Origin of the sequence: Erwinia tracheiphila (assembly GCF_021365465.1) — a bacterium.
Classification (GTDB): Bacteria; Pseudomonadota; Gammaproteobacteria; order Enterobacterales; family Enterobacteriaceae; genus Erwinia; species Erwinia tracheiphila.
In genome coordinates this window covers 114992-172662 of sequence record NZ_CP089932.1, presented here as the reverse complement: position 1 = coordinate 172662, position 57671 = coordinate 114992, and the positions used below count along the sequence as shown (strand labels likewise).

The window sequence follows — 57671 nt, the reverse complement described above, 5'->3', positions numbered from 1 at the left end:
ATCGAGATCCGTTACCTGTTGAAGAAAAAAAATTAAAATCAGCGTTGCTTGAGTACCTTCCTTTTTCTGACGATATAAGTATAACCATAAAAACTAAAAGTCAGCTTTTAGCTGAGGCACGTCAAGGCCTGGATCGTTTACATGTTCCCTACCGTAAGATTGATACAGCCAATGGATACGCACTGGTAGTCAAAGATGCGTTAAGCGATAGCGTACTTTTCGCGTTGCGCGATTTTATCGTCGAATTTAATAGAAAATGGGGAAGCAACGTCATTAATTTCTCTATCAATCTTGATGAAAACTGGTTACAGAATAAGTCTTATGTTGATTCCCCTGATGGCTATCTTTTTTTAAACCCAAGACACTGGTATTTTCCTCTTAACAAAGTGAGATAAAAAATGGCTATACTTAGAAATGTTGGTTATACCCCATCCTTCGATGAGAATAATTATCTTGATGGTACAGCAGGTGGATTTGAGACTGGCTCGACGAATTTGATGACAGAGCTGGAAAAAGCACAGCAAGCGCTGCAGCAGGATCCATCCAATCCCAGCACCCTTGCTACATATCAGTCAAAACTTTCAGCTTATACGCTTTTTCGTAGTGCTCAGACTGCAGTAGTGAAAGCATATAAAGACGTAGGTTCGAATATCATTCAAAACTTCCGTTAATATTATTGGTGCGATTTTACGCACCTTCTATTTTTAATGAACTGAGGAGAAAAGATGAGTCATATCAATGAAACATTACACTCACTGGTCCAAATAACCCCAGGGCAATCAGAACGAGAGGAAACATTCTCCTCCAGCGTTCACGATCAGAATTTTAATAACCTGGTTAGTAGCACATTCAGACAAATTAGCGAGACAAATACGCAATATAAAGATGTTATCAACAAGCTAAGTCAATCCCCCGGATTTACCAGTAACCCTGAAAAGCTATTAGCGCTGCAAAATTATGTTGGGGAATACAGTAATCATATTTCTCTTGTTAGCGCCCTGGCACGTAAAACCGTCAGCACCATTGAGACACTGGAAAAGTCGCAATAATGCTAAAGAAATTATTACGCATCCTGTCGTTCTTCACCATTGTACTTCTTCTTTCTGCCTGTAAAGAAAAAGCGATACTGGACAATTTAACGCAGGAACAAGCCAATCAGGTACTCGCTATTTTGCAACAGCATAATATTTCTGCAGATAAGAGCGGTACATTGAAAGCGGGTTATAGTATTACTGTGAACAACAGTGACATAACAGTTGCGCTCTCAGTGATTAATCAATATCAGCTGCCCTGGGCGGCTGATGTGCAGATAAGACAGGCTTTTCCCGACAGTTCTCTGGTTGCTTCCCCTAATGCTGAACAGGCTCGCGTTATCTCTCTGCAAGAGCAACGGCTCGAACAAACGCTGAGAATAGTGGCTCAGGTGGTGAACGCTAAGGTCCATATCAGCTACCCTCCTTTCGATAACGGTTCAGCCAATAAAAGACCCAGTGCACATGTGGGCATATTAATTTCTTACAAGGGTGAAATGGATGAAAATACTTTTGTGTCTAAAATTAAATCTTTGATTAAAAATAGTATAAATGATGTGCGATATGAAAATATTTCAATCGTACTTTTCCCTGCGTCAACAATTCAATACTCCTCTCCGACAAAATTGCCGGAAGCAATGCCAGAATTATGGGAAATAATTATATCACTCATTATTATATTCGCACTAATAATAACAGGCTATCTGATTTTTAAATCCAGTCAAACGGGGCTAACAAAAAAAGAACTTGTTTCCGAATCAGGGGAAGAGGGAGTAAATCAGAAATGAAATATGACTTCGACAATTTATTAAATATACTTTATTCCCCATCGAACTATACTCACGATAGTTATTTTTCAGACTTTACGGTTAGTAGGGATATATTAGGTGATACGCTAGTCAATTATTGGCTGATTGAGTATTATAAACTTGAGGATCTGCCAAAAGATTGGGCCCCGAATGGTATAGTCATCTCGCTCCTTCTTAATCACTGGCAGATATTATCCGCAGCAGCTCATTTCGCTGGAGGTTATCTCATGCGCGATCAGTTAATGAAACATGCAGCAACCCTGGCGACTGACTCGCGTCTGCTCTCTTTTATCTCATTACCTATTCTTTATCAGGCTAACATAGAGAATGAATTTTCAGATACTCACTTCACCACCATTGAGAATGGTGCCGCCTTTATTATGAGCATTGCAAGCACACTTCCACGCGCGCTGCAACAAAGATTAGCATTGTGCTTTGCTCATAACATGAATAAACCGCCATGTGTTGCAAATCCAACACCAGACAACCTCAATCTATTAAAGATGTCGATTATTTATGCGAGTAATTGATTCCAGCAGCCTTCCCGACGAAGTGATTGCAACAGGTCTAATTAAGTCAAAAGAACGTAAGCAACACACCAGAATGACAGAAGCGCTGGAACGTACGCTTACCCGTTGTAATGAAATCACCGATGCATACCAAAAGCATACGGTACAGCTTAGAGAAAATTGTGAAAAAGAAGGCTACACCGAAGGATTCCAGCTTTTCTTCTCACAGCTCATTTCAATGCTTGATGAGTACCAAAAATTACAAGATGAGCGCTTCGAGATCTTTCAGGAAAATTTTAATACTTCACTAAAAGAATCTTTTTATGATCCGGTAATAGTTGATCGCATTATCCATCATCTTCAGGAAAAAATCGGTCATCAAAGAAATCTAAAGATTATTATTCCCCGAAGGGTTCCGATACCTGAAGGTGCCGAAATATCAAACTACCGCTTTACTGATGACGATAATATTACGGTACAAAATGATAGTTTAGCCATTAGATTCCCAAGTGAATATCTCTGCACACAATGGGTTAATGAATCCATGTTAAATCTTAAGATAATTAATAAGAAGATCCATAGTTTAATCCCTGACACGCTTGAAGTTATTGGTCAACATCTCATTGCAATAGCTCAGGCAGAGCAACTCACATCTTCTTACGAAAGCAGCCTCTATGAGGAAGAGGAAGAGGAAGAAAATGACAAAGATAATAAATGACAGTAACAGCCTTCCCATCAATAATACTGATAACTTACGGGCAGAGGACAATTATCACAGTGACTTACTGGACTTTATAAGAGAAAATAAACCTAGTGGTACAAGTGAATATGATGCCAGTAATCTAAGTGAATTTTTGCAGATAATCAAAGATCGATATAAATTATCGGATGCTCATGCAGCTCCTACACTTTCTCAACTTAGCAATACATTGCTTTATGTTAATAGTGAATTGCGAAAAGAAATCAATACTAACACTCCTGAAGATATCAATCTTCAGGACTATGTTTACAATCACCTGAACAGATACACTACGCAGTTAATTGGTGTAAATATGTTTTACGATAGTATGATTAAAAAAATTCTCGATCCCGATGAAAATGAGAAAATGGAATTATATTAATATCCTTTTTTAATTTTAACTACCATCAGAGTATTATGTTGATAGTTAAATTTTTATGCTAAGAGCCTGTCCCAAAAAGCGTCATCTTATAATGCATCCCGGTCATATCTGAGGGCAAAGCATGGCAGGCGGTAAAGGGCAGATTAGCGATGAACTCCGGGACAAAATCGCTCCGCTTATCCCGGAACACAAAACCCGCCATCCTCCGTGTACACGCCGAAAACGTGTTGATAATCGGGCCGCAATGAACGCCATTTTCTTCGTCCCCAGCACAGCCTGTCAGTGGAATGCACTCAATGCCACAGGGATAGGTTCATCAGCTTCTGCACCCCGGCGCTTCCGGGAACGGAGAGACGCAGGTGTCTTCGGGCGTTTCTGGCAGAACAGGGCAGGCTGACGGCCGCAAATTGAAAACCGTGCCGTCAGCCTGACCCGGAGTTGCCATTCACTGGTTCGAATATGTATGATCTGGCTACATATTTTGCTCAGAGACCACCACCATGATGACACGTAAAAGTATCGACACCGTCCTGCTCTCCGTTGCCGCTGATAAGCTTTCCCAGCGTGAATGGGACTGGATTAAGCTGATGAAGCCCATGGCTCCACCTCCGGCAATGGTCGCCAGCGCCATACTTGAGCATCGTCACGATGCAGCAGCACTCACCCGACTACAGGAAGCCGGAAATTAATCTGTCCCGTGGTTTCTGATTTCAGCCCCCGTCCGCTCAAAAAGCTCTTCACCACCAACCAGTGCTGGGCTTCCTTTCTGGATACCGGCGGCCTGCGTGATATCGAAGTTGAAGCCGTCACAAAAATGCTGGCCTGCGGCACCCGCATCAGCGGCGTGAAAGAGTATGCCTGCGACAACGCGCAGTGTCCTCACGTCAGGTACATTACCAACGCCTGTCACAGCCGTGCCTGTCCGTCCTGCGGTAAAAAGGCCACAGACCTGTGGATTGCCGCGCAGCTTAACCGCCTGCCGGACTGCGACTGGCAGCATCTGGTCTTCACCCTGCCCGACACGCTGTGGGCCCTGTTTGAAGCCAACCGCTGGCTGCTCAACGACCTCTGCCGCCTGGCCGTCGACAACCTGCTGTATGCGGCAGGAAAACGCGGGCTGGATATCGGTATATTCTGCGCCATTCATACGTACGGCCGCCGCCTTAACTGGCATCCCCATGTCCACGTCTCCGTCACCTGCGGCGGTATTGATGAGCACGGAAAGTGGCGAAAAATCAGCTTCCGTAAGGACGCCATGCGCACCCGATGGATGTGGAATGTCCGGCAGCGCCTGCTGGATGCCTGGTCAGAAGGCATTGCGCTTCCTGTGGAGCTGATGCATATCACCACAGACTCACAGTGGCGGACGCTGATACTGACTGCAGGCGGACAATGCTGGTACGTATACATGTCGAAAAAGACGGCGGGAAGTAAAAACACCGTAAGATACCTGGGCCGGTATCTGAAAAAGCCCCCGATAGCCGGTTCCCGGCTGGCGCACTACGCCGGCGGCGCCACGCTGAACTTCCGCTATCACGACCACAATACGGGTCAGCAGGCCACGGAAAGGCTGACGCAGCATGAAATGGTAAGACGTCTGAAGCAGCATATCCCGGAGAAACACTTCAGGATGGTGCGCTATTTTGGTTTTCTGTCCAACCGGGTGTGCGGTGAAAGACTGCCGCAGGTATACAGCGCGCTGGGTATGGATAAACCGGATCCGGCGGTGAAGATATGTTACGCGCAGCTGAGTAAGCAGTTCCTGCGGCGAGACCCGTTCGAATGCGTGCTGTGCGGCGGGCGAATGGTTTACCGTCGTGCGGTAGCTGGTCTGAATGTGCAGGGGCTGAAAATCCACGCACGGGATATCAGTCTGATGAGGTATATCCCGGCCTGACGCAGGGAAGATCCGCCCCGAGCACTCTGATAGCCTGAAAAACAACCAGAAAGAGCGCAAATCATCACCAGTCAGTGGCTCGCCGACGCCCTCGCGGACACACAAATCAAAAATGATTAAATTTCAACCAATTCATTCCGGCGCTGAAATGGTTTCAATTTCCTATACGTGAACATAGCGCCCTTACAGGGCGAGCGTCACGGCTCTGCCGTTCCGAGGGTGTTCATGACCGGCTCACAGCTTTATACTCTGCGGTATGTTAATTTCTCAGGAAATCATTCACATGGCCCGTAGCAAAGCCCCCAGAAAGCGTAAACCCACGCCCTCGTCCCGACGCGCTATACCCGGATATCCTAAGCGTTTTCTGGTGTCCATTCCGCCCCGGAGCGATTATGACGACCCCGACGAGTTTTTTACGACACTCCGCAGGATGCCATTCGTCACTGTGTCCACCTGGGGCCACAGTTTTTCCTCGATACACACTTCGACCCGCCTCTCGTCTGCATCATCCGCGGCTTTGAGCCGCCTGACTCACCCGACGGCGATGTCGTCCTTGAGTCCATGCCAGCCGATGTGTTTATTATCGCCACAGAATCCGGCATGCTGCCGGTGACCTTCGCTCCCTGGGATAAACACACCGACAACTGGGCCGATGACTGTGACGACTGGCACTATAATACCGGTGCCACTGCAGAGCGATAATCCGCCGCATGTATATCCCGCGCCCGGCAAAACTGCTGTTCACCACTGATGACGCCTGGAACCGGTATATGGATAAACACGGGGACACCCTCAGCCCCTGGACCGTACTCTGCGTCGAGCGCATGCTCGCCTGCGGCACTGCTGCCATGGGGGTGAAGCGATACTGCTGCGCCTCCCCGGACTGCACCCACACCCGCTTCTTCTGCCAGACCTGTAAATCAAAAGGCTGCAGCTCCTGCGGACATAAGGCCACGGAGCAGTGGATTACAGAACAACAGCAAATTCTGCCCGACTGCGACTGGCAGCATATCACCTTCACCATGCCCCATCTGCTGTGGCCCTTTTTCAACAATAACTGGCCTCTGCTCAATGCCCTGTTCCGCGCAGCCACCCGCGCCATGCTCCGCTGGGCCAGAAAACAGGGTGTGGAAGTCGGTATCTTCTGCGCCCTGCACACCTACGGTCGCCAGCTCAACCAGCATCCCCACATTCATCTCTCCGTCACCCGCGGCGGGCTTGATATTAAACACGGCGTATGGCGCGACCTCTTCTTTAAAAAGCATGCCGTGGAGGAAATCTGGCGCGGAGCCGTCATCCGGCTGCTGCGCCACAGCTATGACCTGATTAACCCCGGCAGGCTGCCGGGGCTGGGGCATATCCACGACAAAAAACAGTGGCTGCGCTATCTGCAGGCGCAGTACGGGCGCCGCTGGAAGGTCCACTTCGCGAAGAAGACCCGGGGGGCCTGGCGGAGCGTCAAATATCTGGGCCGGTACCTGAAACGGCCCCCCGTGTCGGCGGCGAAGCTGAGGCACTACAGCGGCGGCGCGGTGGTGCACCACTATTACGACCACCGTACGCAGCAGTACCGGCAGCAGACGCTGACGCAGGAAGATATGATCGGACGTTATATCAGCCATATCCCGGCGAAGCATTTTAAGATGGTGCGTTATTACGGTTTTTTATCAAACCGTAAACGGGGTAGCCTGCTGCCGAAGGTGTATGAAGCCCTGGAGATGGAAGCGCGGAAAAAACCGGAGAAGCCCGGCTTCGCCGCGCTGATGAAAGAATTTCTGCGCACGGATCCGTACAAATGCATTCTGTGCGGCAACCGACTGCGCTTCAGCAGTGCGCAGGCCGGGAGGCACGCGTCGGAGTTGGTGGCAGAAAGACTGCATAACATCGACCGGAAACGATGGCTTCTGGCACAGACTGCGGGATAAGTGCGTCTGAAAAACAGCTTTCAGGTTAAAAACGCGCCGCAAATGCCATTTTATGACCATAACGTTCCCGATGGCACATCATTACTGCATTACAGACACTGCTGCTCATGGTCAGGAAATTTTTAAAACGATGATTCAGTTTCCTAACCATGAACGGATCACTGGCCTGTGGACACCCCGGACTGCTCATGGATGGCGGTATGACAACATCACCGCTGCCCGGGACAAAAAAACAGGACGCAACCCCACGGACAGAGGGAAACAGGGCGTAAAGCCCAGTCTGATGACAGATACCGGGGGCTTCCTCTGTCACGGGTCGCAGCAGCAGACAGGCATGACATCAAACTGGTGGCGGACACACCCGGTGCTCTTCAGACGGGGCGTCCGGGGCAAAAACCCGGACTCTGCCCGGACAAAGGCGACGAAGCGCCCGGGCTGAAAACAAACCGGTTGAGCCGTCGTGACGAGCCTTATATCCCGCCCCGTAAAAGAGGAATGAGATGCCAGTAAACCACGAACTTCAGGGCCAGTCACCGGGTCGTCGGGAGGACGCACAGCCGGATGAACCGGTTTCGCCGGCCCCTGACCCGACGGGAAAAGACGCCTGAGAATGACGGGGTCCTGTTGTGTTTTTCCTGTGGTCTTATTGTCTGGAATAACGTTCTGTTGATACAGGCGCTAAGGCAGATCGTCGATAATTTCACTCTTTGCTACAGGCGTTTTTTGATATCTCGTTTTTTCCTTTATTGATAAAGTCCCTTTCTAGCGTATTTAGTTGTTTTTTATTATAGGAAGTTTATTATGCCAATTAAATCATTTGACGTTCACAATCATTATCACAATACAGGAACAAGCAAAAGAGTTACTGAAGCCATTCTGGTTAATCCCGATACTGTGAGACAACTTACCACTAATTTAAAAACCATTACCAATAATAATGGTTTTTTCAACCCATTTACAACCAGCAAGCACGTTGAGAAACTTGAAGAACTAACGAATGCCAGAACTGTTGATCCAGGCCAGATACAGGTAACTGCACGAAACGCTAAACATTTTTTTAGAGACAACTATAACAACCTTTTGAATTCTCTTAATTCAACGGGCGGACGCATCCATGATAATTCTCAGGCGAGTCAAGATCTTCAAAACGCCTATCATGCTTACCAAATAACAAAAAGCATTCAGAATAATGACAATAGCCTGTTATTACACAGTCGTAATATCAAACCTCTTCTGAATGGATTAAAAAGCAATATTAATAATTTACATGGTGATAAAAAAACACTTCAGGAAAAGGTTGTAGATTTAGAAAACGTAATTAATACCGAAAGTGCTAATACAAAAACGAAGTTAAAATGTGCACAAGAAATGAAACATCTGCTCAAATCCCATTATCTGGACCTCAACAAAGAAGTGAAATCAAGCAGTAAATTAGATGACAATTATTCTAAGGTAATCGATAGTTCTAAAGCAGCCCTTCAGGCTTATCGGACAGCAAAAAGTCTTCAGGCTCATCTATCGGCAATGCATTAAAAATTTAATTAATGCTATCAGAAAGTAAAACTAAAGAGCCACTCACTTAATCATTGTGGCTTTTTGCTTTCCTTAAATAATATTTCGGAGAATGTCTCTTATACCTCTGGCTGAACGACTTGCGATCGCCAACAACGGCTGAAATCCATACTTCCTAGAATTTGACGACAGCATTAATTCGTGGGCCATTAAGCAGATGCCAGCACCTTTTATAAGTTACTGGCATGCTTTTCCCCTCCTGCTTTTGTCAACGCACTCCAGTTTCAGGCCTGCAAACACCAGAACAGACAGCTGGCGTTATCTTTCCCGATAGCAGCTGGTTCACATCATCCTTACCCGGCCCCATAAGGTTCCGGCAGACACCGACAGCTGCTCAATATGCTCCCCATGAGCATATTATGACAAATCCGCAAACAGGGCATTGAACCCGGCATTTTCGCTGTCCTGCATACAGTTGACCGCGCTTTACCGATTACGGCCTATTTCTTACTTTTCATCTGTTGAAGCACATTTTTACCCTGATTTTGCTTATTATTACTGGGTGAAATCAGCGCCAGGAGCACAGCCGCTGGGGTGACCACCGCACCCAACGCAACGGCTGCCCCCCCGCTAGCAACGGACCCGCCTCACACCCGCATCCGGGTTTTTTAAAGGTGCCACGCACATACAGTGGTGAACGCAGAGTGATAATACGAAACCTTTGCTCTCAGGATTGATTGACAGCTCCATCCGTTCGTTGGCGAAGTTAGTGGTACCGATAATATTAATCACCGCGTTTTCCGTATCGAACACAAACAGGCGGCTGGATGCCAGCCCATTGGTAATATTCAAATCAGCGGCCGCATAATTGATGCGTATCTCGTCATCGCCAAACCATTCCCCCATTACGTAACTACCCACGTTAAGGCCGACGATCTCCATCAGGCTACAGCTAATCACCCCATCATTCATTAACAGTTTCAGTTCTCCATTACTGGTTGCAAGGATATCTGCACCGAATTTCCCGTACCGCTCAGGGTAGCATCCCCGTTCATCTGCCCCATGCTGCTTTGCATCGCCTTGACCCCGGGAAACAACTGCCTGAGCTTCAGATTACGGACATGAAGGTCTGCTCTGGCCCGCATTTGCGTGGTATCACCTGCCATGTGGATCATGGTATTGAGATTGCCGCCTGCCATGCAAAAACGCAGTGGACCCAGCAGTAGATCGCCGTTTTTCAGTACCAGTCGTATGTATATATCGCTTAACGGCAGCGAGTCGCTGTGCTCAATGCGTTTGCCGTTAAATTTTACGTCAGCATCCATCACGTCCCAGCTTTTAGTATCAAATTTATCATGCGGCAACACATGATCGGCTGGCTGACGGGATGCCCCCCCTCGCTACCTTCGCTTTTTCCGTTTTGTCGCTGCCCTTGCCTGATTTGATACCAATCAGCGGGCCAAGATCGGCCATGTGTAGCTGGCGGGATTCGAGCGTTCCTTCCAGTTTGGGGCAAAGTTTTATCTGGTTCCAGGTCATGGAACCGTAAATATCACTGTCGCCAATATGCCCATTGACGTTTTCATAATGAAACACTGGCCCCGTTTTCTGCTGGAACCGGGCAATCAAATGACCATCCGTTTCATAAGGTGGCGTATCCGGCAGTAAGATACCCGTCAGACCATACAGGTTAGCCAGTGTATCACCCGCAAAACGCAGGCGGATGTTAACACCGCCGAGGTTAAGCGGGTCCTGCAAACTGCCCGCAACCTGCACGTACGTGGTGCCATTGCGCACATCAGCCTGTATCGGGAAAGGATTGATTTTGCTACACAACGAGAGCATGCCGCCGATTTTTCCCTCACCCTGCAGCTTTTCGGTGTTACAGGTTCCGCTGGCTTGCCAACCGAAAACAAAATCCGATGCGTCTTTGCTGGCAACATCGTCTTTACTGCCCGCTACCTGCGCATACGGAACAGGCTTGCCAAGAGGAGACCCCGCAATCTTCACATCTGCCTTGTTTATCGCGTCGCGGTAAACAATATTTCCCCGATCGAACAAAATATTATCAAGGCGGAAAGACCACGCGGACGGTTGCCGATTGGCATCGGCTGTATCGCTGCCTGCCAGATTAAATGCCCAGTTATTGTGGCGATCGGCGGTCTGGATCAGCCGGGCGTCAGGCTGCTGCAATTCTATCCAGGGAATAAATACCTGTTTGTGCAGCGGCGCTTCCACCCGCTGTAAATGCACCATAGTGATTCCAGGGATGTCTGGCGGGTTGCCCAGCATGATGTCTTCGGCGTGGATATGAGGCCACGACACCCCGAGATCCCCCCGGATGGCAAAAGGCCGGTTAAGTTCTGCAGAGGCTTTCTCATTGATGGTCGGTTCCAGTCAAATGTTGCGATGACAACCACCGCGACTACCAGCAGCAGCAAAAAAATACCGACTATCCAGCTCGCTATTTTCCCGTGCGTAACATGCTTCGTCCTCTTCCGTACTTCTCTGTTCAGTTAAAGCGTCGAGGCAAACAAAAACAGCATCAGACGGGATGCGGCTGTCGTTCTGTTTCATTATCTGCCGTGGTCACACCCGAACAGGGCCGTCGGGTTCACGGGGTTATTTTTAACGCGCCAGAATTGGACGTTCGTTCGCCCCGTCTTTTTCACGTTATCAAACCGGTGTCTCAGTGAGTTTTCACTGCCTGAAATAAAACAGCGTTTTAAAATATTGACACTGCCAGATACGGCGGCGAGACTGAAACAAATTCAGGATGAGTTAATGGACATGAAAAAAAGAAATATCGCCGTTATTGGCGAATGTATGATTGAACTTACGAAGAAAAACAATGGACTGAGCCAGGGATTTGGCGGCGATACGCTGAATACGGCAGTCTACCTTGCACGCCAGGTCGCACCATCCGAGCTGAACGTCGAGTACGTCACGGCGCTGGGTACGGACAGCTTCAGCAGCGAGATGATTAACGCGTGGCAGCAGGAGAACGTCGGAACGATGCTGGTTCAGCGCCTGGAAAATAAGCTGCCGGGTTTATATCTGATTGAAACAGATGCACAGGGCGAGAGAACCTTTCTCTACTGGCGCAACGACGCCGCCGCCCGTTTCTGGCTGGAAAGTGAACACGCCGGAAAAATATGTCAGCAGCTTACTCACTATGACTATCTGTATCTCAGCGGTATCAGCCTGGCCATCCTCAGCCCGCAGAGTCGGGAAACACTGATGGCGCTGCTGGTCACCTGTCGAAAAAACGGCGGGAAGGTAATTTTTGACAATAATTTCCGCCCACGGTTGTGGTCATCACCCACGGCAGCACGCACAGCCTACCAGGCAATACTGGCCTGCACTGATCTCGCCTTTTTGACGCTCGACGATGAAAAGCTGCTGTGGGGGGATACCTGCATTGAACAGGTGATCACCCGGACTCACGCGGTGGGCGTCAGCGAAATCGTGCTGAAACGTGGGGCTGAATCCTGTGTTGTGTCGCGTTATCAGCAACCGTTGATTGATGTCCCTGCCATCAGGCTTGCCGCCAACCGCATTGTCGATACAACAGCCGCCGGGGATTCCTTTAGCGCAGGTTACCTTGCCATCAGATTAACCGGCGGCAGTGCAGAAGACGCGGCAAGACGCGGACATCTGACAGCCAGCACGGTGATTCAGCATCGCGGGGCAATTATTCCACTTTCGGCGATGCCCGCCTGAGTCAGTCTGCCCAAAACCATTCAAGTCGGTGAACCGCACATCTGAAGATGCTCAGGGCTATAGCGGTAACCGACTTTTTGCTATTTGCCGCAGCACTTACCTCCAGCCAGCTCTGTCACCGTCTGGCAAACCGCGGCAAAGAGAGCAGCCAGGCGGTCAACAAAAAGTCGATGGTCTGTCGACGGCGCGGTACAGGTATTTCCACTGCCCTCTGACCCTGATGTGGGTTTCGTCCATGCGCCAGTGGTGCCCCACAGCGCGTTTATACCGGCGAAATGCCCTGTCCGGTAACGGCACCAGACGGATGACCCGGCGATGGCGTGTGGAAGGGGCAACGACAGTACCGCGCTCCGCCATCATTTCTTCCAGATTACGCAGGCTCAGGGCACAGGCCAGATACCCGCGGACGCACCGGGCAATAATGTCGACGGGATAGTGCAGGCGTTTGAAGGATGTCAGGATCGGAGACATGGGCAGGTAACATCACAAAAAACAACATGTTCCCTGATGGCTACTTAATGCGACAGGACCCCATAAACGGACACGTCAGCACACGCCAAATATGTTTCAAAAATCGACTAATTCGCTGCGCCGTAAATTTCGGCGGTTCCGGCACAGAACCCCAACACAGGGATAATCACAACCAAGGAGCAGGTATGGATCACGCGCTACTGAATATGTCTCGCACAGGTGGAAGAAATCAGGCATGGGCTGAAACCATGGTAAACCTTGAGGCCAGAAAGCTGGTGAGTACAGCGAATAAGCTGGCCACAGCCCACCTTCAGGACGGACTGACCCGAATAAACTTTGTCCGGGAGATACAGGCGGTTGTCGAACAGCAGTTCGCCGCTGCACAACGTGCAACATCCGATGAAGAGTGTATGGCGTGCATCAAAAACCTGAGAGCAGAGAACGAAATCCTTGAAGAGCAGGGGCGGATGCTACGGATGAAAACTGCAAAACTTTACGCCCAGGTGGAGTTCGTACGGGAAAATAATAAGATTGTCGGCTATATGATCAGTGCCGTTAAAATTATTGCGTCAAGTTTAACCTTAATTGCTGGCGGTGTAATGATCGCAACAATGCCAGCTATAGGAGTATTAGCTGGTGCAATCCTTGTGGCCGATGGCGCTAACGGTATAACAAAGGAGATTGATATATTAACAGGTGATACAAAATCAACATCAGAAGGAATATTTGGCGATGGCGCAATGCAATTAGCAAAATTTATGGGATTTAAACCTGAGTCTGGATTGGCAGCTTATAATGCCATTTCTCTGACTGCCAGTGTTTACAGCATTGTCGGATTGTCCAGACGGCCTGAAACATGGAGACTATTCCGCCACATTCCAGCAGATTTTTACCGAAAAATAAATACCATGAGCCATCCCAAGCTTACCATGAAGATAGCCGGTTATGGCGTTAAGGCCAAAGTGATATTTGACCTTCTCAGCAAAGAAAATAACTAATTTTTACTCCCCCTACAGAACCGCCAGCATTTAAATGAAATAACTGGCGGCTGTATAAATACTAATATAATAGATGCTATTATCAAACCTACACCGTAGGATATAAGCCTATCATAAGGTGGAAAAAACAAAGAGATAATAAAAGACAAGCAAAAAAAAGATAAAATAAAAATTAAAATTTTAAATCTTTTCGCTAAATCCCTTACGATTTCCTCCAGAGTTCCTCCAAAGCTATAAATATTATTATAGATATATCGTAACTCTCGCTTGGTGAAACCCGATTTCAAAAGGCTCTCTACGCTGAACTCCATAACACTAACATCCTTATCTGTTAATTCACCCACTCAATAATCACAAAATCAGTCTGAATTTACCATAACACCCGTTAGCAGAACCACCTGTGTAGCACCAATATAGTAATGTCACTTTTCTCCCATTCAGAGATGTCACTTTTTACGGCATAAAGGCTCAAACCTTTTGCCGCAAGGACATTCGGATGTTAGTGGCCATGTCAGATAAAGAGTTAAACTGGGTTAACGTTATTCAGGCTGTTGTCGAAAAGCATATGCGCCGCGTGATGCAGCCGTCCGGCTTGAGTTAACTGAACATCAGGTTCAGCGGCTGATAAATCGTTTCAGAGATACGGGCGCTGCTGGTCTTGTAAGCCTTCGCCATGGCACTGTCGGCAACCACAGATTACCTGAATCACTGAAGCTGAGAACACTGGCATTATTGCACGAAAACTATAGTGATTTTGGCCCCACACTGGCCGCTGAAAAACTAAGGGAACGTCACGATATTTCCGTTTCTGTTGAAACGCTCAGGAAATGGATGATTGCTGATGGCCTCTGGTTTCCGTATTCCAGACGTAAACCACGGGTTTATCAGCCGCGCTATCGCCGTGACTGTCCCGGTGAACTTATTCAGATTGGCGGCTCTCATCATGGCTGGTTCGAAGGCCGTGCGGATAAATGCCGTCTGCCGGTTTATATTGATGGTGCCACAGGACACCTGCTGCACCTGCGTTTTGGTGAGACGGAATCAGCATTCGATTATATGACCGCAACGCGACAGTACATTGATAAACATGGAAAACCTGTCGCATTTTACAGCGATAAACATGCAATATTTCGGGTCAGCCAGCCTGAGCACAGAAACACCGGCACAACACAGTTTGGGCATGTGCTTCATGAGCTGGGGATCGAACTCATCTGCTCTAACAGTTCTCAGGCCAAAGGCCGCGTGGAACGTGCCAACCAGACGCTTCAGGACAGGCTTATCAAAGAAAAGCAGCACACCCACTCCTCACGATGCCACGTTCAGGCAGTTCCTGACGCAACCGGACATTGCCCGTGATTTCATGGAAATCCGCCTTCCCGCAGAGCTGCGCGCCATCTGCGATCTCAGCACGCTGAAACTGGAGTCCGGCTCGTTCGTTGAGGATGATCTCCGCCAGTATTTCAGCGACGTCCTCTACAGCCGTCGACGAACATATTCATTTCCTGGTCGAGCACCAGTCAACGCCTGACAAACATATGGCTTTCCGCCTGATACGCTATGCGGTGGCCGCCATGCAGCGCCACCTGGAGGCAGGGCATAAAAACTGCCACTGGTGATACTGGTGCTGTTCTACACGGGTAAACGCAGCCCGTATCCGTACTCCACCCGGTGGCTGGATGAGTTTGACGATCCGGCGCTGGCAGACAAACTCTACAGCCGCGCTTTCCCGCTGGTAGACGTTACGGTCATTCCGGATGATGAAATTGCTGGCCATCGCAGCATGGCCGCTCTGACCCTGCTGCAGAAACATATTCATCAGCGAGACCTGGCAGAACTGGTTGACCGGCTGGTGCCCATTTTACTGGCCGGTTATCTGTCTTCATCACAGGTGATTTCGCTGATACACTATATACATCCGACGCAGAAGCCTTTGTACGCGAACTGGCACAGCGTGTGCCGCAACACGGAGACACACTTATGACCATCGCACAACAGCTCGAACAGAAGGGTATCGAGAAAGGTATTCAGCTCGGCAAACAGGAAGGTCGTTCAGAAGGTGAGCGCGAAGCGACCCTGAAAATTGCCCGTACCATGCTCCAGAACGGTATCGACCGCAATACCGTCATGAAAATGACCGGCCTGACTGGAGACGATCTGGCGCAAATCCGCCACTAATCACCCTTTCCTGGCGCTCCCTGTTCGGCCATCAGCGAATACTGGTGGGGCAGGAGGCACCAGGCTCTGCAAGCCACAGCGATTAAACGGCTTCATCCCCCCGCTACGTTCCCCGTCAGCTGATTTATTTGTCGACCGTTGTCGTCAAAAGCGACATCGAGGTTGGCCCGTAAGAGATAAATACCGTTCACGCCCGCACTGAGCTCCACAGCATTCCGGCCGGACCATTCCTGGGGTCAGTTTGGATATCGAAAATTATTGTACGTTAAGATTACTTTTTAACCAGACCCCATATTTTTATAAGGTGGTTCGAAGTGCTTAACGACAATGTCGGTATCACGTTAATAAATGCATCCAGTCAGGAATATCCGAAGCAGAATGGGCTTGCTAAAGCGCTGAGGGAAATCGGCCGCATTGAGCGAACACTGTTTATGCTGGACTGGTTTCGTGATCCTGCATTGCGTCGCAGGGGTCAGGCCGGTCTGAACAAAGGAGAAGCCCGCAATGCCCTTGCCAGAGCTGTCTTCATGCATCGTCTGGGCGAAATTAGGGATCGTGGTCTGGAAAACCAGAGTTACCGCGCCAGTGGCCTTACGCTGATCACAGCCGCGATCACATTGTGGAATACCGTGTATATAGAAAACGCCATTAACCATTTGAAAAAGAAGGGACTACCACTCAATGATCAATTGCTGTCACACCTGTCTCCACTGGGCTGGGAACACATTAATCTGACGGGAGACTATATCTGGCGAACCAAAAAAACTGGCTGAAGGGAAGTATCATCCTTTGCGACCAGTTGATGTCAGTCAGTATAAAAAACAACCTTAACGTACAATATGTTCCGTTTCCCAAACGGAGCCCATCAACGAAGTGATCGCCAGGCGAATGGCCCAAAAGCAGCAGATGCAGTGGAGCAGAAAAGGTGCGCATTATTTGTTACAGACTCGTACCGCTATTCTGAATAACGAGCTGCAGGATAAATTTGCCAGCGGGTACCCCGGTTGCACGATAGACGAACAGAGTGGCGGGAAGTTATCTGCGATGGCAGCATAGCTCACGACTGCCCCTGGGTTTTTCATGCTCTCTTTATCCGGCAGACAGGCACAGCGTTAATCTCATTGAACGGGTTGCACAATCAGTCGATCACCCAAACGCTATGCCTGTCTTTTTTTGCCTGCCTGCTATCGGGAGTTCGTCAGAGGAATGGCAGGTCAGGATCACTTAAGAATCTCTCTCCTAAGCGTTAAGCAGATAAACCAAGCTGTCGTACATGAATGCACCGCCTGACAGAGTCAGTTTCAGCGTGTTTTTTCCATCCTTCACTAACGCTGCCGGGATAACCCATGTCTCCAGATGATAATTGCCACATAGCGTAGCCCCACGATAGATAGATTTATCATTCGGGTAAGAAATCGTGTCCAGCAGCGTTTCATTCAGATAGACATGCAGTGTTGGCGCAGAGCCACCAATGGATGCGCTACTCGCGGCAGCGATGCCCAGTTTAAGAGAACGTCCGGCACCATCGGCACGATCTTCAAATTCCACGTTCCAGCTACCGATTTGAGTCTGCGCATAGTACCATTCACGGGCAGGATCACTTTTGCCCACAGTAAAGGTCAGATCTGCGGGTGGCAGCAGTTTCCAGCGATAGTTTCGCTGATTTCCACTGTACTGATATCCCGAGGCGCGACGATCCGTTTCACCAATTTGCCACAACACATTTTGCGGTTCTGCGATGCCCAGCTCACCAATATCAGTATCGACGTTAGCCGCCACGATGACTGTTTTATGCACTAATGCGCCAACAGCTGCTCCTGATAATGGATATACCGTGAGCAGCCAGCGTCCCGGCCGAACGCTATCAAGACGGAAGCTGCCGTCACTGTTGGTCCGTGTATGCCAGCTATAGCCGCGGACCTGCAGATCAAATTCTTCATCCTCGGGCGATAACACAACCTCGCTAACGACACCGTTAATTTTGCCTCTCACGCTGCCGCGTGACAGCGGATACAGTGATTCATCGACCCAGTGGTAAGGCCATGCCGCGGCTTCTTTACTGCTCTGATTGATCACATCGTTGATCATCTCGCTATTACTCCCTTGGTTAAAATGAATAACCCATGGGCTAATGCTGGTCACTTAAGGTGACCAGCAACCTTTTTATCCGGATATTTCCTGCTCTTTACCCTCAACTCTCTCGGGTAACTTCGCTCTCTTCTACCCGGTAACACAAGCCATTTCGCCTGTTCATACAGGGTTCTCAGTTCTCCCGGCATTTTTCCCGGCGAAGCCCAGGGCAGGGTTATCAGCATCCGGATTATTTCGCTTATCGCTCCACTGAAGCTCAGCTGGTAAGGCAGGTAATCTCCTTTCAGATGGAACGCCATCTGCACCATCTGATATCGCACCAGGTTATAAGCCAGCAGTACCCCCCATAGCTCCTGTCTCACCAGCTCCGGCAGGCGACTGCGTAATGTCTACCGGCTGTCCAGCATACCCTGCTTTGCTTCCCGGTAGCCCAGTTCTATTTCCCAGCGGTGGCGATATAGCTCGCTGATATCTTTACCCGGATAGCGATTCGGGTCTGTCAGTGACGTCAGCACCTGCCTCTCTTTACCGTCTACCCTGCGGGTCAGCAGTCTTGCCACCATTTCTTCCGGGACCCCTGGCCATTGCTTCCTGGCTCGTGGACTGGTTTTCAGGCATATCAGTTCATCTCCACGCCCCAAACGGCGAACCACCTGATACTGTACGTGTTTTTTCAACGGCAACAACCAGTGACGGTGTTCTCCTGCTGTCTGCCAGTGATGAAGCAGACCCATCGAATAAAATCCCTTATCGAACAGGGTGATACTGTTATTCGGGGTTTTCTCCGTCAGGTGCTCAGCCAGCCGCATTTCACTGACTTTTTCACTGTCGAATGCACTGGCGGCGATCAGATGGCTGCTCAGCTCCATCAGACAAACCATTCGCACCTGAGGATAGCCGCCTTCGCCGTACTGGCTGCTGTGTTTACTGAAGACGGCTCTGTTTTCCGGCGTATCGGCGGTACGCCAGACCACGCCGTCGACAGCAAACAGATTCAGACCGTGCCATTTTGGATGTGCAGCCTGCTGATTCCAGTGCTGCTGTGTGATATCAAAAAGCTCCCGCACTGCATTTTCACCCAGAGTCTTACGGCGCTGAATGACAGCGCTGCGTGCGGTAAAAGGAGCTCCGGTCCGGTCAGTAATATCCATCAGATTGACGATTTCGGTCATCGGACGATCGCAAAAAATGGACATCCCAACGACAAGCCAAATCATGGATTCGAGGGAAAGTTTACGTTTACGCAAAGTAACGGTATCGGTCAGGGTGAGCGCCTGCTGAATAAGCTCGGGAGGAATAAGGTCGGCGAGACTACGGGCGCGCTCAGGAGTGGCGGCATTGATGATGCCGAGGGCCTGGGAAAGTTCCATTTAAAAAGGGTTCCATGATGAACATAGAACCCTTTTTACCGCATAAACCGGATCGGTCAACCGATCCTTAAATGATCGGCATTAACCCATGGGCCATACATTTTTTGAAACCCCGCCGGCATTTCCAGCTTCGGTGTACCGAAATGTGCGCCTGACATATAAACAATCATCAGAGAATCCTGGTGAGTGATCAGGTCCTGTTTTAAAGGGCCGCCTGAAAAATATTCATGACTGGGATGAATAAACCATGCGCCAGTATTATTGCCTAATACACCGCAGAAATTCTTGTCTCGTACGAAGCGGGCAAGGTCATATTTTGAATAGTAAGTACCATCAGGTAACTGCCAGGTTTCATCCTGAACCTTGGTGTATTTTTCCAGTTCAGAATACCTTTTGGGCTGCATCTCAATTTCACCGTTGTGTACCAGTGGCATCAGATCCGGATCAAAACGACAGACCAGACGGAATTCATCAATACTTAGATTCTTATCTGTTTTATTGCGTGCGATAACATAGCAGTATATCCCGCTCATTCCAGAAGTAATGATATAGTGCTGCTCAATTGAAATTCTGGATGCAGAGGATTGCGCGTAAACGACATGAGAAAAATCTTCATTTAACTCAACAATCTCAAGAGAATCAGGCACAAAAGAAATATTTTCTCCGTCATTGTAATCAATGTAGAAACTTTTTTTACCATTTAAGTTTCCGATAATATTCTGGTTATTTATAAGAACTTTTGTTGCATGACCATCTGTAAATGTAGCTGAGAAAAAATCATTTTTCATAATCAGTTTCAGCCCATCAACAACAACACTAACATTTCCCATAGTATGGCATCCTTTTATATGGAGTGGTGGCTATTTACAGTATGGATGTCTGATTCCGATCCTTATTTACCATACTGAATTTCGTCTACTTTATTACTAAAGAATAAATAAACGAGATCAAAAAGACTCAATTCAGAATGGTTATTTCTCATTTTGCGACGGGTAATTGATTTCGGGATGATAGTATTTTATGTTCAGATAATGCCCTGTGGGTTCTGTCGCATTAACGGCAGTGGACCGGCAGAAAGGCTGCTGCCTGTTTTTCAGGCAGCCAGCAGACAGAATTGTTCCGCGGGAACAATCCATCACTTTGTGGATGTTGATATTGTCCTTTGCGTATCATGTGGAGCTGTTCGATGCCGGCCAGCCGCGTCTGTGCACGGCGAAACAAGTTAAATCCCGGCATCTGGTATCCGGCGTCTGATATTGCGGTGATCCTGCTCAACTAAGTTGTTCAGATACTTGCTTTGCCTGACGGTGATGTTTTCCTCAGCGGGTTTGTCGGCATTGAGCGTTGCCAGGGCGGCGGTACTGGCGCCGCTTTTAGCGATCGTCACCACTTCAGGTTCACCGTAGTGACGGATAACCTTGCGAAAGAAACGCAGCGCGGCGGCATCACGCCAGGCGGTCAACAAAAAGTCGATGGTCTGTCCCGGTCTGTCGACGGCGCGGTACAGGTATTTCCACTGCCCTCTGACCCTGATGTGGGTTTCGTCCATGCGCCAGTGGCCCCGCACAGCACGTTTATGCCGGCGAAATGCCCTGTCCGGTAACGGCACCAGACGGATGACCCGGCGATGGCGTGTGGAAGGGCCAACGACAGTACCGCGCTCCGCCATCATTTCTTCCAGTGTTGGTAAATGAATGGCCGCGGGCGCGCAAGTGGTAAACCAGGCCGCTGCGCCCGCCCGGCCTCCGATAAAAGACAGGCGCACATCTTCAGTTCTGTGGAGCAGGGATATCTGAAACTTCTGGCCGGGTTTCATCCAGCATGTTAACAGGCGCTGGTGCAGTAGGCTGCATAATTTTCAGCCAGTTCTGCTGCAACTTTTGCATATCCGTTTCTGCTTCACCCTGCGGCTGCATCAATACCATGGTGATATCCTGTGACAACTGCTGACGCAGTTCTTGGTTCATCATCTGCAACGTCAGGCCTGACAGGAAGCTCTGGCGCAGTTTCTGATACTGCTCAGGGGCGATGTCCACTACCGCATTCTGCTGCGAACGCAAACGCTGGCTCATCAGCACATTCGTATCGGTGCGGGCATAGGTCGCAAACAGCTTGCTCAGTTCTGCGGTCTTTTGCGCCATCAGCGCGTCAAACTCTTCCTGGGGCAGGCCGTTATCACGGATATTCGCCATTTCATGTGCCACCAGATTAAGGTTACTGGCGAGCGTGGCATTATCAGCATCCAGATTAATTGCGCACTGCGCACGCTGATACAGCACGCGGCAATCGAAACCAACCTGTACTTTTTGCGCTTTGTTTGCGCTCAAAACGCGCTGAACATGCCAGAACAACGCTTCCCGCGCCAGATCGCCCTGCCAGTAACGTTGCAGATTCTGCGAGTCGACGATCGGATGCCACGCAGAGTCCCACACCAGAGAGAGGCGATCCTGGTTAAGATTACCATTCACCAGGCTTACCGGGTGCACCGCTAAGGGTGACAGCGTGGGAATGGGGGTTGGCGTGGTACGTTTGCCCTGCAACGGCGAAAACGCTTTGCTAATCTGTTCGGCCAGATTTCGGCTGTCAAGGTTACCCACCACAAACAGCGTCATGGCATCCGGCGTGTACCACTGTTTGTAAGAAGCATTAAGTTTTTCCGAATCAACCGGGGCGCTGGCGAGCTTTAACGGATCATGGTCCAACAGCGCTGACCCTTTAAGGCGATAACGCCACCAGACATCCTGCGGATTAGCAGGCCAGCTGGCAATAGGGTCGTCCATGTTCAGGGCCGTATTGACCGTTTGCTGATTGATGTTCATTTCACCCACGGTCGCGGCCAGCCAGCTCAGGGCCTCTTTCACCAATTCAGGGCGGTTATTCGGCAGGCTCAGATTATAAAGGGTAAAATCATAAGAGGTGACAATTGGTGGCTGTGGACGGTCGGGATCGATACTTTGTTGCCACAGCGAACGTTGCCGGGCGGTATCCAGTTTGGCATTATGCACCAGCGCCAGACGTGGCAGCAAATGGCTGTATCCACTTTGCTGGACATTTTCCATCAGCGAGCCGGTATTTACCATCAAACGAACTTCAATACGATCGCTGGGACGCTGAGGCGTGGACAGAATCTGCCAGCTGAAATTATTATTCAGTTTTCCCTGCTGCCAGGCAGGATCGGGTTGCAGTGTTTCAGCCTGAACACTACCGCTGGAAGCGATCAGCAGTACCCCACCAACTAAAAGACGAATTCTGCTGCCCTGCATGTAAACCCCTACTCAATCACAAACCAAAAATAATCACTGGCGGTCTTTCACCTGCAACGCCTGGCAGGGAACACTGTCAATTAAGAAGAACAGCCTGTTAGACCACGCCCCGGCCAGGAAATCTCACCGGAAAGTAAAAAATGATAAAATCGTTGAGGGTTATTATGCAAATGCCCGCCTCGAGGGCAAGTCACGACGGGCATTTGTAGGGTTTTTTAGTAAATTAACAGGCCATCATCAGATTTCTGACAGTTCTTTAGCCTTAGTCGGCGAGGAAAGAGCCTGATGAAGTTTCTGCTCATCCAGTTGATCGACCCACTTCGCGACCACAACGGTCGCTACACCATTACCGATCAGGTTGGTCAGTGCACGCGCCTCTGACATAAAACGATCAATACCCAGAATCAGCGCCAGCCCGGCAACCGGCAGATGCCCGACGGCAGAAAGCGTTGCCGCCAGCACGATAAAACCACTGCCCGTCACCCCCGCCGCGCCTTTTGACGACAGTAGCAGCACCACCAGCAGCGTGATCTGATGGAAAACATCCATATGGGCGTTGGTGGCCTGAGCAATAAATACCGCGGCCATGGTCAGATAAATGGATGTGCCATCAAGGTTGAAAGAGTAACCGGTAGGGATGACCAGACCGACCACCGATTTTTTACAACCCAGCTTTTCCATTTTATCCAACATGCGCGGAAGCGCGGATTCAGACGAAGAGGTACCCAGTACAATCAGCAGTTCTTCTTTTATATAGGCGATAAATTTGAAAATATTGAAGCCTACCACGCGAGCAATCAGCCCCAGCACAATCACCACAAACAACACGCAGGTGATATAAAAACAGATAATCAGCTGGCCCAGCTGCAACAATGAGCCAACGCCATATTTACCGATGGTAAATGCCATGGCCCCAAATGCACCAATGGGTGCCAGACGCATGATCATATTGATAATGCCGAAGATTACGCGGGAGAAACTTTCAATAAAGTTGAAAACCAGCGTGCCTTTGTCACCCATACGATGCAGGGCAAAACCAAACAGAATAGCGAATAACAGCACCTGAAGAATATTGCCGCTGGCAAAAGCGCCGATCACGCTGCCAGGGATAATATCCAGCAGAAAAGCGACCACACCTTGCTGCTCCGCCTGCTGGGCATAAACCGCTACCGCTTTGGCATCAAGCGTGGCGGGATCGACATTCATGCCGGCACCGGGTTGCAACACATTGACCACCACCAGACCAATAATCAGGGCGGCGGTGCTGACAATTTCAAAATAAAGCAGGGCCACGGCACCAGTACGGCCCACCGCTTTCATACTTTCCATTCCGGCAATACCCGTCACCACGGTACAAAAGATCACCGGAGCGATGATCATCTTGATCAATTTGACGAAAGCATCGCCCAGCGGCTTCATCTGTGTACCCAGTTCGGGCCAGAAATGCCCGAGAAGTACACCGACAGCAATAGCAGTTAAGACTTGGAAATAAAGACTTTTAAACAGAGAAGTTTTCATAGCAATACCCGTTAACGGATTGATGACGGTCAGGTTCGTTGTAGTTATCGTCAAACATCGCGCAAAACTAACACCTCGTTAACTGGATTTATATAAATTGACACATTCTTAACACTCTTGCTTGACGTTTTAAGAGCTGAATCACTTCAGCTCGTCACCAACGCGGGCTTGCATGCTATGGGAAAAAGAATACCGCGCATGGCAATCGGGCTTCATCTTCCGTCAGCCCTCCTGAGGGAGCCGTTCTGACTCCGCATCCTGCCAGCCAGGAAAATACTTCTCATTAAACGTCTGAACCGGCAATGCTTCTGAGTAAAGATAGCCCTGGCCAATAAAGATCCCCCGCGCCAGCAGCCAGTCGCGCTGCTGCGGTGTTTCCACACCTTCAGCGATGACATCAAGTCTGATGATATCGGCAATGGCCGCCACGATTTTCACCATAGTGTCGTCGTGGGGTAATACGCATACAAAACTGCGGTCTATCTTCAGCTTGCTAATTGGCAGCGACTTAAACTGACTGAGCCAGTTAAGATTGGCATAGCCCATGCCAAAATCATCCAACGCCACCGCCACCCCAAGCTCCTGTAACTCGCCCAATAAACGCAACGCCAGCTCAGGTTCACTAGGCTGTGCGGTCTCGGTAATTTCCAGCATCAGGCTGTCCGGAGAAATACGGTGGCGCTCAATCAGATCGCGAAGATGTGTCACCATGTCCGGCTCCAGCAATTGTGCAGCGGAGAGATTCACGCTGAGTGTCAGCGTCACCCCGGCTTTCTGCCATGCAGCCAGCACGCGACAGGATTCCTCAAACACCCAGCGGCCCACCGAAACAATCACGCCAATCTCTTCTGCATTGACGATCAGATCCTCCGGGAGCGACCAGCTTCCATCCGGCTGACGCATCCGTAGAAGCGCTTCCGAACCGACCAGCTGCCCGTTACGCATATCCACCTGCGGTTGCAAGAACAGCGAGAAATTCTCCTCTGCCAGCCCCTGCAAAATGTTGTGCTCCTGCGTCAGACGCTTGTGCGCACGATCCATCATCGCCGGGTCAAAAAACAAAATCTGATTTTTGCCCTGATAACGGGCAGACATCATTGCCGACGCCGCACGGCTGATAAAATCCTGCGCATTGAGCTGGCTGTCATCGCGCTGCGCCAGACCGATAGAGACATTCGGACGCAACTGCATTTGCTGTAACGTCACCGGTTGATTCAGACGCAGCAAAAGCTGGCGCGCCAACCGTATTGCCCGGAAGGGGCTATTTGCCCGTCGTGCTAATAACACCAGGTCGCTACCTGAAAGTTGCCCCACAATAGTGTGGCTGTCGATGGCGCTTTTAACCCTTTCCAGCAGCGTCTGCAACAGGACATCACGCTGCTCATCCGCCACCACGCCATTCGCTTCCAGCAGCGTTTCAATACGCAAAATCAGCACGGTGAACGATTCATCGCCGACAAGTGAATTGAGATGCTCGTCAAGCAGCGCAAGAAATAGCGCTTTATTCGGCAAATTGGTCAGGGCAACGCGGGTGATCAATCGGCTCATCTCGCTGTACACCGACTCCGAAACCTGCTGATTACGATTGTAGCTGCGGATCAACATGCCTAATTCATCATCGCGATGACGCGCAGGCAAAGCCAGCTGATGGAAAATCGCCTCCTGAGGGGGCAGATCCTGCAATGCGGTGGCAATCGTCCGCAGCGGACGGACGATGAGTCGGTTAATACACCAGCTTATCGACACGGACAGAACCAGCGCCATTAACAGCCAGATGGTCACCATCGTTGACAGTGCGCTAAGGATAAACTGATAAACCCGCCAGGAATCCGCCTGCAAAACCAACAGGGCCAGCGGTTTCGGGTTAGAAGGCTCCAGAGAATAGAGCGGCACAGTAATTTTTATCGGCAGCTCAAACAGGCGGGCAATCAATTCCGGTACGGGCCGCGCCAGTTCAAAATCGGTATGCAGCGCCTGCATACCATTCGGTAATACCACATCGGCCTGGGCAAGGATGCCTGCTGGCTTTAGTGATGCAAGAATGCGCCCCGCCTGGCTGGTATCCGCCTTGAGCACCGCCTGCGACAGCGGTTGCCGCACAGTATGCGCCACATTCTCCATCTGCTGGGCGTAGTCAATTCTGCGCTGCTGCACAAAATGAAAAAGTTGAATGACGATAAAAATACAGATGGTGACGGTCGCCACGCCTGAAACCGTCGCCATCTGTTTTATCGTTAACGAACGACTTACGCGCAAGCCTGTTCTCCGCAATGCCAAGACCGCCATAGCGGCGAAAAAACGTCCCGGACAGATGTTGCCCATAAGGCAGGATCTGGATTAAACACTTTCCAGGCATAACCTGGCAAGGTTAACAATGAATTGGCCAGTGAGAGGCTAATGGAAATCGACATACGGCGTCGGCAACAGCATTGGCACATCGCCTGACCATCCCGTCATCGAACAATGAATATAAAGTAATGGATGGCAGTGTAATCCTTCGCCCGTTACAGATCCATACTCGCGCCCGGTAGCGAGTGCGCGCGGTGGCCCGCAAGGTGACGCCATCCATACGTCTGCCGCTGGCAGAACCAGTACCGCTATCCGCTTCAGACTTAAGCAGCCGTTCCCATCAAAATACCATTGAAGATATAAGAAAAAAACCAAAGAAAGACGGTTATCTGATATCGTTCCGATGCTATTTGTATGGGGTTAGAAATGGATAAGAAAAGAGCGATAACAGTACTGGATACCTTTGCCGGAGCAGGTGGTTTCAGCTTAGGGTTTCATTTAGCCGGTGCTGAAATTAAAGGCGCAATAGAAATAGATAGCTGGGCAAGCGAGACGTTTACAGCAAACCATCCTGAAACGATGGTCATCAAAAAAGACATCGCCTTAATGAAGGATGATGAAATCCTGTCCATATTTTCCCGGCCTGATATTTTGTTAGGCGGCCCACCGTGCCAGGGCTATTCTATTGCTAATAGAAAAAATGGGGACCCGAAAGATCCCAGAAATACACTTTTCCAGGAGTTTCTTCGTATCGGAAGGTTATTTAGTCCTCCTGTCATTATCATGGAAAATGTTCCTAACATCGTTAAAGCCAGGACAAGTGAAGGCGTTTTCGTTGTTGACATTATCAAAGAAGAATTAAAAAATCTGGGCTATTTCGTTTATGATAAAGTGCTTGAAGCAACAGATTATGGCGTTCCTCAGATTAGAAAAAGACTGTTCATCATCGCTTCTAAAAAAGAACTAAAACACCCGTTCCCGAAAGCCACCCACAATATTAATGGCGAAAATGGATGCCTAAAAACGCCCACGCTATGGGATGCTATATCTGATCTCCCTGAGATTCAGGCCAGAGAGGGATCTGAAGCGATGAATTATCATTTACCAGCAAAAAATGAATATCAAATGATGCTACGAGAAAGATCAAATCTCGTATTTAATCACAAAGCAATGAATCACTCTAAAAGATTAGTTGAACGATTTTCTTCTATGTCCTGGGGGCAATCAACATCTGATGTCCCGGAACATTTAAAACCAATGAGAAGAAACGGTAAAGAAATATCAGACAAAGTCTACGATCAAAATAACAGAAGAATGCACCCTGACAAACCGTGCCACACTATAGCTGCTTCTTTTTATGCAAACTTTGTCCACCCGAACATCCACAGAAACTTTACTGCACGCGAAGGCGCGAGAATACAATCCTTTCCAGACTGGTATGTTTTCAAAGGCAAACCGACCGTGGTAAGCCATAAACTTTTGCAAAGAGAAGGAAGAACTGACGAAAAATATTTATGTCAATATAACCAGATTGGCAATGCCGTGCCACCATTACTCTCTCAGGCAATAGCTGAGAATATTTTTAAGGAGGTTTTTGATGAGTGATGCAACATCAAATAATACGGTTTTCGTTCATGGTAATAACATTTATCAAAAGAAAATGAGCAAGGATAAGTATACGGACAAAAAATCTGTTGATTATTTATCTGAAATTGAAAAAAGATACGAAAAATGGAAAGGCGATAACTTATCCCTGAAAGGCCCGTTCTGTGAAAAAAACAAAAATGATGTAAAAATCATCACAGGAAAAGTTAAGCTGCTGAATGATTATAAAGATTTCATTGACGATAAAAAATATGCAGAACACTTTGATTCACGTTCTAACCTTCACTCATCTGTATTAGAAGAGTTTATGTTTTATCTGTTCAAAGATATGGTTGAAGAGATTTCACCTCATGCGTTGATAGGTAAAACTCACTCCTTTAAAGACATATTTTTCAGATCAAAGTCATATAAAGATATGGTGAATAAACCATCGGCCATTGTTGAAATCAAAGATCATGATTTTTCTATCGGAATCACTGTTAACGCAAAGATGAAAGTAAATGGTTCTGAATTTTATGAGAACCATCTCTGGGACATACCTGCTCTTGCCATTGAATGTAAAACCTATTTGGACAAGACAATGCTACAGGATGTATCTACAGCAGCCGAACAGCTTAAATTAAAAAACCCAAACGCTGTTTATATTGTTGTCGCCGAATGGGTAAAGTTAACCGAGAAAGTTAATCTAAAAAAATATAAAGTTGACCAAATTTATATTCTAAGAAAGCAGAAAAACACCGACAGAGAATTAAGATACAAGGCAGGATACATCAAAAATCCAATCTATGATGAGGTCGTTTCTCATCTGTTCAATACTGTGAGAGATTTTCTTACAACGGACTGGGATAGCGGTATCGCTTATGGCCTGCAAAATGGATATTTAATATAAATCGCTTTTGAGCCGTCAATCATCGTGTGAAAGGCGATCAATCAAGCGTTGCAAAATATGGTCGTGAAGCCGCGCATCGCCAATGCTTGCGCGGAATCTCTTTTCAACGCCAATCGCACTGCACAATATATTCCTTTTTGCATCACGCGTTTAGTCTGGCATGTGTTCGCACGCAGCGAAACGTGCCAGCAGCCCTCATGCTATCGCTAAATGACCAGGCAGAGAGTGCTCCACGTTTTACCAAACCTTGCACAATAGGGGAATGGCGTGGTTTGAGGGAACAAACTGATTATCTGTTGTGGTAACACGAGTCTGCCCCAGGCAAAGGTGTCCGGCAAAGCAGGCAACACTGACATTGCAAGAATACTGGCCTTTGCTCAATCCTCCGCAAGGTCACACTCACTTTTTCTATGCGCCCGCTTTCCTGCCATCAACCGTATAAACCGTCCGCTGCCAGTCGCGGTCAGGTCGGTTAACGAAAGACACCACGCTGGCTGGTTTGACCGCACCGACAATCTTACCGTCTTTATCAGTGTGCACATCATTCCAGTTGGCCGAACAATGCAGATAGCGGCTTGCCAGCAGATTCAGCTCCGGCGTGGTAAAGCCCGGCGCTTCCTGTCCACGCCTTACTGAACGACCCAGCGCGATGGCTTTTTCACACAGGCTTTCCAAATCACCGGGCAACGCCAGTTCCGCTATAGTGGGTTCGGGCGGCATAAACAGCACCCCTGCCTCGGTGGCCGCGTCCATCATCACTCGCAGCGCCACCTTTGCCCAGTCGTTGCGTACGCAGCAGCGCAGGACCACCGCCGCCGCACTGCGTTTTTGCATCGTGCCGTAATGGTCTGTCGACATACGCTCATCGTGCCAGCTCACCAGCTGCGTCGGGTTATTGGCAATCAGTAATTCGCTGGCCGGATAGCGGCGCAGCGCCGTAAACTCCTCGCTGGCCTGCCGCCAGGCATCGGTCTGTTGGTCATCCGTCTCCAGAGGAACCGTGACAAATTGTGGCCGCGTGAGAAAATAATCCTCTTCATCCAGCGGATGATAGCCGCCGCCAATGTCAGCATGGGCACCCGGTAATGCCAGCTCTGGCCAGGCCGGTTTAACACTGTTGAGTGCAAAGTTAAAACGACACTCATGCTGTGCAGTCAGATGAAAAACCCGCTCCGCTACGCCGGGACGCAGCATCAGGTTTACGTTTCCGGTATCAGCACTGTTGGGATTGAAACCATTTATTGCGCTGCTGATTGCCGCAACGGTATCAAAGAGACCGAGAAAACGGACTTTACCGACAGCTGCCCCCTGATACTGCACGCCGTTCAATCCTTCCTTGAGCGCGGCGGTAAGGGCGCAGTCCTGATTAAATACCCGATTGGCAAAATGCCTGGCCGAAGCTGCGCCGCGACTGAAGCCAAACAGGTCGAATTGTACGTCGCTGACGATGCAGGACGCCGCATCCGGCCGTTCAGCAAAAAACGACTGCAGCTGCGTGGCAACGGCCCTGATCGCTTTCTCCGTCTTTGCCAACACACCACGCTCACCCGTGCCGAAAGCACTGTCCAGCAGCCGATCTTGCTCACCCGCTTGTGTACCTATACCATCGATATACAGGGACTGTTGCAGCACGCCTTCAGCAGCGGTTAAATCGGTTTTATACAGCGTATTCAGCCAGTGAATGTTGGTGTAATAACCAAGATGGCTACCGCGGTGGTTGGCCTGCGCCGCGACACACGCCTCCAGATGAGACGTGGTGTTATGCGCATTGTTTGCCGTACCGTCAAAAAAAATGCCGAGAGTGAAGATAACTTTGGTGGGTGGCTGAGTGAGGTGGTTATCCGGCGGGGTGATGCAAGGGGGGCTCATAGGGGCTCCGCTATTCTCCGTTATTTGCCCTAGTAAACCCCCACACCCATAGCCAGACAATCCCATCGCCGCCTCAGATTTTACCGATCCATCGGTAAAAATGAGTAACTGACTCAGTTAATTAACGATCCTTCATGTCCATCCAGGACAGCAATTGCAGACTGAACATAGCGCCCTTACAGGGCGAGCGTCACGGCTCTGCCGTTCCGAGGGTGTTCATGACCGGCTCACAGCTTTATACTCTGCGGTATGTTAATTTCTCAGGAAATCATTCACATGGCCCGTAGCAAAGCCCCCAGAAAGCGTAAACCCACGCCCTCGTCCCGACGCGCTATACCCGGATATCCTAAGCGTTTTCTGGTGTCCATTCCGCCCCGGAGCGATTATGACGACCCCGACGAGTTTTTTACGACACTCCGCAGGATGCCATTCGTCACTGTGTCCACCTGGGGCCACAGTTTTTCCTCGATACACACTTCGACCCGCCTCTCGTCTGCATCATCCGCGGCTTTGAGCCGCCTGACTCACCCGACGGCGATGTCGTCCTTGAGTCCATGCCAGCCGATGTGTTTATTATCGCCACAGAATCCGGCATGCTGCCGGTGACCTTCGCTCCCTGGGATAAACACACCGACAACTGGGCCGATGACTGTGACGACTGGCACTATAATACCGGTGCCACTGCAGAGCGATAATCCGCCGCATGTATATCCCGCGCCCGGCAAAACTGCTGTTCACCACTGATGACGCCTGGAACCGGTATATGGATAAACACGGGGACACCCTCAGCCCCTGGACCGTACTCTGCGTCGAGCGCATGCTCGCCTGCGGCACTGCTGCCATGGGGGTGAAGCGATACTGCTGCGCCTCCCCGGACTGCACCCACACCCGCTTCTTCTGCCAGACCTGTAAATCAAAAGGCTGCAGCTCCTGCGGACATAAGGCCACGGAGCAGTGGATTACAGAGCAACAGCAAATTCTGCCCGACTGCGACTGGCAGCATATCACCTTCACCATGCCCCATCTGCTGTGGCCCTTTTTCAACAATAACTGGCCTCTGCTCAATGCCCTGTTCCGCGCAGCCACCCGCGCCATGCTCCGCTGGGCCAGAAAACAGGGTGTGGAAGTCGGTATCTTCTGCGCCCTGCACACCTACGGTCGCCAGCTCAACCAGCATCCCCACATTCATCTCTCCGTCACCCGCGGCGGGCTTGATATTAAACACGGCGTATGGCGCGACCTCTTCTTTAAAAAGCATGCCGTGGAGGAAATCTGGCGCGGAGCCGTCATCCGGCTGCTGCGCCACAGCTATGACCTGATTAACCCCGGCAGGCTGCCGGGGCTGGGGCATATCCACGACAAAAAACAGTGGCTGCGCTATCTGCAGGCGCAGTACGGGCGCCGCTGGAAGGTCCACTTCGCGAAGAAGACCCGGGGGGCCTGGCGGAGCGTCAAATATCTGGGCCGGTACCTGAAACGGCCCCCCGTGTCGGCGGCGAAGCTGAGGCACTACAGCGGCGGCGCGGTGGTGCACCACTATTACGACCACCGTACGCAGCAGTACCGGCAGCAGACGCTGACGCAGGAAGATATGATCGGACGTTATATCAGCCATATCCCGGCGAAGCATTTTAAGATGGTGCGTTATTACGGTTTTTTATCAAACCGTAAACGGGGTAGCCTGCTGCCGAAGGTGTATGAAGCCCTGGAGATGGAAGCGCGGAAAAAACCGGAGAAGCCCGGCTTCGCCGCGCTGATGAAAGAATTTCTGCGCACGGATCCGTACAAATGCATTCTGTGCGGCAACCGACTGCGCTTCAGCAGTGCGCAGGCCGGGAGGCACGCGTCGGAGTTGGTGGCAGAAAGACTGCATAACATCGACCGGAAACGATGGCTTCTGGCACAGACTGCGGGATAAGTGCGTCTGAAAAACAGCTTTCAGGTTAAAAACGCGCCGCAAATGCCATTTTATGACCATAACGTTCCCGATGGCACATCATTACTGCATTACAGACACTGCTGCTCATGGTCAGGAAATTTTTAAAACGATGATTCAGTTTCCTAACCATGAACGCGCCGCAACAGAACGCCCCTCAACCGGACCCACAGCATGCTCCAGAAGGGGAGTGGCCCCCGTACAGCGATCCGATGGATGACATTGATTTTTAAGCCAGTGACCTGTGTGTACAGGAAGAGAAAAGGTGCCGGAAAGATGGGCTTTCCGGCAGACAGTTATCAATATCAGTGAGGTATCAATAATGTCAGTGAACGAGTCTAAAACAAAATCACCTGCCAAAACCAGAAAAAAAGGTGTTTCACCCGCAACAGACAGCGAGCTTGCAGTCGCGCTTGATGCGACACCTGTCACGGTGCTTCCACTGTCTGGCCTGATTAAATCACCGCTTAACGTGCGCACCATCCCGTACCCTGACGAGTCCGTTCGCAGACTGGCTGAAACTCTCCGCACGGTGGGCCTGTTGCAGAATCTGGTGGTACATGCCCTGCCATACGGGCGGTACGGCGTCACCGCAGGTGGCAGACGCCTCGCCGCGCTTGTGCTCCTGGCCGGGGAGGGCGCAATTGCACCGGATCACCCCGTTGCCGTGAAGGTCATCCCTGCCAGCCTCGCGGTGGCCGCTTACATGACCGAAAACGGTGAGCGCTGTGACATGCATCCCGCAGAACAAATTGCCGGATTTCGGGCAATGGTGAACGAAGGTAAAACCGTGGCGCAAACCGCCGCTCTTTTGGGATACAGCACCCGCCACGTCCTTCGAATGCTGAAGCTGGCTGACCTTGCTCCCGCTATCCTTCAGGCGCTGGCGCTGGAAAGCGATCACAACCGCCAGTTGCAGGTACTGGAAGCGGCCAGGGAGCGCGGCTGGAATCGTGAACCGGATGTCAGTGTTATCAGGAGGCTGATTACACAGGAGGAAGTGTCAACCCGCAGCGATAAATTCCACTTTGTGGGCGCGTCGGCACTGTTGCAAATTTCTTGATGCTGTACCTTTTGTATTACAGAAATGCCTTAAATTTCAAAAACCCTGCTCACCAGACGCATCTCGCCCAGAGGATGGCCGTAGTAAAAGTTTTCCGCCTGTCCTTTACGCAATGCCCGCATGAATTCAATCCCCCTGATGGTGGCATATGCCGTTTTCATGGATTTAAATCCCAGCGTGGCGCCGATTATCCGTTTCAGTTTGCCGTGATCGCATTCAATGACGTTATTCCGGTACTTAATCTGCCGGTGTTCAACATCAGGCGGACACCGGCCTTCCCGCTTCAGTAACGCCAGGGCGCGACTATAGGTGGGGGTTTTATCGGTGTTGATGAGGCGGGGGCTCTGCCAGCCTTTCACGTTGTTCAGAATCTTTCCCAGAAAACGGTATGCCGCTTTGCTGTTACGGCGCGGGGAAAGATAAAAATCGATGGTGCGGCCTTTGCTGTCAACAGCACGGTACAGGTATGCCCATCGGCCGTTAACTCTGATATACGTTTCATCAAGATGCCAGGAGCAGAACCCTGAAGGGTTACGCCAGTACCAGCGCAGCCGCTTTTCCATTATCAGGCGCATAACGCTGAACCCAGCGGTAAATCGTGGAGTGATCAACGTTGACACCGCGCTCGGCCAGCATTTCCTGCAGCTCACGATAGCTGATGCCGTATTTACAGTACCAGCGCACTGCCCACAGGATGATGTCACGCTGAAAATGCCGTCCTTTGAATGGATTCATGTGCTGCTCCGTCAGCAAAAGGTGACGATGAGTTTATCACCTCCAGATTTTTGCAACAGTGCCCCCTAAAAGGGGGCTTAAACACCACCTTTCCAGTCCGAGCTGTATTTGCCTTTCTTCTTCCTCTTTGGCAACTTTGTCCTGGTACCGCACATACCTTCGAATTACTTCTTCTTTTGCACCCACCGAATCCACAAAATACCCTCTTTGCCAAAAGTGGTCACACCAAAGCTTGTGCTTCCTGAGATAAGGAAACTTCTCGAACAGCCTGATGTCCGTTCTCCCTTTCACAAATTCCATCAACTCAGAAACACCCAAGCCCGGCGGCGTCCTCACCACCAGATGCATATGATATATCTGCACATTTAGCTCAACTACTGTGCATTTTTTCATATTGCTGTAAATAGTAGATGCTGCGGTAAACCTCTTTACCGAGATGACCTTTGAGGATTTTGTATCTGTACTTCGGTGTCCATACAAGATGATACTGACAGTTATATAATACGTGGGAAGCGGATTCATATCTGCTCATGCTATTTACTCCTTGTTACTCCTTGATTTGCTGGTAACAAACCGGGGCAGTATTTAGCATGGGCATTCTACGGGCAAAGCCCCACATGAACGATCACCACCTCCACAGGAGGTGGTTTAGTGTTGATAATAAAAAAATAGCGGCTGGCCGCTCTTTTTTGTTTTCACCGCCGGGTGACCGGCACTGCGATTAGCCTGCTACGGCAATACGTTTCATATCGGTCATGTAGCCACGCAGTTTGCGACCGACGCTTTCGATAGCGTGGCTGCGAATGGCGTCATTCACATCACGTAACAGTGCGTTGTCCACGGTGGAGGAAGCGGCAGTGGCTTTACCCAAATCGCCTGGCTGCAGGGCGGTCATAAACTCTTTCAGCAGCGGAACCGCCGCATAAGAAAACAGGTAGTTGCCGTATTCTGCGGTATCTGAAATAACCACGTTCATCTCGTACAAACGCTTACGCGCGATGGTATTGGCAATCAGCGGCAGCTCGTGCAGTGATTCGTAGTAAGCGGATTCTTCAATGATGCCCGCATCAACCATGGTTTCGAATGCCAGCTCAACGCCCGCTTTCACCATAGCGATCATCACTACGCCTTCATCAAAGTAAGCCTGTTCAGGGATTTTTCCTTCGAACTGCGGAGCCGTCTCAAACGCGGTTTTACCGGTTTCTTCACGCCAGCCCAGCAGGTTTTTATCGTCGTTGGCCCAGTCAGCCATCATGCTCGAAGAGAACTCACCGGAGATAATATCGTCCATGTGCTTCTGGAACAGCGGTGCCATAATGGTTTTCAGCTCTTCAGACAGGGCAAACGCGCGGATTTTCGCTGGGTTAGAAAGGCGATCCATCATCAGGGTAATGCCACCCTGCTTCAGCGCTTCAGTGATGGTTTCCCAGCCAAACTGAATCAGCTTTTCTGCGTATGCCGGGTCAGTCCCTTCTGCTACCAGCCTGTCGAAGCACAGCAAAGAACCCGCCTGCAACATACCACACAGAATGGTCTGCTCACCCATCAGGTCAGATTTCACTTCAGCAACGAAGGAAGATTCCAGCACGCCAGCACGATGACCACCGGTTGCCGCAGCCCAGGCTTTGGCAATCGCCATACCTTCACCTTTAGGATCGTTTTCCGGGTGAACAGCAATCAGCGTCGGTACGCCAAAGCCACGCTTGTACTCTTCACGAACTTCGGTGCCCGGACACTTCGGCGCAACCATCACTACGGTGAGGTCTTTACGCACCTGCTCGCCCACTTCCACGATGTTGAAACCGTGGGAATAACCGAGCGCTGCACCCTGCTTCATCAACGGCTGTACTGCCTGAACCACCGCGCTGTGCTGCTTGTCCGGCGTCAGATTAACCACCAGGTCCGCCTGCGGAATCAGCTCTTCGTAAGTCCCTACTTTGAAACCATTTTCTGTCGCTTTACGCCAGGAAGCGCGCTTTTCCGCAATGGCTTCAGCACGCAGGGCATAGGCGATATCCAGACCGGAATCACGCATATTCAGACCCTGGTTCAGGCCCTGTGCACCACAGCCAACAATGACGACTTTCTTACCTTTCAGGTAGCTCGCTTCATCAGCAAATTCATTACGCGCCATAAAGCGACATTTACCTAATTGCGCTAACTGGTTGCGCAGGTTCAACGTGTTGAAATAGTTAGCCATGGGCACTCCATATAGGGTTGTATTCATTTTTAATTGATGGGTACTGCCACGCAGCAGCTTACCCTGAATAACCCTTATCATATGACAGGAAATGTATTGCTTAAATTGATATATTAACAACGTCACATTGCAAAAAATGCAATGATAAAAGAGGGCGTTCAACGCATGGATTTACGGGATTTAAAACTGTTTCTGCACCTGGCTGAAAACCGACACTTTGGCCGCAGCGCAAGAGCAATGCATGTCAGTCCATCCACCCTCTCAAGACAGATTCAACGCCTTGAAGAAGACCTGGGGCAGGCGCTATTTATGCGGGATAATCGTACCGTGACGCTGACCGATGCCGGAGAAAGACTGCGTCAGTTTGCCCAGCAGACGCTGTTGCATTATCAACAATTACGCCATGTCATTGGCCAGAACGGGCCATCACTCAGTGGAGAACTGCGGCTGTTCTGTTCGGTGACGGCGGCCTACAGCCATTTACCACCAATTCTTGACCGCTTTCGCGCCGCGCATCCTTTAGTGGAAATCAAACTAACCACTGGCGACGCCGCCGATGCCGTTGAGAAAGTGCAAAGCAGCGAAGCCGATATCGCTATTGCCGGCCGGCCCGAAACCCTGCCAGCCAGCATTGGTTTTACGCCGCTGGGGCTGATTCCGCTGGTGCTGATTGCCCCTGCATTACCCTGCCCGGTACGTAATCAGGCAACCCAACCGGAACCTGACTGGGCGCAAACCCCGTTTATCCTGCCCGATCAGGGACCGGCCAGACAGCGTATCGACCTTTGGTTCCGCCGTCGCCGTATCCCTAACCCACTGATTTATGCCACCGTCTCAGGGCATGAGGCGATTGTCTCAATGGTGGCCCTGGGCTGCGGCATCGCCCTGCTGCCAGATGTGGTGCTGGAGAACAGCCCGGAACCTGTCCGCAATCGTATTCTGCTACTGGACAATGTGGAGATGGTAGAGCCGTTTGAACTTGGCATCTGTCTACAAAAAAAGCGGCTTAGTGAGCCGCTTATTGATGCATTCTGGAGCCAGTTGTAACTTGCTGTCTGCGCCGATAAATACGCTACTTTTTGCCAGATGGCCGTGCAGTAACGATCGTATGAACTGTTGCAGCAACCTCAGGCTGCAACGTGTCGGTATAGCATTATCAGGTGCTGCTATTCAAACCCGCAAGGAAAAACCTGAACGCAGGATTATTGCTTTCGTCATGGAAATCATAACCCAGCGCCTGGAGGTGCTCTTCAAACTGAGGCTCGTTTTCATCCAGTTCAAAACCGGCGAGCACGCGCCCATAGTCCGTGCCGTGGCTGCGATAGTGAAACAGTGAAATATTCCAGTGCGTCCCCAGCGTTTGCAGGAATCGCAATAATGCGCCCGGTGCTTCAGGAAACTCAAAGCTGAACAGCCGCTCGCGTAGCGGCTTCGACGGATGCCCCCCCACCATGTAGCGAACGTGTAGCTTCGCCATTTCATCGTCGGACAGATCGACCACCTTGTAGCCGCCCTCGTTCAGCAGCGCCAGAATTTCGCGACGCTCTTCCAGCCCGCGCGTCAGACGCACACCAACAAAAATGCAGGCGCTGTCAGCATTGGCATAACGGTAGTTGAACTCGGTAACGAAGCGGCCGCCCAGCAGCTGACAGAACGCCAGAAAGCTGCCCTTCTGCTCAGGGATGGTGACGGCAAGCAGCGCTTCACGCTGTTCACCCAGTTCACAACGCTCTGAAACGTAGCGCAGACCGTGGAAATTTACGTTGGCTCCCGACAGCACATGTGCCAGACGCTCACCTTTGATTTGATGCTGCTGGATATACTTCTTCATGCCGGCCAGGGCCAGCGCACCTGAAGGTTCAGCCACGGCGCGAACATCTTCAAACAGATCTTTCATTGCCGCACAGATTGCATCGCTGTCCACCGTAATGATGTCATCAAGGTATGTCTGGCACAGGCGGAAGGTTTCGCTACCAATCCGCTTCACCGCCACGCCTTCTGCGAACAGCCCGACACGCGGCAGGTCCACCGGATGACCAGCATCCAGCGCAACCTTGAGGCAGGCAGAATCTTCCGCTTCCACGGCAATGACTTTGATTTGCGGCATCAGTTGCTTAATCAGCACCGCCACGCCCGCCGCCAGGCCACCGCCACCCACCGGCACAAACACGCGATCAATATGCGCATCCTGCTGCAGCAGCTCCATTGCTAACGTGCCCTGACCGGCAATCACCATCGGATGATCGAAAGGCGGCACAAAGGTATATCCCTTCTGCCCGGAAAGCTCCTGCGCTTTTCCCTTGGCTTCATCAAAATTGGCACCGAACAGCAAAACCTCTCCGCCAAACGCCCGCACCGCATCGACTTTGATATCTGCCGTCGCCACTGGCATGACAATCAACGATTTGATCCCCAGTCGGGTTGCCGACAGCGCCACGCCCTGAGCATGGTTGCCCGCAGAGGCGGTGATCACGCCCCGCGCCCTCTGCTCTGCATCTAGGGAGGCAATCATCGCGTAGGCCCCGCGCAGCTTAAAGCTGTGCACTGGCTGGCGATCCTCCCGCTTCACCAGAATGGTGTTACCAAGGCGTGCGGATATTTTCTCCATCTTCTGCAACGGGGTAACCTGCGCCACTTCATATACCGGCGAGCGAAGCACCGCCCGCAGATATTCCGCACCGCAAGGTTCAACGGGTAACAGTTGAGACTCTGCCATTGTCGTTAGCCTCCGAGTTTGCTCTTGTCACGTACTGCGCCTTTATCTGCGCTGGTTGCCAACAGAGCATAGGCACGCAGGGCAAAGGAAACCTGACGTTCACGATTATGGGGGGTATAAGCGGCCTCACCGCGGGCCTCTTCCTCTTCGCGACGGGCATGCAGCTCGTTGTCCGGCACATCGAGGTTGATTCCACGATGAGGAATATCGATATCGATCATATCACCGTCTTTTACCAGCGCGATGATGCCGCCGCTGGCAGCTTCAGGCGAGGCATGGCCGATTGAAAGGCCGGACGTGCCGCCAGAGAAGCGGCCATCGGTGATCAACGCACAGCTTTTGCCAAGGCCCATTGATTTCAGGTAGGTGGTCGGATAAAGCATTTCCTGCATGCCCGGCCCGCCTTTCGGCCCCTCGTAGCGAATCACCACCACATCACCGGCAACCACTTTTCCACCAAGGATGGCGCTAACCGCATCGTCCTGGCTTTCGTAGACTTTCGCCGGACCGCGAAAGGTCAGGTTCTCTTTATCCACGCCAGCGGTCTTCACGATACAACCATCTTCCGCCATATTGCCATACAACACCGCCAGACCGCCGTCCTGACTGAAAGCGAACTCGCGCGAGCGAATGCACCCTTCTTTACGATCGTCATCCAGCGTGTCCCAGCGCGTGTCCTGAGAGAATGCCTGGGTGGTACGAATCCCTGCCGGACCGGCACGGAACATTTTTTTCACCGCGTCCTCTTTAGTCAGCATGATGTCATAACTGTCCAGCGTTTCCTGCAGGCTTAAACCCAGTACATTTTTGACGCTGTTATCTATGAGGCCCGCGCGGCTCAGTTCACCCAGGATACCAGTCACGCCACCGGCTCGGTGCACATCTTCCATATGGTATTTCTGCGTGCTTGGCGCCACTTTACAAAGATGGGGAACCTTGCGTGACAAACGGTCAATATCGGAGATGTTAAAATCAACCTCCCCTTCCTGTGCGGCTGCCAGCAGATGCAACACGGTATTGGTAGAACCGCCCATGGCGATATCCAGCGTCATCGCGTTCTCAAAAGCCGCTTTGTTGGCGATGCTGCGCGGCAGTACGCTTTCGTCATCCTGCTCGTAATAGCGCTTCGCCAGACCGACAATACGTTTCCCTGCGTTAAGGAAAAGGTCTTTACGGTCAGCATGAGTGGCAAGCAGGGAACCATTTCCCGGCTGAGAAAGGCCCAGTGCTTCTGTCAAACAGTTCATGGAGTTAGCGGTAAACATGCCAGAACAGGAACCGCAGGTTGGGCAAGCAGAACGTTCGATCTGCTCGCTGTCTGCGTCGCTGACGTTCGGGTTGGCACCCTGGATCATGGCATCCACCAGATCCAGCTTGATAATTTTGTCAGAAAGCTTGGTTTTCCCCGCTTCCATTGGGCCGCCTGACACGAAAATCACCGGAATATTCAGGCGTAACGATGCCATTAGCATGCCAGGCGTAATTTTGTCGCAGTTAGAGATACAGACTATGGCATCGGCACAATGCGCGTTAACCATGTACTCCACAGAATCGGCAATCAACTCACGCGAAGGCAAAGAGTAAAGCATGCCACCGTGGCCCATCGCAATCCCATCATCCACGGCAATGGTGTTGAACTCTTTGGCCACACCGCCTGAAGCTTCAATCTGCTCGGCAACCAGCTTACCCAAATCGCGCAGGTGCACATGGCCCGGCACAAACTGTGTAAATGAGTTAGCCACGGCAATAATCGGTTTTCCAAAATCGTCATCGGTCATTCCTGTGGCGCGCCACAGGGCACGGGCACCCGCCATATTACGGCCGTGCGTGGTGGTAGCGGAACGGTACTTAGGCATGCTCTTAACTCCAGAATCAGATAGTACGCGAGCATCAAATGACGCCCGAAAAATGTCCTTATTGCGGGTTAACCGGATCCAGCCAGCCCCATTTGTCTTCAGTTTCACCGGTGAACAGGCCGAAAAATGCAGACTGAATGCGCCCGGTCACCGGGCCACGTTTTCCTTCACCTACCTGGATACGATCCACGCTGCGTACAGGTGTGATTTCAGCCGCAGTACCGGACATAAAGATTTCATCGGCCAGGTATAAGGACTCGCGTGACAGCACTTGTTCACGCACCTCAATACCCATATCCTGAGCCAGCTTAATAATGGCATCACGGGTGATACCGGGCAGAGCTGAAGAGGTAAACGGTGGTGTAAACAGGATGCCATCTTTCACTTCAAACAGGTTTTCGCCAGCCCCCTCAGAGATATAACCCTGCGTATCCAGCGCGATCCCTTCCTGATAGCCGTGACGACGTGCTTCGCTACCAACCAGCAGTGAGGAGAGATAGTTACCACCTGCTTTAGCCGCAGTTGGCAGCGTATTAGGTGCCACGCGATTCCAGGAAGAAACCATCGCATCAATGCCTTGCTTTAGGGCCTCCGGCCCCAAATAAGCTCCCCACGGGAAAGCAGCAATAATCACATCCGTGCTGTAACCCTCTGGCGGATTAACACCCAGGCCAACATCACCAACAAAAATAAGCGGACGAATATACGCACTTTTCAAGTTGTTCACGCGCAACACGTCACGACAGGCTTCCATCAGTTGATCCACACTGTATTTGACCGGGAAGCGATAAATTTTGGCGGAATCCCGCAGACGTTGCATGTGCTCATGATGGCGGAAGACAACCGGGCCTTTGTGCGAGTCATAGCAACGGACGCCCTCAAAGACCGATGTACCGTAGTGCAATGCATGGGACATCACGCTGACCTTTGCTTCTTCCCACTTAACCATCTCGCCATTGAACCAGATAAAGTCGGCTTTCTTCGTCATTCTTCTTTCCTTTCGCGCTCAGGCGCGGATTTGTTGTATTGTTTGCTGTTGGACCTGGACGTACGCGACATCCATCATTTTGTTAAGTTGTGCTGACAGTAAATCGACTGAACGCTGGCTGGCAACCGTCATTTCAATATTAACATTGTCGCTATTGCTCTCAGTCGCCAGATTCATGGTACAAACACGAAACCCCCGATGACGGACAACGCGCAGAATGCGTTCCAGTATCTCCGGGCGGAAACGCGCCTGAACAGACAAGTGATACTGCATCATGAGATTTTCTCCATCATCTTTTCATTGCTGGCACCGGGCGGAACCAGCGGCCAGACATTTTCATGTTCGTCAATTGCGACGTGCAGCATGTATGGCCCTTCACTATGCAGCAAAGCATCTAATGCATCGTCGACCTGATCTTTACGTGTAATACGCTGGCCGGGAATATCAAATGCGCTGGCCAGCGTTAGGAAATCAGGATTATCGGACAGGTTAGTTTCACTATATCGTTCAGAAAAAAACAGCTGTTGCCACTGACGCACCATACCGAGACGCTGATTGTCCAACAGAACGATTTTCACCGGAAGCTGTTTGCGTTTGATCGTGCCGAGTTCCTGCACATTCATCATGAAAGAACCATCGCCGGACACGCAAATCACCGTATCTTTCGGACGCGCAACCTGTGCACCTACCGCGGCCGGTAAGCCAAACCCCATCGTTCCCAGCCCGCTTGAGGTAATGAAGTTTTCTGGTCGGGTAAAGCACATATGCTGCGCTGCCCACATTTGGTGTTGTCCAACGTCGGTGGTGACAACAGCGCTGTCAGGCTTGCAATCGGAAAGCTGTTTAAGGAACAAAGGGGCATAGATTGCTTCGCCGGGATGATCATAACGCCAGCCATGCTCCGCTTTCATCGCCTGGACATGTTCCCGCCAGGACGCAATGTCTAGCGGGTGATACAATTCAGGCAGCAATTTGTTGAGATCGCCGCGTAAGGCCACATGTGCCTGGCGCAGCTTGTTCAATTCAGCGGGGTCGACATCCATATGGATAACGCTGGCATCGGGCGCAAATTCATTCAATTTTCCGGTAACACGATCGTCAAAGCGAGCACCAACCGCAATCAATAAATCACACTGCTGCACAGCAAAGTTAGCCGCTTTGGTGCCATGCATTCCCAGCATTCCCAGATAGCAATGGTCCTGCACATCCGGGCTACCGAGACCTTTCAACGTTGCCACAACAGGAATGCCGGTATCTTTTGCGAAAATGCGTAACGCATTTACGGCATTTGCCATACCCACACCACCGCCGACGTACAAAATGGGTTTCTGTGCCTGAGCTAACAAAGTGTGGGCCTGCTGAAGCGCCTGAACAGAGTGATCATGCTCGTCTTCAACCGTTATCAAATGTGCGGAAAGCTCGCCTGAGGCAAGTTGAATATCTTTGGGTATATCGATCAATACCGGGCCAGGGCGGCCAGACTGAGCAATGGCAAACGCTTCCGCCATTACGACAGGAAGTTCTTCTAACGATTCAACAAGGAAGCTGTGTTTGGTACAAGCAAGCGAAAGTCCGAGTACGTCAATTTCCTGGAAAGCATCGGTTCCAATAAGGCCGGCAGCGACCTGCCCCGTGATCGCCACTACCGGGACAGAATCCATCATTGCATCGGCCAGACCCGTGATAAGATTGGTTGCGCCAGGCCCCGAAGTGGCGATACAGACACCCACTTTACCCGTAGAGCGAGCATAGCCAATCGCGGCCATGGCTGCGCCCTGCTCATGGCGACACAATAGATGCTCGACGCCACCATCATAAAGGGCGTCATAAACCGGCATGATTGCTCCGCCCGGATAGCCGAAAACGGTTTCAACTCCCTGACTTCGCAACGCCTGAACCACCCACTGCGCACCATTCATAGTCATTTCCCCGCCTTGATCTGGGAAATACAGCATTTTATTTTACCAGTCATATTTTGTTCCTCTGCCATTAACACATTACCGAAAAAAAACCCCCGGACCTTTCGGTGCGGGGGTTTTTTCGAAATCAGGCTTGATTTTTAAGCCTTTCTTCCTCCGAGCGTAGCCCCGCACGGCGTGATAATAATCACGACGACGCGAATGACGACCAGGCTTAGAACTCGTAGAAGGGCTTTCATTTGGATTCAGTAATTTCGTTTGTTCGAAGTAATACTTACAGAGTTATCACAGTTAGCCGAAGAACTTCAACTTTTTTATCACTGTATTTTTCTAAAACGTCTTTATTTTTAATAAAAACAATGGTTATTCAAAAAATAACGGTGATGATGAAAATTATTCATTTCACAGATGACATGTTTCGTGACGCCTCAGTTACATGACATCACATTGCGCAGACGCTCTCAGAATAAGTAGTAACAGCTAGCGAACCGCAAAAAAATTTGCGGCCCTGACAGGAAAATGTCCAATTCCACCTCGCATCTCCAGTCACATCGGTGCATTTTTTCCCCAGACAAGGAGGTTGTAATGGCATTATCTGTGACTTATACCCGTGCAGCCATCGGAGTGGAGGCACCGCAGGTTTCTGTTGAAGTTCATTTGAGCAATGGCCTGCCAGCCCTTACGCTGGTTGGTTTGCCCGAGGCTACCGTTAAAGAAGCGCGTGAACGCGTCCGCAGCGCTATACTTAATTGTGGGTTCACTTTTCCTGCCCGGCGTATAACCATCAATCTGGCCCCAGCCGATCTGCCAAAAGAAGGCGGACGCTATGATTTACCCATCGCTATCGCCATTCTGGCGGCCTCAGAACAAATATCAGTAAACAAACTTGAGGAATATGAATTTCTTGGAGAACTGGCTCTGAATGGCATCATAAGAGGCGTTCAGGGTGCCATTCCAGCGGCGATAGCGGCTATCGGTTCTGGAAGGCAGACTATTCTTTCCAGCGACAATCGTTCAGAAGCAGGTTTGATTCGCCATGGCAATTGTCTGCTCAGTCACACCCTGCTGGAGGTCTGTGATTTTCTGAATGGTCAGGAGGAACTTAAGGTTGCTCGCTATGAGCCACAAGCATTGCCCCCCTTGCATGGTGATTTGCAGGATATTATTGGACAGCAACAGGCTAAGAGAACGCTTGAAATCACTGCTGCTGGCGGACATAACTTACTATTAATAGGCCCTCCCGGCACGGGCAAAACCATGCTTGCCAGTCGGCTTCCCGGTCTGATGCCTCCCTTAAGCGACGATGAAGCGCTGGAAAGTGCAGCGATTGCAAGCCTGGTCAGCAGTAATGAGACGCTGCGTCAATGGCGTCAGCGCCCTTTCAGGGCTCCCCATCATACCTCTTCTCGTTATGCGCTGGTTGGCGGTGGAGCGCTTCCTAAACCGGGAGAAATCTCTTTGGCACATAACGGCATCCTTTTTCTGGACGAGCTGCCTGAATTTGAACGTAAAACACTGGATGCATTACGGGAACCTATTGAGTCAGGTGTAATATGTATTTCACGGGCACGAGCTAAAGTTATCTACCCCGCTCGTTTTCAACTGGTTGCAGCGATGAATCCCAGTCCGACAGGCCATCATAACGGCACGCACAATCGCAGTTCACCACAGCAGATCCTTCGCTATCTTAGTCGCCTGTCCGGCCCCTTTCTGGACCGTTTTGATCTCTCACTGGAAGTCCCCCTTCTCCCACAAGGCACGCTCAGTAACAATATGCATTGTTTGGGTGAATCCAGTGAAACAATTCGCCAGCGCGTATTTAAAGCGCGTGAGCGTCAGCTTGCTCGCGCTGGGGTTATTAATCAGTCAATTGGACCAGAGGAAATTAAATGGAGCTGTAGTATCAGACAGGATGATGCACGCTGGCTTGAGGAGGTGTTGAATAAGCTGGGGCTGTCTGTTCGCGCCTGGCAGCGTATTCTGAAGGTGGCGCGGACAATTGCAGATTTGGCTGGTGAGGAAAAAATACAGCGCGAGCACCTGAATGAAAGTCTGAGCTATCGGGCAATCGATCGGCTACTCATCCATTTACAAAAAAACCTGCAGTAGCTGCAGCGTAAAAATGGGCTAATCAATCTTCCATTAAGTAAATCCCCAATCGGGATTAAAATGACAGATAGCGTTATCGAAAGATAAAGTGTACTAGCTCAGACCTGATCTGACAGTTACCGGTTATTTATACAGGTGTCTGTCGGATTGACCCTGTAAATAATTCTGTGTAACTGCCACCACGTCAAAGGTGAACGCTCAGGCGGTCACCGAACTCAATAATAAAGCGGCTCATCGCCAGCCGACAGTTCTGGATCGGCATACTCCATTTTTTCGATGCCGACTGGATTGCCAGGTAAATAACCTTTCGCACTGAGTCATCCGTCGGGAATACCTTGCGTTTCTTAATGGCGGCACGGATCACGCTGTTCAGCGACTCAATGGCATTCGTGGTGTAGATAGCTTTTCGGATGTCAGACGGATAGCCGAAGAACGTATTGAGGTTTTCCCCGTGCGCACGCCAGCTTTTGCTGATTTGTGGATATTTGTCATCCCATTCTTCGGCGAACGCAGCCAGCGCCATCCGTGCGGCCGCTTCTGTTGGTGCCTGATAAACGGTTTTCAGCCCGACCGTGACCGCTTTGTAGTCCTTCCACACCCCACGCAGGCAATCAGGATGTCCTGAAGGCCGCGATTTTTAAGTTCCGTCAGCACGTTCAGCCAGAACTTTGCACCTTCATTTTCAGCCAGCCACATCCCCGGAAGCTCTTTCCGGCCTTCGGTATTGATGCCCGGAGCCAGGAACACCGCTTTGTTAATCACGCTGCCATTCTGACGAACCTTAACAACAATACAGTCCAGATAAACAATGGGATAGAGCGCATCCAGCTGGCGATTCTGCCATTCGGCGACCTGCTCTTTAACGGCATCCGTGACTTTTGATATCAGGGCCGGTGACACATCAGTATCGTACATCTCTTTGAACGTATCGACGATTTCCCGCGTGGTCATGCCTTTGGCATACAAGGATAAAATCTGGCTGTCCATCTGCGCGATACGCGTCTGATTCTTCTTAATCAGCTGAGGTTCAAAGGTATTTTCCCGGTCGCGCGGCGTGTTTAGCCCGATTTCACCGTCGTCGCACAGCAGCGTTTTCGGAGAGTAGCCGTTGCGGGTATTGGTGCCGGTTTTAGGGGCATTTTTCTCATGCCCGAGGTGGTCAGTCAGTTCTGCATTGAGTGCCGTTTCAACGGTCAGCTTCGTGAGCATGCGGGAAAACTGATTAAGGCCGGCCTCAGTTTTGAGGCCTTTGGCCAGTTCAGCAGCAAGGGCCTTAAGTTTCTTCTCGTCCATAATTTGCCTGTCTCCATTGTTGGAGTGAACATATCAAAAACAGGCTATTACACAATTTTAATTACAGTCTCGTCGGATTACATCCGGTTCAGCTCCTTTTCTGCCCGGACCCATTTTCCATCAGGTAACGTGGCCACTGGCGTTCGCCCGCAGCACATTTTCCCCTGATGAGTCCGCTCATTATTGTCATGCCACAACCCGTTGTCCAGAGCCGCCTGCAGGCTCTCCCGCTCCCCATATGACTTCTTGCGGAACGTGACCTGATAAAAATCCTGCAAAATTGTTTTATGGCAGCGCTCACCGATGCCGTTCGTCTGCGGAGACATCGCCTTCGTTTTTGTATGGTCGATATCGTTGATGGACAGATAAAGCTGGTAATCATGCTGCTCTACTTCACCTTTGGTTCTGGCACTGCGCGGACGGCTGGCCCGTGGCAGGAAGTCATAACGATCGGCCAGCAACAGGAACCCGGAGTTGAACACCACTTTCCCGTTGTTATTCTTCAGCGTCGCGGCTTTCTGGTGATCAACCAGCACGGTTTTCACACTGCCGCTGAAGTAGCGGAAGGCGCGGACCAGCGACTCACAGGTGTGTTCAGTATCCGGTTTTGGCACGGCGAAGACACGGAAGCGACGGGAGAACCGCAGCGTATTTACCGCGCGGTTAACTTTGCATCGCTGTCCCGCGACCTCCGCTTCGATTTCGCACCGATCGTGCTGCAACTGGTAACCGGGCTGGGTTTCGAAGCGCTCCGTTTTTTGATGGTCGCATTTTGCGTTTGGGCTGGATGTAATAGCGCAACATGGAGCGCCCGCCGATGTACCCCATTGCTTTGATTTCTGCGGGGATAACATCGCCATTCCAGACATTCTCAGCCAGGCGCGTGTCGATATCGTCCATGAACGGCTCCAGTTTGTGGCGTGTTTTTCTGGCCTGCGGTTCAGGGTATTTAAGATATCGCCTGACAGTACGCTCAGAGCAACCAGCCTGAGTCGCAATATCGACAATGTACGCACCCTGCTTGCTCATTTGCTTTATCATGTAAAAGGTCCTCTCTGCCCGGCATGTCGATGTCCTTTCTGGTGTGATAACCTGAACCTCAAGGAAACAACATGTTGGGGGGAGCAGACAATTCAAATGGCGAATTACAGTCTTATATCATTGGCGCTAACATCCGCCAGGCGTACCAGCCGCTTCGGGCCACACATAGCACCCTATACATGGCTTTAATGCTGAATTCGGCATGGTGTTGTTCGATAAAGACATACTTCATTTCAGGCATTTCGCGAAGTGTGTCGCGGCCTTTTGGAGAATGGCGAACTCCTCAGCCTGCCCCGCGAGCTGGCGTTTAAGGCGGGCGATCTCGGTCGCCTGTTCGCTCTCGCGTTCAGAAGCCGTTGTCTGATTCTGCTGTTTGCTGCGCCAGTTGTAGAGCCGGGATTCATACAGGCTGAGTTAGCGGGCAGCAGCAGCGATACCGATGCGTTCAGCCAGCATCAGTGCTTCATCACGAAATTCGGGCAAGTATTGTTTGCGTGTTTTCTTATCGGTTGTTGCTGATTTTGTCATGTGAGTCACCTCTGGTTGAGAGTTTACTCACTTAGTCACGTACCCACTATTGGCGGGTAAGATCAAATAACCTGAAAGAGCCTTATTATATCTTACAGTATGTCTTGATGATGAGCTGAATTACTAATCTGTAATAACTAATCTGTAATAGCGTCGGGGCGAACCCCGACATATTTGATACCCTTCAGCAAAGAACTGAGAGACATCATATGACTGCATGCACAGCTTTAACCAATATTGTCGGAGCCTGATGACGTAGATTCTTACTCTTCACTATCCGAGTAATCTTCCACACCTTCCGTTTGCGGCTTTCCACCAGACAAAGTATGAAAGCGCTTTGGACGTTTGATCCGTGACATGTATTTCGACCAGACTCGTTCTGCTTCGGTTTGCGCCTCACGGATCCCGCGACATACTTCAATGAACAGACGCTCTTCTTCAGTCACAGGATCGCGTCTGGCCAGATCGAGTTCGTTGAACGCGTATCCATGGCACTCAAGCAATTGTGCTTCCTTGATGGTGAAGTCACCGTGGCGGGAAAACCCGCGTGGATAATGTTTGTTATCGAAAAAACGATTAGTTGTTGCGAAGCTTTCCGCCATTCTACACGCTCCTAACTCTTTTATGGCCGTGCTATTTATGGCGCGGAGTATTAGATACGCTTGACAGAGTGTAAAACAAAACATTTAAATCATAACGACAAATTTTTTTAGGAAATAAATGTGGATACGGAATTACTTAAAACCTTTCTTGAAGTGAGCAGAACCCGCCACTTTGGACGTGCCGCTGAAGCACTTTATCTCACTCAATCTGCAGTGAGTTTTCGGATCAGGCAGCTTGAAAACCAGCTGGGGGTGAATCTTTTTACCAGACATCGTAACAATATCAGACTCACATCCGCAGGGGAGCGCTTACTGCCCTATGCTGAAAGCCTGATGAGCACCTGGCTAATGGCTAAAAAAGAGGTCTCACACACTCCACAGCACCATGAGCTGTCTATTGGAGCCAGCGCGTCACTATGGGAGGCCTATCTCACGCCCTGGCTTAAAACGCTTTATGAGAACAGAGAAAGTCTGCACCTTGAAGCAAGGGTCGCGCAACGCCATTTATTGGTTAAACAACTCCATGAGCGTCAGCTGGATTTGCTTATCACCACAGAAGCCCCAAAAATGGACGAATTAACCAGCCAGCAGATCGGGCATATTTCATTATCGCTATTTAGATCGGAAAAATCTGAAAGATATCGTGACCGATATGACTATATCAAGCTTGAGTGGGGAGCAGATTTTCATCAGCATGAAAACTATCTTGCCGGTGCCGATGATGTTCCGGTATTAACAACCACCTCTGCACATCTGACCAGAGAGCTATTACACACGACACATTCCTGTGCTTTCTTACCAGAAATCTGGCATAAAACCTATCCGGATTTAACCCTCATCCCGGATACACCCGTCGCCATCCGTCCTTTGTATGCTGTCTGGCTGCAAAACAGCGATCAGCAGGCCCATATTCGTCAACTTATTAAATTCCCTGTTAATTCTTAATGGATTTCTATTTCAGATAAATACCTGTATCGTTCCCAAGAAGAACGATACAGGTATTTTAAGAAGAAAATTGCATACCCCATCTATATCAGATGGTCGTGACGCAGACTTGCTGATCACGTATGCTTTGCGCTTTGGATGTAACATATGGCTAAAGTTGATGTCGTCTGCCCTCAGTGCAATGAAACTCATGCTGTACGATGTAACGGACATTCAGCATCCGGTGCCCAACGTTACATCTGCAAGCATTGTTCAAAGACCTTTCAGCTCAAATTTAGCTACTCCGGTGCCAAACCAGACACACACCAGACCATTGTTAATATGGCCATGAATGGTTACGGATGTCGCGATACCGCACGGGTCCCCGGTATCAGCCTCAATACGGTTCTGCGGCACGTAAAAAAATTTCGCCAAAGCAGGTAGCTGAGAATATCGACCCCGAAACGGAGATTGTTATCTGCTGTGAAGCCGATGAACAATGGTCTTACGTGCGGTGTAAAAGCAATCCCCGGTGGTTGTTCTATGCTTATGACCGTATCCGCAAACGTGCTCTGGCCCACGTCTTCGGCCCGAGAAATGCCCCGACCCTGCGACGATTGCTGGCCCTGTTAAGCAAATTTAACATTGCCTTTTATATGACAGATGCCTGGCCGGTTTATAAAGTTCTGTTAAGTGCAACAGGCCACGTGGTGAGCAAGAAATATACCCAACGGACAGAACGACATAATCTTAATCTTCGCACACATATCAAACGACTGACCCGCAGAACAATTTGCTTTTCGAAGTCAGAGGAAATGCACGATAAGATCATCGGTTGGTATCTTACTCTTCATCATTATCAATAAATCTGCGTCACGACCTATCAGATGATTGAATTTTAACGATTAAATTCTTGAGAACTTCAAAACGTAAGGTGAATCACGCTGCATATTCATGCCTTTTGCATCAGCTATTTCAGCAAGCATTGAATCTCGTTGCTCGCCTGTACGGATAATTTATATGAATGTGTGAGGGAATGACTGATAGCAAAAAAAATCCTTTACCGAGGTAAAGGATTGTTTTCTGGCAGGGGCGGAGGGACTCGAACCCCCAACACCCGGTTTTGGAGACCGGCGCTCTACCAATTGAACTACGCCCCTAAAAGGGTGGCGGAACGGACGGGGCTCGAACCCGCGACCCCCTGCGTGACAGGCAGGTATTCTAACCAACTGAACTACCGCTCCACCGATTCTTTACTGAGTTCAGACTTTTATTTCTGACCCGGATGTTTCTTACCTTTCGTATCTTTTGAAAGGCACTTAAAATACAGCTATCGCTGTATCTTCTTGTATGATGCCCGGCAGTTCCCTACTCTCGCATGGGGAGACCCCACACTACCATCGGCGCTACGGCGTTTCACTTCTGAGTTCGGCATGGGGTCAGGTGGGACCACCGCGCTAAAGCCGCCAGGCAAATTCTTTGTGCCCTGTCCCGTGCCTTTTGTGCTGATATCGCCTCGCTCAGTCACATACCCATGTATGCTCCTTACCGCCCTCTCAGCGCAAAATCCTTCGGAATCATCTCCGCAGAACAGTGCTAAATTCTTCTGTCCGTCACAAGCTGAATACCGATCGTGTCGTCTCTCAACACTCACCAGAACGCCTCTGGCGTTGTAAGGTTAAGCCTCACGGGTCATTAGTACCGGTCAGCTCAACGCATCGCTGCGCTTACACATCCGGCCTATCAACGTCGTCGTCTTCAACGTCCCTTAAGGTGGCTTTAAGCCACAGGGAGAACTCATCTCGGGGCAAGTTTCGCGCTTAGATGCTTTCAGCGCTTATCTTTTCCGCACTTAGCTACCGGGCTGTGCCACTGGCGTGACAACCCGAACACCAGCGGTGCGTTCACTCCGGTCCTCTCGTACTGGGAGCAAACCCCCTCAATTCTCCAGCGCCCACGGCAGATAGGGACCGAACTGTCTCACGACGTTCTAAACCCAGCTCGCGTACCACTTTAAACGGCGAACAGCCGTACCCTTGGGACCTGCTTCAGCCCCAGGATGTGATGAGCCGACATCGAGGTGCCAAACACCGCCGTCGATATGAACTCTTGGGCGGTATCAGCCTGTTATCCCCGGAGTACCTTTTATCCGTTGAGCGATGGCCCTTCCATTCAGAACCACCGGATCACTATGACCTGCTTTCGCATCTGCTCGCGCCGTCACGCTCGCAGTCAGGCTGGCTTATGCCATTGCACTAACCTCCTGATGTCCGACCAGGATTAGCCAACCTTCGTGCTCCTCCGTTACGCTTTGGGAGGAGACCGCCCCAGTCAAACTACCCACCAGACACTGTCCCCGCGCCGGATCACGGCGCAAGGTTAGAACACCAAACGTTAAAGGGTGGTATTTCAAGGATGGCTCCACACGAACTGGCGTCCGCGCTTCAAAGCCTCCCACCTATCCTGCACATCAAGGCTCAGTGTTCAGTGTCAAGCTGTAGTAAAGGTTCACGGGGTCTTTCCGTCTTGCCGCGGGTACACTGCATCTTCACAGCGAGTTCAATTTCACTGAGTCCCGGGTGGAGACAGCCTGGCCATCATTACGCCATTCGTGCAGGTCGGAACTTACCCGACAAGGAATTTCGCTACCTTAGGACCGTTATAGTTACGGCCGCCGTTTACCGGGGCTTCGATCAGGAGCTTCGCGTTGCCGCTAACCCCATCAATTAACCTTCCGGCACCGGGCAGGCGTCACACCGTATACGTCCACTTTCGTGTTTGCACAGTGCTGTGTTTTTAATAAACAGTTGCAGCCAGCTGGTATCTTCGACTGGCTTCAGCTCCGGGAGCACGTCCCTTCACCTACGCGCCAGCGTGCCTTCTCCCGAAGTTACGGCACCATTTTGCCTAGTTCCTTCACCCGGGTTCTCTCAAGCGCCTTGGTATTCTCTACCTGACCACCTGTGTCGGTTTCGGGTACGATTCTCTGTTGCCTGATGCTTAGAGGCTTTTCCTGGAAGCAGGGCATTTGTCACTTCAGCACCGTGGTGCCTCGTCATCACGCCTCAGCCTTGATTTTCCGGATTTGCCTGGAAAAACAGCCTACACGCTTAAACCGGGACAACCGTCGCCCGGATGACATAGCCTTCTCCGTCCCCCCTTCGCAGCAACACCGAGTACGGGAATATTAACCCGTTTCCCATCGACTACGCCTTTCGGCCTCGCCTTAGGGGTCGACTCACCCTGCCCCGATTAACGTTGGACAGGAACCCTTGGTCTTCCGGCGAGCGGGCTTTTCACCCGCTTTATCGTTACTTATGTCAGCATTCGCACTTCTGATACCTCCAGCATGCCTCACAGCACACCTTCCACGGCTTACAGAACGCTCCCCTACCCAACAACGCTTACGCGCCGCTGCCGCAGCTTCGGTGCATGGTTTAGCCCCGTTACATCTTCCGCGCAGGCCGACTCGACCAGTGAGCTATTACGCTTTCTTTAAATGATGGCTGCTTCTAAGCCAACATCCTGGCTGTCTGGGCCTTCCCACATCGTTTCCCACTTAACCATGACTTTGGGACCTTAGCTGGCGGTCTGGGTTGTTTCCCTCTTCACGACGGACGTTAGCACCCGCCGTGTGTCTCCCGTGATAACATTCTGCGGTATTCGGAGTTTGCATCGGATCGGTAAGCCGGGATGGCCCCCTGGCCGAAACAGTGCTCTACCCCCGCAGATGACTTCACGAGGCGCTACCTAAATAGCTTTCGGGGAGAACCAGCTATCTCCCGGTTTGATTGGCCTTTCACCCCCAGCCACAGGTCATCCGCTAATTTTTCAACATTAGTCGGTTCGGTCCTCCAGTTAGTGTTACCCAACCTTCAACCTGCCCATGGCTAGATCACCGGGTTTCGGGTCTGTACCCTGCAACTTAACGCCCAGTTAAGACTCGGTTTCCCTGCGGCTCCCCTATTCGGTTAACCTTGCTACAGAATACAAGTCGCTGACCCATTATACAAAAGGTACGCAGTCACACCACGAAGGTGCTCCCACTGCTTGTACGTACACGGTTTCAGGTTCTGTTTCACTCCCCTCGCCGGGGTTCTTTTCGCCTTTCCCTCACGGTACTGGTTCACTATCGGTCAGTCAGGAGTATTTAGCCTTGGAGGATGGTCCCCCCATATTCAGACAGGATAACACGTGTCCCGCCCTACTCTTCGAACTCACAGCATGTGCACCTTCGTGTACGGGAGTATCACCCTGTACCCTGCGACTTTCCAGACGCTTCCACTGATGCACAAGCTGATGATGGTTCCGGGCTCCTCCCCGTTCGCTCGCCGCTACTGGGGGAATCTCGGTTGATTTCTTTTCCTCGGGGTACTGAGATGTTTCAGTTCCCCCGGTTCGCCTTGCAGCACTATGTATTCATGCTGCAATGATGCACAAGTGCACCGGGTTTCCCCATTCGGGTATCGTCGGGTATCGCGGTTCATATCACCTTACCGACGCTTATCGCAGATTAGCACGCCCTTCATCGCCTCTGACTGCCAGGGCATCCACCGTGTACGCTTCGTCACTTAACCTCACAACCCACAGGCGTCCACAGGACGCATGCCGTTGCAGGCATTGAGAGACCGTACATGTCATCACGCCATTCCTGTTACCCAGAATGACAACAACATGTCGTTTCAATTTTCAGCTTGTTCCGGATTGTTAAAGAGCAAATATCTCAAACATGACTTCCCACCAGGGTAAGCCAGTTTTGAGATACTCTAGACATAACTTTGGCGTCCCCAAGGGGATTCGAACCCCTGTTACAGCCGTGAAAGGGCAGTGTCCTTGGCCTCTAGACGATGGGGACTCAGTATGGTTACGCTCGTTACTTTTCTATCAGACAATCTGTGTGAGCACTGCGCATGAAGCTATCTTATGCTAAGGAGGTGATCCAACCGCAGGTTCCCCTACGGTTACCTTGTTACGACTTCACCCCAGTCATGAATCACAAAGTGGTAAGCGCCCTCCCGAAGGTTAAGCTACCTACTTCTTTTGCAACCCACTCCCATGGTGTGACGGGCGGTGTGTACAAGGCCCGGGAACGTATTCACCGTGGCATTCTGATCCACGATTACTAGCGATTCCGACTTCACGGAGTCGAGTTGCAGACTCCGATCCGGACTACGACGCACTTTATGAGGTCCGCATGCTCTCGCGAGGTCGCTTCTCTTTGTATGCGCCATTGTAGCACGTGTGTAGCCCTGGCCGTAAGGGCCATGATGACTTGACGTCATCCCCACCTTCCTCCGGTTTATCACCGGCAGTCTCCTTTGAGTTCCCGACCAAATCGCTGGCAACAAAGGATAAGGGTTGCGCTCGTTGCGGGACTTAACCCAACATTTCACAACACGAGCTGACGACAGCCATGCAGCACCTGTCTCACAGCTCCCGAAGGCACCAAAGCATCTCTGCTAAGTTCTGTGGATGTCAAGGCCAGGTAAGGTTCTTCGCGTTGCATCGAATTAAACCACATGCTCCACCGCTTGTGCGGGCCCCCGTCAATTCATTTGAGTTTTAACCTTGCGGCCGTACTCCCCAGGCGGTCGATTTAACGCGTTAGCTACGGAAGCCACACCTCAAGGGCACAACCTCCAAATCGACATCGTTTACAGCGTGGACTACCAGGGTATCTAATCCTGTTTGCTCCCCACGCTTTCGCACATGAGCGTCAGTCTTTGTCCAGGGGGCCGCCTTCGCCACCGGTATTCCTCCAGATCTCTACGCATTTCACCGCTACACCTGGAATTCCACCCCCCTCTACAAGACTCCAGCCTGCCAGTTTCAAATGCAGTTCCCAGGTTAAGCCCGGGGATTTCACATCTGACTTAACAGACCGCCTGCGTGCGCTTTACGCCCAGTAATTCCGATTAACGCTTGCACCCTCCGTATTACCGCGGCTGCTGGCACGGAGTTAGCCGGTGCTTCTTCTGCGGGTAACGTCAATGCCGCTGGTTATTAACCAGCGTCCCTTCCTCCCCGCTGAAAGTACTTTACAACCCGAAGGCCTTCTTCATACACGCGGCATGGCTGCATCAGGCTTGCGCCCATTGTGCAATATTCCCCACTGCTGCCTCCCGTAGGAGTCTGGACCGTGTCTCAGTTCCAGTGTGGCTGGTCATCCTCTCAGACCAGCTAGGGATCGTCGCCCAGGTAGGCCGTTACCCTACCTGCCAGCTAATCCCATCTGGGCACATCCGATGGCAAGAGGCCATAAGGTCCCCCTCTTTGCTCTTGCGAGATTATGCGGTATTAGCCACCGTTTCCAGTGGTTATCCCCCGCCATCAGGCAGTTTCCCAGACATTACTCACCCGTCCGCCACTCGTCACCCAAAGAGCACGCTCTTCTGTGCTACCGTTCGACTTGCATGTGTTAGGCCTGCCGCCAGCGTTCAATCTGAGCCATGATCAAACTCTTCAATTTAAAGTTTGATTTGCTTCAACTCGTGAAGCAGTGCTCAAGGAAAACGTCGTAATGAATTACGTGTTCACTCTTAAGACTTGATATTTTTGCATCCGAAGATGCCGATATCTATCCTGCGAGTGCCCACACAGATTGTCTGATAAATTGTTAAAGAGCGGTGCGGTCAGTGCTTTCGCTTCCTGCCGCGAGGTCGCGTATACTACGCTTTCCTCCTTCAGAGTCAACCA

Annotated in this window: 37 protein-coding genes, 3 tRNA genes, 3 rRNA genes and 16 pseudogenes (1 of these 59 cut by a window edge); 29 read left to right on the top strand and 30 right to left on the bottom strand. The window is 50.6% G+C overall.

Annotation, left to right across the window (positions count from 1 at the left end; genetic code table 11):
• From LU633_RS00890 to LU633_RS00825, 14 genes and pseudogenes are all read left to right on the top strand, one after another.
• On the top strand, positions 1-395 hold the 3' portion of the coding sequence (locus LU633_RS00890) for a PrgH/EprH family type III secretion apparatus protein (protein WP_016191511.1). It extends 859 nt beyond the left edge of the window; the window shows 395 of its 1254 coding nt (coding positions 860-1254); the start codon falls outside the window, past its left edge; it ends in the stop codon at positions 393-395.
• Positions 396-398: 3 nt separating this feature from the next.
• Positions 399-671 carry a type III secretion system needle filament subunit SctF gene (sctF, locus tag LU633_RS00885; protein WP_016191512.1) on the top strand — a complete coding sequence of 91 codons (273 nt, stop codon included), beginning with the start codon at positions 399-401 and terminating at the stop codon, positions 669-671.
• A 54-nt stretch (positions 672-725) separates the two neighbouring features.
• Positions 726-1049, top strand: coding sequence for a type III secretion system inner rod subunit SctI (gene sctI / locus LU633_RS00880; protein ID WP_016191513.1), 324 nt, complete (start codon positions 726-728; stop codon positions 1047-1049).
• Entirely contained in the window at positions 1049-1819 is a 771-nt protein-coding gene (gene sctJ, locus LU633_RS00875) for a type III secretion system inner membrane ring lipoprotein SctJ (protein ID WP_016191514.1), read from the top strand. The genes sctI and sctJ overlap by 1 nt, the downstream gene beginning before the upstream one ends.
• Positions 1816-2370 carry a type III secretion system protein gene (locus LU633_RS00870; RefSeq protein WP_016191515.1) on the top strand — a complete coding sequence of 185 codons (555 nt, stop codon included), beginning with the start codon at positions 1816-1818 and terminating at the stop codon, positions 2368-2370. Before sctJ ends, LU633_RS00870 begins: the two co-directional genes overlap by 4 nt.
• On the top strand, positions 2357-3067 hold the full coding sequence (locus LU633_RS00865) for a hypothetical protein (protein ID WP_046372121.1): 711 nt from the start codon (positions 2357-2359) through the stop codon (positions 3065-3067). Before LU633_RS00870 ends, LU633_RS00865 begins: the two co-directional genes overlap by 14 nt.
• On the top strand, positions 3048-3470 hold the full coding sequence (locus LU633_RS00860) for a hypothetical protein (protein ID WP_016191517.1): 423 nt from the start codon (positions 3048-3050) through the stop codon (positions 3468-3470). The genes LU633_RS00865 and LU633_RS00860 overlap by 20 nt, the downstream gene beginning before the upstream one ends.
• A 121-nt stretch (positions 3471-3591) precedes the next feature.
• Positions 3592-3855 (top strand): annotated as a pseudogene (locus tag LU633_RS00855) (IS5 family transposase); the annotation flags it as partial.
• A gap of 115 nt (positions 3856-3970) precedes the next feature.
• The gene (locus tag LU633_RS00850; protein WP_020322936.1) at positions 3971-4159 is read left to right on the top strand and encodes a hypothetical protein; all 189 of its coding nucleotides are present in this window, start codon (positions 3971-3973) and stop codon (positions 4157-4159) included.
• Between the two features lie 8 nt (positions 4160-4167).
• Complete coding sequence (locus tag LU633_RS00845; protein WP_046372110.1) at positions 4168-5367, top strand: IS91 family transposase; 1200 nt, start codon at positions 4168-4170, stop codon at positions 5365-5367.
• A 561-nt stretch (positions 5368-5928) separates the two neighbouring features.
• Positions 5929-6069: a hypothetical protein gene (locus LU633_RS00840; RefSeq protein ID WP_161796965.1), complete on the top strand. Its 141-nt coding sequence runs from the start codon at positions 5929-5931 to the stop codon at positions 6067-6069.
• Between the two features lie 8 nt (positions 6070-6077).
• A complete protein-coding gene (locus LU633_RS00835) occupies positions 6078-7292 on the top strand; it encodes an IS91 family transposase (RefSeq protein WP_046371879.1) in 1215 nt (404 codons plus the stop codon).
• Between the two features lie 130 nt (positions 7293-7422).
• On the top strand, positions 7423-7731 hold the full coding sequence (locus LU633_RS26045; protein ID WP_407646979.1) for a hypothetical protein: 309 nt from the start codon (positions 7423-7425) through the stop codon (positions 7729-7731).
• Positions 7732-8093: 362 nt separating this feature from the next.
• Positions 8094-8825 (top strand): hypothetical protein, encoded by a 732-nt coding sequence (locus LU633_RS00825; RefSeq protein WP_016191521.1) that lies wholly within the window; start codon positions 8094-8096, stop codon positions 8823-8825.
• A 479-nt stretch (positions 8826-9304) separates the two neighbouring features.
• Here the strand turns inward: LU633_RS00825 and LU633_RS00820 are convergent.
• Positions 9305-11320: pseudogene (locus LU633_RS00820) on the bottom strand (AsmA family protein).
• A 274-nt stretch (positions 11321-11594) separates the two neighbouring features.
• On the opposite strand from LU633_RS00820, the gene kdgK reads away from it, so the two are divergent.
• Positions 11595-12527: a 2-dehydro-3-deoxygluconokinase gene (gene kdgK, locus LU633_RS00815; protein WP_016191523.1), complete on the top strand. Its 933-nt coding sequence runs from the start codon at positions 11595-11597 to the stop codon at positions 12525-12527.
• A gap of 151 nt (positions 12528-12678) precedes the next feature.
• On the opposite strand, the pseudogene LU633_RS00810 reads toward kdgK, so the two are convergent.
• Positions 12679-12998 (bottom strand): annotated as a pseudogene (locus tag LU633_RS00810) (DDE-type integrase/transposase/recombinase); the annotation flags it as partial.
• Positions 12999-13183: 185 nt separating this feature from the next.
• On the opposite strand from LU633_RS00810, the gene LU633_RS00805 reads away from it, so the two are divergent.
• The 3 genes and pseudogenes from LU633_RS00805 to LU633_RS00795 all read left to right on the top strand — a co-directional run bounded on the left by LU633_RS00805 (position 13184) and on the right by LU633_RS00795 (position 16171).
• Positions 13184-13996, top strand: a complete 813-nt coding sequence (locus LU633_RS00805) for a DUF4225 domain-containing protein (RefSeq protein ID WP_016191525.1) — start codon at positions 13184-13186, stop codon at positions 13994-13996.
• Between the two features lie 508 nt (positions 13997-14504).
• Positions 14505-15283: pseudogene (locus LU633_RS00800) on the top strand (ISNCY family transposase); the annotation flags it as partial.
• A pseudogene (locus LU633_RS00795) lies at positions 15246-16171 on the top strand (Rpn family recombination-promoting nuclease/putative transposase). The pseudogenes LU633_RS00800 and LU633_RS00795, both read left to right, overlap by 38 nt.
• Here LU633_RS00795 and LU633_RS26040 read toward each other — a convergent pair.
• Positions 16168-16404: pseudogene (locus LU633_RS26040) on the bottom strand (DUF2913 family protein); the annotation flags it as partial. The pseudogenes LU633_RS00795 and LU633_RS26040 overlap by 4 nt on opposite strands.
• 60 nt (positions 16405-16464) lie before the next feature.
• On the opposite strand from LU633_RS26040, the pseudogene LU633_RS00790 reads away from it, so the two are divergent.
• Both LU633_RS00790 and LU633_RS00785 read left to right on the top strand, forming a co-directional pair.
• A pseudogene (locus LU633_RS00790) lies at positions 16465-17002 on the top strand (Tn3 family transposase); the annotation flags it as partial.
• Between the two features lie 33 nt (positions 17003-17035).
• Positions 17036-17227, top strand: a pseudogene (locus tag LU633_RS00785) (ISKra4 family transposase); the annotation flags it as partial.
• Positions 17228-17410: 183 nt separating this feature from the next.
• Here the strand turns inward: LU633_RS00785 and LU633_RS00780 are convergent.
• The 7 genes and pseudogenes from LU633_RS00780 to hmsP form a co-directional block, all read right to left on the bottom strand.
• Positions 17411-18259 carry a polysaccharide lyase family protein gene (locus LU633_RS00780; protein ID WP_016191533.1) on the bottom strand — a complete coding sequence of 283 codons (849 nt, stop codon included), beginning with the start codon at positions 18257-18259 and terminating at the stop codon, positions 17411-17413.
• Between the two features lie 50 nt (positions 18260-18309).
• Positions 18310-19632: pseudogene (locus LU633_RS00775) on the bottom strand (IS4 family transposase).
• Positions 19633-19688: 56 nt separating this feature from the next.
• Complete coding sequence (locus LU633_RS00770; RefSeq protein ID WP_052734721.1) at positions 19689-20462, bottom strand: rhamnogalacturonan lyase B N-terminal domain-containing protein; 774 nt, start codon at positions 20460-20462, stop codon at positions 19689-19691.
• Positions 20463-20725: 263 nt separating this feature from the next.
• Positions 20726-21322, bottom strand: a pseudogene (locus tag LU633_RS00765) (IS6 family transposase); the annotation flags it as partial.
• A 79-nt stretch (positions 21323-21401) separates the two neighbouring features.
• Entirely contained in the window at positions 21402-22895 is a 1494-nt protein-coding gene (locus LU633_RS00760) for an insulinase family protein (protein WP_016191537.1), read from the bottom strand.
• Between the two features lie 237 nt (positions 22896-23132).
• Complete coding sequence (locus tag LU633_RS00755) at positions 23133-24413, bottom strand: dicarboxylate/amino acid:cation symporter (RefSeq protein ID WP_016191538.1); 1281 nt, start codon at positions 24411-24413, stop codon at positions 23133-23135.
• Between the two features lie 222 nt (positions 24414-24635).
• Positions 24636-26669: a biofilm formation regulator HmsP gene (gene hmsP, locus LU633_RS00750; RefSeq protein WP_046372330.1), complete on the bottom strand. Its 2034-nt coding sequence runs from the start codon at positions 26667-26669 to the stop codon at positions 24636-24638.
• Positions 26670-27128: 459 nt separating this feature from the next.
• On the opposite strand from hmsP, the gene LU633_RS00745 reads away from it, so the two are divergent.
• Both LU633_RS00745 and LU633_RS00740 read left to right on the top strand, forming a co-directional pair.
• Entirely contained in the window at positions 27129-28307 is a 1179-nt protein-coding gene (locus LU633_RS00745; protein WP_016191540.1) for a DNA cytosine methyltransferase, read from the top strand.
• Positions 28300-29196: a Bpu10I family restriction endonuclease gene (locus LU633_RS00740; protein ID WP_016191541.1), complete on the top strand. Its 897-nt coding sequence runs from the start codon at positions 28300-28302 to the stop codon at positions 29194-29196. The genes LU633_RS00745 and LU633_RS00740 overlap by 8 nt, the downstream gene beginning before the upstream one ends.
• A 408-nt stretch (positions 29197-29604) precedes the next feature.
• Here the strand turns inward: LU633_RS00740 and LU633_RS00735 are convergent, their stop codons facing one another.
• Positions 29605-31065 (bottom strand): T6SS phospholipase effector Tle1-like catalytic domain-containing protein, encoded by a 1461-nt coding sequence (locus LU633_RS00735; RefSeq protein WP_016191542.1) that lies wholly within the window; start codon positions 31063-31065, stop codon positions 29605-29607.
• A 554-nt stretch (positions 31066-31619) separates the two neighbouring features.
• Between LU633_RS00735 and LU633_RS00730 the strand changes: the two genes are divergently transcribed.
• From LU633_RS00730 to LU633_RS00720, 3 genes and pseudogenes are all read left to right on the top strand, one after another.
• Entirely contained in the window at positions 31620-31760 is a 141-nt protein-coding gene (locus LU633_RS00730; protein ID WP_161796965.1) for a hypothetical protein, read from the top strand.
• Between the two features lie 8 nt (positions 31761-31768).
• Complete coding sequence (locus LU633_RS00725; protein ID WP_046371879.1) at positions 31769-32983, top strand: IS91 family transposase; 1215 nt, start codon at positions 31769-31771, stop codon at positions 32981-32983.
• 340 nt (positions 32984-33323) lie between these two features.
• A pseudogene (locus LU633_RS00720) lies at positions 33324-34046 on the top strand (ParB N-terminal domain-containing protein); the annotation flags it as partial.
• Between the two features lie 47 nt (positions 34047-34093).
• Here the strand turns inward: LU633_RS00720 and LU633_RS00715 are convergent.
• The 3 genes and pseudogenes from LU633_RS00715 to ilvC all read right to left on the bottom strand — a co-directional run bounded on the left by LU633_RS00715 (position 34094) and on the right by ilvC (position 36999).
• A pseudogene (locus LU633_RS00715) lies at positions 34094-34799 on the bottom strand (IS6 family transposase).
• A gap of 36 nt (positions 34800-34835) precedes the next feature.
• A pseudogene (tnpA, locus tag LU633_RS00710) lies at positions 34836-35331 on the bottom strand (IS200/IS605 family transposase).
• Between the two features lie 189 nt (positions 35332-35520).
• Positions 35521-36999 carry a ketol-acid reductoisomerase gene (ilvC, locus tag LU633_RS00705; protein WP_016191545.1) on the bottom strand — a complete coding sequence of 493 codons (1479 nt, stop codon included), beginning with the start codon at positions 36997-36999 and terminating at the stop codon, positions 35521-35523.
• Between the two features lie 165 nt (positions 37000-37164).
• Between ilvC and ilvY the strand changes: the two genes are divergently transcribed.
• Positions 37165-38046, top strand: coding sequence for an HTH-type transcriptional activator IlvY (gene ilvY / locus LU633_RS00700; RefSeq protein WP_016191546.1), 882 nt, complete (start codon positions 37165-37167; stop codon positions 38044-38046).
• A 109-nt stretch (positions 38047-38155) separates the two neighbouring features.
• Here ilvY and ilvA read toward each other — a convergent pair whose 3' ends face one another.
• The 6 genes from ilvA to LU633_RS00670 all read right to left on the bottom strand — a co-directional run bounded on the left by ilvA (position 38156) and on the right by LU633_RS00670 (position 44717).
• On the bottom strand, positions 38156-39715 hold the full coding sequence (gene ilvA, locus LU633_RS00695; RefSeq protein ID WP_016191547.1) for a threonine ammonia-lyase, biosynthetic: 1560 nt from the start codon (positions 39713-39715) through the stop codon (positions 38156-38158).
• Positions 39716-39720: 5 nt separating this feature from the next.
• Positions 39721-41571 (bottom strand): dihydroxy-acid dehydratase, encoded by a 1851-nt coding sequence (gene ilvD / locus LU633_RS00690; protein ID WP_016191548.1) that lies wholly within the window; start codon positions 41569-41571, stop codon positions 39721-39723.
• 58 nt (positions 41572-41629) lie between these two features.
• Positions 41630-42559: a branched-chain amino acid transaminase gene (locus tag LU633_RS00685; RefSeq protein WP_016191549.1), complete on the bottom strand. Its 930-nt coding sequence runs from the start codon at positions 42557-42559 to the stop codon at positions 41630-41632.
• A gap of 18 nt (positions 42560-42577) precedes the next feature.
• Positions 42578-42835, bottom strand: a complete 258-nt coding sequence (gene ilvM / locus LU633_RS00680) for an acetolactate synthase 2 small subunit (RefSeq protein WP_016191550.1) — start codon at positions 42833-42835, stop codon at positions 42578-42580.
• Positions 42832-44478, bottom strand: a complete 1647-nt coding sequence (gene ilvG, locus LU633_RS00675) for an acetolactate synthase 2 catalytic subunit (RefSeq protein WP_016191551.1) — start codon at positions 44476-44478, stop codon at positions 42832-42834. Before ilvG ends, ilvM begins: the two co-directional genes overlap by 4 nt.
• Before the next feature lie 140 nt (positions 44479-44618).
• Positions 44619-44717, bottom strand: a complete 99-nt coding sequence (locus LU633_RS00670) for an IlvGEDA operon leader peptide (protein ID WP_152664223.1) — start codon at positions 44715-44717, stop codon at positions 44619-44621.
• Positions 44718-45063: 346 nt separating this feature from the next.
• Between LU633_RS00670 and LU633_RS00665 the strand changes: the two genes are divergently transcribed.
• Positions 45064-46587 carry a YifB family Mg chelatase-like AAA ATPase gene (locus LU633_RS00665; protein ID WP_016191552.1) on the top strand — a complete coding sequence of 508 codons (1524 nt, stop codon included), beginning with the start codon at positions 45064-45066 and terminating at the stop codon, positions 46585-46587.
• Positions 46588-46771: 184 nt separating this feature from the next.
• On the opposite strand, the pseudogene LU633_RS00660 reads toward LU633_RS00665, so the two are convergent.
• The 4 genes and pseudogenes from LU633_RS00660 to LU633_RS00645 all read right to left on the bottom strand — a co-directional run bounded on the left by LU633_RS00660 (position 46772) and on the right by LU633_RS00645 (position 50051).
• Positions 46772-47880 (bottom strand): annotated as a pseudogene (locus tag LU633_RS00660) (IS256 family transposase).
• Positions 47881-47957: 77 nt separating this feature from the next.
• Positions 47958-48921 (bottom strand): annotated as a pseudogene (locus LU633_RS00655) (DDE-type integrase/transposase/recombinase).
• 136 nt (positions 48922-49057) lie between these two features.
• Positions 49058-49449, bottom strand: a pseudogene (locus tag LU633_RS00650) (transposase); the annotation flags it as partial.
• A gap of 263 nt (positions 49450-49712) precedes the next feature.
• Positions 49713-50051, bottom strand: a complete 339-nt coding sequence (locus tag LU633_RS00645; protein WP_016191555.1) for a DUF413 domain-containing protein — start codon at positions 50049-50051, stop codon at positions 49713-49715.
• Positions 50052-50171: 120 nt separating this feature from the next.
• On the opposite strand from LU633_RS00645, the gene hdfR reads away from it, so the two are divergent.
• Together hdfR and LU633_RS00635 are read left to right on the top strand one after the other, a co-directional pair.
• Complete coding sequence (gene hdfR / locus LU633_RS00640; RefSeq protein ID WP_016191556.1) at positions 50172-50996, top strand: HTH-type transcriptional regulator HdfR; 825 nt, start codon at positions 50172-50174, stop codon at positions 50994-50996.
• 147 nt (positions 50997-51143) lie between these two features.
• Positions 51144-51841 (top strand): IS1 family transposase gene (locus tag LU633_RS00635; RefSeq protein WP_233481971.1). Its coding sequence is split into 2 segments (ribosomal slippage): positions 51144-51393 and positions 51393-51841, totalling 699 coding nucleotides; the frame shifts between segments, so codons are not numbered across the junction.
• Positions 51842-52059: 218 nt separating this feature from the next.
• Here the strand turns inward: LU633_RS00635 and LU633_RS00630 are convergent.
• The 6 genes from LU633_RS00630 to LU633_RS00605 all read right to left on the bottom strand — a co-directional run bounded on the left by LU633_RS00630 (position 52060) and on the right by LU633_RS00605 (position 57444).
• Positions 52060-52135: transfer RNA gene (locus LU633_RS00630), tRNA-Trp, on the bottom strand.
• A gap of 7 nt (positions 52136-52142) precedes the next feature.
• A tRNA-Asp gene (locus tag LU633_RS00625) sits at positions 52143-52219 on the bottom strand.
• Between the two features lie 111 nt (positions 52220-52330).
• Positions 52331-52446: ribosomal RNA gene (gene rrf / locus LU633_RS00620) — 5S ribosomal RNA — on the bottom strand.
• Between the two features lie 203 nt (positions 52447-52649).
• Positions 52650-55552: ribosomal RNA gene (locus tag LU633_RS00615) — 23S ribosomal RNA — on the bottom strand.
• A gap of 202 nt (positions 55553-55754) precedes the next feature.
• Positions 55755-55830: transfer RNA gene (locus LU633_RS00610), tRNA-Glu, on the bottom strand.
• Positions 55831-55902: 72 nt separating this feature from the next.
• Positions 55903-57444 (bottom strand): 16S ribosomal RNA (locus LU633_RS00605).
• The 16S, 23S and 5S rRNA genes sit together here with 3 tRNA genes alongside, the layout of an rRNA operon.
• Between the last annotated feature and the right edge of the window lie 227 nt (positions 57445-57671).

What these genes read in the sequence shown, in the direction of transcription:
- sctI (WP_016191513.1), top strand. Translation starts at nt 726, where the DNA reads ATGAGTCATATCAATGAAACATTACACTCACTGGTCCAAATAACCCCA.
- LU633_RS00780 (WP_016191533.1), bottom strand. Translation starts at nt 18,259, where the DNA reads ATGATCAACGATGTGATCAATCAGAGCAGTAAAGAAGCCGCGGCATGG.
- ilvY (WP_016191546.1), top strand. Translation starts at nt 37,165, where the DNA reads ATGGATTTACGGGATTTAAAACTGTTTCTGCACCTGGCTGAAAACCGA.
- LU633_RS26045 (WP_407646979.1), top strand. Translation starts at nt 7,423, where the DNA reads ATGATTCAGTTTCCTAACCATGAACGGATCACTGGCCTGTGGACACCC.
- LU633_RS00825 (WP_016191521.1), top strand. Translation starts at nt 8,094, where the DNA reads ATGCCAATTAAATCATTTGACGTTCACAATCATTATCACAATACAGGA.
- ilvD (WP_016191548.1), bottom strand. Translation starts at nt 41,571, where the DNA reads ATGCCTAAGTACCGTTCCGCTACCACCACGCACGGCCGTAATATGGCG.
- LU633_RS00805 (WP_016191525.1), top strand. Translation starts at nt 13,184, where the DNA reads ATGGATCACGCGCTACTGAATATGTCTCGCACAGGTGGAAGAAATCAG.
- LU633_RS00725 (WP_046371879.1), top strand. Translation starts at nt 31,769, where the DNA reads ATGTATATCCCGCGCCCGGCAAAACTGCTGTTCACCACTGATGACGCC.
- ilvM (WP_016191550.1), bottom strand. Translation starts at nt 42,835, where the DNA reads ATGATGCAGTATCACTTGTCTGTTCAGGCGCGTTTCCGCCCGGAGATA.
- LU633_RS00850 (WP_020322936.1), top strand. Translation starts at nt 3,971, where the DNA reads ATGATGACACGTAAAAGTATCGACACCGTCCTGCTCTCCGTTGCCGCT.
- LU633_RS00840 (WP_161796965.1), top strand. Translation starts at nt 5,929, where the DNA reads ATGCCAGCCGATGTGTTTATTATCGCCACAGAATCCGGCATGCTGCCG.
- LU633_RS00860 (WP_016191517.1), top strand. Translation starts at nt 3,048, where the DNA reads ATGACAAAGATAATAAATGACAGTAACAGCCTTCCCATCAATAATACT.
- sctF (WP_016191512.1), top strand. Translation starts at nt 399, where the DNA reads ATGGCTATACTTAGAAATGTTGGTTATACCCCATCCTTCGATGAGAAT.
- LU633_RS00760 (WP_016191537.1), bottom strand. Translation starts at nt 22,895, where the DNA reads ATGCAGGGCAGCAGAATTCGTCTTTTAGTTGGTGGGGTACTGCTGATC.
- LU633_RS00835 (WP_046371879.1), top strand. Translation starts at nt 6,078, where the DNA reads ATGTATATCCCGCGCCCGGCAAAACTGCTGTTCACCACTGATGACGCC.
- LU633_RS00865 (WP_046372121.1), top strand. Translation starts at nt 2,357, where the DNA reads ATGCGAGTAATTGATTCCAGCAGCCTTCCCGACGAAGTGATTGCAACA.
- LU633_RS00740 (WP_016191541.1), top strand. Translation starts at nt 28,300, where the DNA reads ATGAGTGATGCAACATCAAATAATACGGTTTTCGTTCATGGTAATAAC.
- LU633_RS00685 (WP_016191549.1), bottom strand. Translation starts at nt 42,559, where the DNA reads ATGACGAAGAAAGCCGACTTTATCTGGTTCAATGGCGAGATGGTTAAG.
- LU633_RS00745 (WP_016191540.1), top strand. Translation starts at nt 27,129, where the DNA reads ATGGATAAGAAAAGAGCGATAACAGTACTGGATACCTTTGCCGGAGCA.
- LU633_RS00665 (WP_016191552.1), top strand. Translation starts at nt 45,064, where the DNA reads ATGGCATTATCTGTGACTTATACCCGTGCAGCCATCGGAGTGGAGGCA.
- ilvG (WP_016191551.1), bottom strand. Translation starts at nt 44,478, where the DNA reads ATGAATGGTGCGCAGTGGGTGGTTCAGGCGTTGCGAAGTCAGGGAGTT.
- ilvA (WP_016191547.1), bottom strand. Translation starts at nt 39,715, where the DNA reads ATGGCAGAGTCTCAACTGTTACCCGTTGAACCTTGCGGTGCGGAATAT.
- LU633_RS00645 (WP_016191555.1), bottom strand. Translation starts at nt 50,051, where the DNA reads ATGGCGGAAAGCTTCGCAACAACTAATCGTTTTTTCGATAACAAACAT.
- LU633_RS00770 (WP_052734721.1), bottom strand. Translation starts at nt 20,462, where the DNA reads ATGGGAAATGTTAGTGTTGTTGTTGATGGGCTGAAACTGATTATGAAA.
- LU633_RS00755 (WP_016191538.1), bottom strand. Translation starts at nt 24,413, where the DNA reads ATGAAAACTTCTCTGTTTAAAAGTCTTTATTTCCAAGTCTTAACTGCT.
- LU633_RS00730 (WP_161796965.1), top strand. Translation starts at nt 31,620, where the DNA reads ATGCCAGCCGATGTGTTTATTATCGCCACAGAATCCGGCATGCTGCCG.
- LU633_RS00735 (WP_016191542.1), bottom strand. Translation starts at nt 31,065, where the DNA reads ATGAGCCCCCCTTGCATCACCCCGCCGGATAACCACCTCACTCAGCCA.
- sctJ (WP_016191514.1), top strand. Translation starts at nt 1,049, where the DNA reads ATGCTAAAGAAATTATTACGCATCCTGTCGTTCTTCACCATTGTACTT.
- ilvC (WP_016191545.1), bottom strand. Translation starts at nt 36,999, where the DNA reads ATGGCTAACTATTTCAACACGTTGAACCTGCGCAACCAGTTAGCGCAA.
- LU633_RS00670 (WP_152664223.1), bottom strand. Translation starts at nt 44,717, where the DNA reads ATGAAAGCCCTTCTACGAGTTCTAAGCCTGGTCGTCATTCGCGTCGTC.
- kdgK (WP_016191523.1), top strand. Translation starts at nt 11,595, where the DNA reads ATGAAAAAAAGAAATATCGCCGTTATTGGCGAATGTATGATTGAACTT.
- LU633_RS00870 (WP_016191515.1), top strand. Translation starts at nt 1,816, where the DNA reads ATGAAATATGACTTCGACAATTTATTAAATATACTTTATTCCCCATCG.